48 protein-coding genes (2 of these 48 cut by a window edge) are annotated in these 57671 nt (G+C 43.1%); 22 read left to right on the forward strand and 26 right to left on the reverse strand.

The annotated features are described in order from the left end of the window. Both CLV31_RS01215 and CLV31_RS01220 read left to right on the forward strand, forming a co-directional pair. Nucleotides 1-425, forward strand: the 3' portion of a protein-coding gene (locus CLV31_RS01215) for an ABC transporter ATP-binding protein (RefSeq protein WP_111391045.1). The gene continues 253 nt to the left of window position 1, outside the view; 425 of the gene's 678 nt are visible here — the last part of the coding sequence; the start codon falls outside the window, past its left edge; it ends in the stop codon at nt 423-425. Further along, nucleotides 409-1758, forward strand: coding sequence for a TolC family protein (locus CLV31_RS01220; RefSeq protein ID WP_111391046.1), 1350 nt, complete (start codon nt 409-411; stop codon nt 1756-1758). Before CLV31_RS01215 ends, CLV31_RS01220 begins: the two co-directional genes overlap by 17 nt. Before the next feature lie 67 nt (nt 1759-1825). On the opposite strand, the gene CLV31_RS01225 is transcribed toward CLV31_RS01220, so the two are convergent. From CLV31_RS01225 to CLV31_RS01235, 3 genes are all read right to left on the reverse strand, one after another. Next, a complete protein-coding gene (locus tag CLV31_RS01225) occupies nt 1826-2668 on the reverse strand; it encodes an OmpA family protein (protein WP_111391047.1) in 843 nt (280 codons plus the stop codon). A 219-nt stretch (nt 2669-2887) separates the two neighbouring features. Then, the gene (locus CLV31_RS01230) at nt 2888-3472 is read right to left on the reverse strand and encodes a DUF4136 domain-containing protein (RefSeq protein WP_111391048.1); all 585 of its coding nucleotides are present in this window, start codon (nt 3470-3472) and stop codon (nt 2888-2890) included. Between the two features lie 188 nt (nt 3473-3660). Further along, nucleotides 3661-4350 (reverse strand): DUF2490 domain-containing protein, encoded by a 690-nt coding sequence (locus tag CLV31_RS01235; RefSeq protein ID WP_111391049.1) that lies wholly within the window; start codon nt 4348-4350, stop codon nt 3661-3663. 42 nt (nt 4351-4392) lie between these two features. Between CLV31_RS01235 and CLV31_RS01240 the strand changes: the two genes are divergently transcribed. From CLV31_RS01240 to CLV31_RS01250, 3 genes are all read left to right on the forward strand, one after another. Continuing rightward, nucleotides 4393-4971, forward strand: coding sequence for a uracil-DNA glycosylase family protein (locus CLV31_RS01240; RefSeq protein WP_111391050.1), 579 nt, complete (start codon nt 4393-4395; stop codon nt 4969-4971). A 136-nt stretch (nt 4972-5107) separates the two neighbouring features. Then, nucleotides 5108-6253, forward strand: coding sequence for a hypothetical protein (locus CLV31_RS01245; RefSeq protein WP_146250845.1), 1146 nt, complete (start codon nt 5108-5110; stop codon nt 6251-6253). Nucleotides 6254-6331: 78 nt separating this feature from the next. After that, nucleotides 6332-6697, forward strand: coding sequence for a DUF2116 family Zn-ribbon domain-containing protein (locus CLV31_RS01250; protein WP_111391052.1), 366 nt, complete (start codon nt 6332-6334; stop codon nt 6695-6697). Nucleotides 6698-6705: 8 nt separating this feature from the next. Here CLV31_RS01250 and CLV31_RS01255 read toward each other — a convergent pair whose 3' ends face one another. Genes CLV31_RS01255 through CLV31_RS01270 form a run of 4 tightly spaced genes read right to left on the reverse strand, consistent with a single transcriptional unit; the run spans nt 6706 to nt 13980 of the window. Continuing rightward, entirely contained in the window at nt 6706-8115 is a 1410-nt protein-coding gene (locus CLV31_RS01255; RefSeq protein WP_111391053.1) for a sulfatase family protein, read from the reverse strand. Between the two features lie 4 nt (nt 8116-8119). Then, nucleotides 8120-9448: a vanadium-dependent haloperoxidase gene (locus tag CLV31_RS01260; protein WP_111391054.1), complete on the reverse strand. Its 1329-nt coding sequence runs from the start codon at nt 9446-9448 to the stop codon at nt 8120-8122. Beyond that, the gene (locus tag CLV31_RS01265) at nt 9445-12714 is read right to left on the reverse strand and encodes a VCBS repeat-containing protein (RefSeq protein WP_111391055.1); all 3270 of its coding nucleotides are present in this window, start codon (nt 12712-12714) and stop codon (nt 9445-9447) included. Before CLV31_RS01265 ends, CLV31_RS01260 begins: the two co-directional genes overlap by 4 nt. A gap of 18 nt (nt 12715-12732) precedes the next feature. After that, the gene (locus CLV31_RS01270) at nt 12733-13980 is read right to left on the reverse strand and encodes an ROK family transcriptional regulator (protein WP_111391056.1); all 1248 of its coding nucleotides are present in this window, start codon (nt 13978-13980) and stop codon (nt 12733-12735) included. A gap of 202 nt (nt 13981-14182) precedes the next feature. On the opposite strand from CLV31_RS01270, the gene CLV31_RS01275 reads away from it, so the two are divergent. Beyond that, nucleotides 14183-14704 carry a cupin domain-containing protein gene (locus tag CLV31_RS01275; RefSeq protein WP_111391057.1) on the forward strand — a complete coding sequence of 174 codons (522 nt, stop codon included), beginning with the start codon at nt 14183-14185 and terminating at the stop codon, nt 14702-14704. Between the two features lie 296 nt (nt 14705-15000). Here the strand turns inward: CLV31_RS01275 and CLV31_RS01280 are convergent, their stop codons facing one another. The 6 genes from CLV31_RS01280 to CLV31_RS01305 all read right to left on the reverse strand — a co-directional run bounded on the left by CLV31_RS01280 (nt 15001) and on the right by CLV31_RS01305 (nt 20261). After that, nucleotides 15001-15162: a Lacal_2735 family protein gene (locus tag CLV31_RS01280; RefSeq protein WP_111391058.1), complete on the reverse strand. Its 162-nt coding sequence runs from the start codon at nt 15160-15162 to the stop codon at nt 15001-15003. A gap of 45 nt (nt 15163-15207) precedes the next feature. Then, nucleotides 15208-16779 carry a toxin-antitoxin system YwqK family antitoxin gene (locus CLV31_RS01285; RefSeq protein ID WP_111391059.1) on the reverse strand — a complete coding sequence of 524 codons (1572 nt, stop codon included), beginning with the start codon at nt 16777-16779 and terminating at the stop codon, nt 15208-15210. A gap of 114 nt (nt 16780-16893) precedes the next feature. Beyond that, nucleotides 16894-17454 (reverse strand): hypothetical protein, encoded by a 561-nt coding sequence (locus CLV31_RS01290; protein ID WP_111391060.1) that lies wholly within the window; start codon nt 17452-17454, stop codon nt 16894-16896. A 1-nt stretch (nt 17455) separates the two neighbouring features. Continuing rightward, nucleotides 17456-18454: a 3-oxoacyl-ACP synthase III family protein gene (locus tag CLV31_RS01295; RefSeq protein WP_111391061.1), complete on the reverse strand. Its 999-nt coding sequence runs from the start codon at nt 18452-18454 to the stop codon at nt 17456-17458. Between the two features lie 118 nt (nt 18455-18572). Next, on the reverse strand, nt 18573-19271 hold the full coding sequence (locus CLV31_RS01300; protein ID WP_111391062.1) for an SOS response-associated peptidase: 699 nt from the start codon (nt 19269-19271) through the stop codon (nt 18573-18575). 30 nt (nt 19272-19301) lie between these two features. Beyond that, entirely contained in the window at nt 19302-20261 is a 960-nt protein-coding gene (locus CLV31_RS01305) for a YheT family hydrolase (protein ID WP_111391063.1), read from the reverse strand. A gap of 110 nt (nt 20262-20371) precedes the next feature. Here CLV31_RS01305 and CLV31_RS01310 point away from each other — a divergent pair, with 110 nt between their 5' ends. The 6 genes from CLV31_RS01310 to CLV31_RS01335 all read left to right on the forward strand — a co-directional run bounded on the left by CLV31_RS01310 (nt 20372) and on the right by CLV31_RS01335 (nt 25680). Further along, nucleotides 20372-22027 (forward strand): pyruvate dehydrogenase complex dihydrolipoamide acetyltransferase, encoded by a 1656-nt coding sequence (locus CLV31_RS01310; protein ID WP_111391064.1) that lies wholly within the window; start codon nt 20372-20374, stop codon nt 22025-22027. A gap of 203 nt (nt 22028-22230) precedes the next feature. Beyond that, nucleotides 22231-22773, forward strand: coding sequence for an ATP-dependent protease subunit HslV (hslV, locus tag CLV31_RS01315; protein WP_111391065.1), 543 nt, complete (start codon nt 22231-22233; stop codon nt 22771-22773). Nucleotides 22774-22883: 110 nt separating this feature from the next. After that, nucleotides 22884-23549: a TetR/AcrR family transcriptional regulator gene (locus tag CLV31_RS01320; RefSeq protein ID WP_111391066.1), complete on the forward strand. Its 666-nt coding sequence runs from the start codon at nt 22884-22886 to the stop codon at nt 23547-23549. A 3-nt stretch (nt 23550-23552) separates the two neighbouring features. After that, complete coding sequence (locus CLV31_RS01325) at nt 23553-24872, forward strand: ABC1 kinase family protein (protein WP_111391067.1); 1320 nt, start codon at nt 23553-23555, stop codon at nt 24870-24872. 109 nt (nt 24873-24981) lie between these two features. Next, nucleotides 24982-25287, forward strand: coding sequence for a type II toxin-antitoxin system HigB family toxin (locus tag CLV31_RS01330; RefSeq protein ID WP_111391068.1), 306 nt, complete (start codon nt 24982-24984; stop codon nt 25285-25287). A 6-nt stretch (nt 25288-25293) separates the two neighbouring features. Further along, a complete protein-coding gene (locus CLV31_RS01335) occupies nt 25294-25680 on the forward strand; it encodes a helix-turn-helix domain-containing protein (protein WP_111391069.1) in 387 nt (128 codons plus the stop codon). A 193-nt stretch (nt 25681-25873) separates the two neighbouring features. On the opposite strand, the gene CLV31_RS01340 is transcribed toward CLV31_RS01335, so the two are convergent. Next, entirely contained in the window at nt 25874-27061 is a 1188-nt protein-coding gene (locus CLV31_RS01340) for a PQQ-dependent sugar dehydrogenase (RefSeq protein WP_111391070.1), read from the reverse strand. Nucleotides 27062-27152: 91 nt separating this feature from the next. Between CLV31_RS01340 and CLV31_RS01345 the strand changes: the two genes are divergently transcribed. Beyond that, nucleotides 27153-29081 carry an ABC-F family ATP-binding cassette domain-containing protein gene (locus CLV31_RS01345; protein WP_111391071.1) on the forward strand — a complete coding sequence of 643 codons (1929 nt, stop codon included), beginning with the start codon at nt 27153-27155 and terminating at the stop codon, nt 29079-29081. Nucleotides 29082-29113: 32 nt separating this feature from the next. Further along, complete coding sequence (locus CLV31_RS01350; protein ID WP_111391072.1) at nt 29114-30385, forward strand: type IX secretion system plug protein; 1272 nt, start codon at nt 29114-29116, stop codon at nt 30383-30385. Nucleotides 30386-30591: 206 nt separating this feature from the next. On the opposite strand, the gene cas6 is transcribed toward CLV31_RS01350, so the two are convergent. The 5 genes from cas6 to CLV31_RS01375 all read right to left on the reverse strand — a co-directional run bounded on the left by cas6 (nt 30592) and on the right by CLV31_RS01375 (nt 34798). Then, a complete protein-coding gene (gene cas6, locus CLV31_RS01355; protein WP_111391073.1) occupies nt 30592-31497 on the reverse strand; it encodes a CRISPR-associated endoribonuclease Cas6 in 906 nt (301 codons plus the stop codon). Nucleotides 31498-31596: 99 nt separating this feature from the next. Then, nucleotides 31597-32694: a redox-regulated ATPase YchF gene (gene ychF / locus CLV31_RS01360; RefSeq protein WP_111391074.1), complete on the reverse strand. Its 1098-nt coding sequence runs from the start codon at nt 32692-32694 to the stop codon at nt 31597-31599. Then, nucleotides 32694-33788, reverse strand: a complete 1095-nt coding sequence (locus CLV31_RS01365; protein WP_111391075.1) for an AI-2E family transporter — start codon at nt 33786-33788, stop codon at nt 32694-32696. The genes ychF and CLV31_RS01365 overlap by 1 nt, the downstream gene beginning before the upstream one ends. Before the next feature lie 87 nt (nt 33789-33875). Then, complete coding sequence (locus CLV31_RS01370) at nt 33876-34205, reverse strand: DUF3276 family protein (protein WP_111391076.1); 330 nt, start codon at nt 34203-34205, stop codon at nt 33876-33878. A 245-nt stretch (nt 34206-34450) separates the two neighbouring features. Further along, nucleotides 34451-34798, reverse strand: coding sequence for a 4Fe-4S binding protein (locus CLV31_RS01375; RefSeq protein WP_111391077.1), 348 nt, complete (start codon nt 34796-34798; stop codon nt 34451-34453). A 122-nt stretch (nt 34799-34920) separates the two neighbouring features. On the opposite strand from CLV31_RS01375, the gene CLV31_RS01380 reads away from it, so the two are divergent. After that, nucleotides 34921-35952, forward strand: coding sequence for an acyl-CoA reductase (locus CLV31_RS01380; protein WP_111391078.1), 1032 nt, complete (start codon nt 34921-34923; stop codon nt 35950-35952). Here CLV31_RS01380 and CLV31_RS01385 read toward each other — a convergent pair. Beyond that, entirely contained in the window at nt 35938-37713 is a 1776-nt protein-coding gene (locus CLV31_RS01385; protein WP_111391079.1) for a sensor histidine kinase, read from the reverse strand. The two genes, CLV31_RS01380 and CLV31_RS01385, sit on opposite strands and share 15 nt — an antisense overlap. An 84-nt stretch (nt 37714-37797) precedes the next feature. Here CLV31_RS01385 and CLV31_RS01390 point away from each other — a divergent pair, with 84 nt between their 5' ends. From CLV31_RS01390 to CLV31_RS01405, 4 genes are all read left to right on the forward strand, one after another. Beyond that, nucleotides 37798-39114: a TIGR00366 family protein gene (locus tag CLV31_RS01390; RefSeq protein WP_146250846.1), complete on the forward strand. Its 1317-nt coding sequence runs from the start codon at nt 37798-37800 to the stop codon at nt 39112-39114. Nucleotides 39115-39252: 138 nt separating this feature from the next. Further along, complete coding sequence (locus CLV31_RS01395; RefSeq protein WP_111391081.1) at nt 39253-41514, forward strand: aconitate hydratase; 2262 nt, start codon at nt 39253-39255, stop codon at nt 41512-41514. Nucleotides 41515-41581: 67 nt separating this feature from the next. Then, the gene (locus tag CLV31_RS01400) at nt 41582-42784 is read left to right on the forward strand and encodes a porin (protein WP_111391082.1); all 1203 of its coding nucleotides are present in this window, start codon (nt 41582-41584) and stop codon (nt 42782-42784) included. 125 nt (nt 42785-42909) lie between these two features. After that, complete coding sequence (locus CLV31_RS01405; protein ID WP_111391083.1) at nt 42910-45840, forward strand: ATP-binding protein; 2931 nt, start codon at nt 42910-42912, stop codon at nt 45838-45840. On the opposite strand, the gene CLV31_RS01410 is transcribed toward CLV31_RS01405, so the two are convergent. The 3 genes from CLV31_RS01410 to CLV31_RS01420 form a co-directional block, all read right to left on the reverse strand. After that, the gene (locus tag CLV31_RS01410) at nt 45828-46754 is read right to left on the reverse strand and encodes a tetratricopeptide repeat protein (RefSeq protein ID WP_111391084.1); all 927 of its coding nucleotides are present in this window, start codon (nt 46752-46754) and stop codon (nt 45828-45830) included. The two genes, CLV31_RS01405 and CLV31_RS01410, sit on opposite strands and share 13 nt — an antisense overlap. Continuing rightward, nucleotides 46738-47841, reverse strand: coding sequence for an AI-2E family transporter (locus CLV31_RS01415; RefSeq protein WP_111391085.1), 1104 nt, complete (start codon nt 47839-47841; stop codon nt 46738-46740). The genes CLV31_RS01410 and CLV31_RS01415 overlap by 17 nt, the downstream gene beginning before the upstream one ends. A gap of 220 nt (nt 47842-48061) precedes the next feature. Next, nucleotides 48062-50095 (reverse strand): M3 family metallopeptidase, encoded by a 2034-nt coding sequence (locus tag CLV31_RS01420; protein ID WP_111391263.1) that lies wholly within the window; start codon nt 50093-50095, stop codon nt 48062-48064. Between the two features lie 315 nt (nt 50096-50410). On the opposite strand from CLV31_RS01420, the gene CLV31_RS01425 reads away from it, so the two are divergent. The 3 genes from CLV31_RS01425 (at nt 50411) to CLV31_RS01440 (ending at nt 52523) form a co-directional block, all read left to right on the forward strand. Beyond that, entirely contained in the window at nt 50411-51064 is a 654-nt protein-coding gene (locus CLV31_RS01425; protein ID WP_111391086.1) for a hypothetical protein, read from the forward strand. Nucleotides 51065-51508: 444 nt separating this feature from the next. Continuing rightward, entirely contained in the window at nt 51509-51949 is a 441-nt protein-coding gene (locus tag CLV31_RS01435; RefSeq protein ID WP_146250847.1) for a hypothetical protein, read from the forward strand. A gap of 7 nt (nt 51950-51956) precedes the next feature. Continuing rightward, complete coding sequence (locus CLV31_RS01440) at nt 51957-52523, forward strand: hypothetical protein (protein ID WP_146250848.1); 567 nt, start codon at nt 51957-51959, stop codon at nt 52521-52523. Nucleotides 52524-52653: 130 nt separating this feature from the next. Here CLV31_RS01440 and CLV31_RS01445 read toward each other — a convergent pair whose 3' ends face one another. The 3 genes from CLV31_RS01445 to CLV31_RS01455 all read right to left on the reverse strand — a co-directional run. After that, nucleotides 52654-55071, reverse strand: a complete 2418-nt coding sequence (locus CLV31_RS01445) for a zinc-dependent metalloprotease (protein ID WP_111391090.1) — start codon at nt 55069-55071, stop codon at nt 52654-52656. A 178-nt stretch (nt 55072-55249) separates the two neighbouring features. Further along, on the reverse strand, nt 55250-57343 hold the full coding sequence (locus tag CLV31_RS01450; RefSeq protein ID WP_111391091.1) for a ComEA family DNA-binding protein: 2094 nt from the start codon (nt 57341-57343) through the stop codon (nt 55250-55252). A 3-nt stretch (nt 57344-57346) separates the two neighbouring features. Further along, a protein-coding gene (locus tag CLV31_RS01455) for a PorV/PorQ family protein (RefSeq protein ID WP_111391092.1) crosses the window boundary here: on the reverse strand, nt 57347-57671 show its final stretch. Its footprint extends 488 nt past the window's final position; only the last 325 of its 813 coding nucleotides appear in the window; its start codon lies off the right edge, out of view; its stop codon occupies nt 57347-57349.

The following is a 57671-nucleotide window of genomic DNA, read 5'->3' on the forward strand; positions in this document are numbered from 1 at the left end:
TTGGGTACATTTTCCAGGCTTACCACCTGATCGATGAGTTGACTGTCTATGAAAATATCGAAACTCCGCTTCTGTATAGGAATGTTTCTTCTTCTGACCGCAAGAGTATCATTGCGGAGCTTTTGGACCGATTCAAAATGGTAGCCAAAAAGGATCTCTTCCCGGCACAACTCAGCGGTGGACAACAGCAGCTGGTCGGAATCGCAAGAGCTGTAGCCGGTAAACCCAGAGTCTTGCTCGCTGATGAACCCACCGGAAATCTCCATTCGGCGCAGGCAAAAGAGATCATGGAGGTTTTCCAGGAGTTGCACAGGGAAGGAACCACCATCATTCAGGCTACCCACGCCCGAGAAAATGCCGACTATGGCACCCGATTAATTCAATTGATAGACGGAAGAATAGACAGTGATGAACAAATTGCTTAAAAAGATTTTAGGATTCGGATTGGTATGCGGATCCTTTTGGACAACCCATTCCTATGGGCAGGATACTTTATACCTGACCTTTCGAGAGGCTGTTTCCATCGCTCAAAGCAAAAATCTGGATTATAAAATCACGGAAAACAATCTGGAGGTTTTGAGAAAAGAAAAACAGGTGGCGACTCTTTCCCATCTTCCCACAGCAGGAATTTCCACCAATTTGGCCAGGCAAACCGGGCAGCAGTTTCAACAAGTAGAGGGAGAAATTGTAGTGACCAATGTGACCAACGAAATCGTCTCTTCCAATCTCAATCTGAATATGCCCGTCTTCAATTCGGGACGAAGAATACTGGATACCCAATCTGCCGATCTTGCCTTGAAAGCTGGTGAAAAAGGGCTGGACAGGGCTAAGCAACTGGTGATATTTGATGTTGCCAGAAGGTACTTACAGGTGTTGCTGGATGAAGAATTGTTACGAATTGCTTCCGAAAACCTGGAAAACCAAAAGCAGCAACTTGTCCAAATCGAAGGATTTGTGGAGGCTGGGCTCAGAACTGTCTCAGATCTCTACAATCAACAGTCGGAGGTGGCTAGGCTTGAATCAGTGAAGGTAGATGCTGAGATCCAGTTGGAAAATGATCGATGGAGTCTTTCTGAATATTTGCAGCTGGATGCAGGAGTGATTCCTGTTTTGGAAAAAGTAAATCCTGAAAGTGAACGCGAATCCTTTTTGGAAATGGAACTGAATCAACTTTATGAACTCGCACAATCCAACCGATCGGATTTGACCCAACAGCGCTTATTGTCGGATTCGTTTAAGAAGGATATGCAAGCGGTCAAGGCCATGTACTTTCCGAGAATCAATGCCTTCTATAGCTATAATACATTCTTTACTTCTTTGGATTCCAGGTCAATGAGGGAGCAGTTACTGAGAATATATCCTCAAAACACGTTGGGACTTTCTTTAGTGGTGCCGATATTCTCGAGTTTTCAAACCCGGCTCGATGTGACCCGCAGCCGGGTGACCTACCAGAATCAATTGCTCAGGACCGAATCGGTAGACCGAAAGGTGTTTCAAGATGTCAAGCTTGCTCATCAAAATTACCTGGCGGCTATCAGAAAGGAAAAAAATGCTCAAGTACAGGTCTTGGCAGCTGATGAAGCGTCCAAGGCGGTCAGTGAACGGTTTCGCTTAGGGCTTTCCAGTTTTGTAGATTTGGCCACTGCCAATCAAACTTTGGTGAGAGCTCAGGCCGATCAAGCTCAGACGGTTTTTACACTATACTTTCAAGAAGTCCTGATGAAATATGCACTGGGAATCCTCGAAGTAGAGGATTGAATCACAAAAAAGGAAGGCCCAGTAAGCCTTCCTTTTTTGTGATTAGAGGGTTGTGGTAGTTGTTCTTTTAAAGCATTGAGAAGAACATATCCAGATCAGGAATCAGGACAATACGCGTTCTTCTGTTCAAAGCCATATTTTCAGGCGTGTCGTTTTCCACGACTGGTAAGTAGCTTGCCCGACCTGCAGCAATCATCTTTTCAGGAGCTACTTTGTATTTCAACTGAAGTTCTCTTACGATAGAGGTGGCTCTTTTGACCGAGAGATCCCAGTTATCTTGCACCACAGCATTCGAAATCGACCTAGGATCGGTATGACCTTCGATCATCACTTGCAGGCTTGGTTCTCCATTGATCACCTCGGCCAGTTTCTCCAGGAGCGGATTGGCTTTAGGACTGATTCTGTAGCTAGCGGTATTGAAAAGTAGTTTATCAGAAACTGAGATCATCACGACTGTATTTTCTATATCAATCTTGATGTCATCTTCATTTTCGGTTTCTGAAGTGATATTTTTCTTCAGATTGTATTGGATGGCCAGATTGACAGAATCTTCCATGGTTTTGGCCTCCGCCAACAAGGTTGGGTCTACATTCTGAAGAGTTTGTTCCAATTTTGCCAGGTGGTTTTTGGAGATCGGTGCAGAACCATTAAATGCCAAAAGAGAGTTGTTGGCTTCTTCCAAGGACGAATTGGTATCGCGTAGGCTGTTGATTCGGGCATTATATTCTGCCACCCGCTTTTCGATAGCGGTCATTTTTTCTTCCAGCTCTGCTTTTTCTTTATTGACCTCAGCAAGCTCGGATTGGGTTCTGAAAAGGTTTCCTTCGAGTTCGGTGTATTTTTTCTTGGAAACACAGGAGATGGTCAAACTTAGGCCTAAGGCCGTAGCGAGAATCATTGACTTTTTCATAGGTATTTCAGTCTTGTTTCTTTCTACTCTCCAAATGCATCGCCAGATGTCATTTCAGCAAGAAGTAAGGAGTGCCAAAAGTTCTGAAATATCCTAGAATCCGCTTAATCTGGCAGATTTGGGGGTTTTTCATCAAGATGAAAAAAAGCACAGCCTCGATTCTGAAGCTGTGCTTTTTGGGAAAAAGTGGGGAATTTTTCTACAGGTTGTCTTTTGTTTTTAGTCCGCGAGTCGGTTCACGATTCGGAATTCGTTCATTACCCGATAGGCAGCCCGCGTGATATCGGATGGGAAATTGGGGGATTCCAGATCGAAATTTGCTGCTGTGTAGCCTTGCCAAATCGTATTGCCTTTTTTGCTGTCAATCACATAGATTACAAGCATTCCATGGTTTTGGGTGTATTTTACCTGATTGTAAGTTTCGTCTTTTTCTTGTTCACGTTCGATATCACCCTCTTCATTTCTGTAGGTTAGGCCTGTTCTATTGAGCCAATAATCGAATTCGGGCTGTACGTATCCCCGATATCTTACTGAGTCTGTAAAGATCTTATAGCTTACCAATAAGTCCGGCTTGCTCACCTGTTCTCTAAATCCTTGTGAACCCAAGCGAGCTCCAATCGTCGCGTTGAGAACCGGGGCAATCACGGTGGTATCCATGTCGATGGATTCTACGAAGGCAAAAGTTTTATATTTTTTAAATGAGCCGGTGTAGTTGTAGTCGTAGTCTGTGACATAATCTTTGGAGGAGAAGCAAGACACGCTCAAAATCAAAAGGAGGCCAAGGAAAAAGGGAGAGGCTTTCATAATTTTTTTATTAAGACATGAGTACTCGAGAGGAGGTTGATTGCAAACTATTCAGATTAGTCAACCTGTGCTTTAAGAATTTTGTTTTTCAAATCCTTAAAATTCAGGGTAATGACTTCTTAATTTAGAAAAAAAGCAATAAAAAAGCTCCCTGATGGGGGAGCCATTTTTGAAGGAGTTTTATAAAATCACTTTCGTGAATAGAGCTGATGGAATATTCCCACCTGTAATTGCCCTTTGGAAATGGTGTTGGTGGTTTGCTCTAAGAAACCGAGTTGCATGGCGACTCCTTTTTGAAGTCGATACCCCAATCCCAGGTAAAGCCTGTTCCGGTCAAAATACTCGATCCGCTCATTGGGTTTTTCTCCATTAATGAAAATTTCATCATAGGCTTGCAAATACCAAGAGCCCTGCTCAGAAAGTTCTTTGGAATTGAGTGGGATGTTGAGAAACAGGGTATAGCGAAATCGTGTTCTGAAATCCTGATCTTCAATCCACCGCTGTTCATACCTGTATCGGTGGGTCAACCCGATTTTGCCCAGTTTTTGGCGTAAAATCGCTTCCTGGAAAATACGGTTCTCATGAAAAGTTTCCCTGGATTTTCCAGAGGTACCACTGGTGATACTGGCATATCCAGTCAAAAAGCTAGCTTGTCCGGATTTAAGATTATACTGAAGCCCTGTCCGGAGCAGCAATTGATCCAGATCGCTACTCACCTGAAAACTTCTCAGCTGAGCTTCCCCATGGATAGCCCAAGGGCTTTCTTTGAATCGAAAATTGCCAAAATACATGTACCAGGCCCCCAGATCATTTGGGTCTTGGGCGAAGGTCGGAATTGCGCAAAGAATGGAGAATAGAAGAAGGAGGATTTTTTTCATTAGTGGAAATTCTACAATAGGTTTGGGAAAATTGGAAGGATTATGTCGGATTTCCAAACCCTTATTTCATCAGTCAAAAGCTGCAATATGTGCGAGGAACATTTGCCTTTGGGGCCCAAACCCGTATTTTCCATTCATCCTGAGAGTAAAATTCTCCTCATCGGACAAGCACCAGGCACAAAGGTTCATGCCACAGGCATCCCCTGGAATGATCCCAGTGGTGATGAACTTAGACGTTGGCTAGCTGTGGATCGGGATATCTTTTACAATCCGGAGATTTTTGGAATAATGCCCATGGGATTTTGCTATCCGGGTAAAGGTAAAGGGGGAGACTTACCTCCCAGGCCAGAATGCGCCACAACTTGGCATGATCGACTTCTTGCTTCCATGCCAAAAGTTAAGCTCATACTGCTCGTCGGATCTTTTGCCCAGCGCTACTATTTGGGAGAAAGGATAAAGCCAAACCTAACCGAAACCGTCAGGCAGGCTAAGGAATATTTACCGGAATATTTTCCGCTCGTTCACCCTTCTCCGAGAAATCGACTTTGGATGAAAAAAAATCCATGGTTTGAGGCAGATATTTTACCGGTATTGAGGGAAAAAATCTTGGGCATAATTTAGTTTTTCTAATAATTGTCTATATTTTGACTACAATCTTATTTTATTGTTATGAAATGCCCATGAGAATGGCTTCTCACACAGGGAAATGATTATCCAGGGCATTCCATGTGGCAAATGACAATCAAATTATAAACAGATGAAAAACACACCTTTAATTTTTATGGGCGCTGTATTAGGAATTTTTTCTTGCAGCCCAACCATAGACCAAACCGCAGTTAATTATTCACTTGAGATCGAAGATTCGGTTATGATTAATCATTTGGGTTCCCTTTATCTGATTGATTATGATTCCAAGAATGATAAATTTCTATTATCCGACGAGTCTTTTTATAACTATGTCGAAGCGAATAAGGAGGGAGAAAAAGTATTTGAAGGGAGGCTTCCTGTAGATGGACCAGATGCTATTGATATGGCTTTGGGAATGGGCTATTTTAGAGGGAATATTGCTGTAGCCACTGCCAATCAAGGGTTTAAGTTGTTTGATCAGGGGGTGTCTGTAGGAGCCATCAAGATCCCATACGCGTATAATTCTTTCAATTTTTTACCTAAAATCGGATTGACGGAATGGAATGGAGGGATTCTATATCCGAGGTTGTTGGCCGATTCGCTCATGGCTGCAGGATTCACTGAGGAGTTTTATGCCCGGGGTTATACTGATCCGCTTTTTGAGTTTCAAAAAGAAGGTCAGGAGGTGAAAAACTTGGGATTCTTACCTGAGACCTCGCCTTTGAGAAACGGGAATTTTCATGGCAGTTTGGTTTTGGTATACCATCTTCAGGGCCCAAATCTTTATTTACTCAATTGGGTGAGACCGGAGATACTGAAGTATTCGGCCGAAATTGGGGATATCACTGCTGTGGAGACAGTCAATCTTGGTTTGGAAAATTGGGTGTCATACGATGAAACACCCCTCAACAATGCCCAGAACTTTTATGAAACTTACCGTAAAAAAATGCCGGGAACGGTGAGAAATATCCAATCGGTCGGAGACTATTTCTTGGTTCAATACCAATTAGGAATTCCGGAAGAGGTGTTTGCCACGATATTGGACGGGGAGGGAAGACTGAAGTCGGAAGAAGTCGCCAAAATCAATCCACCTCTCATCGCGGTTTTGGATAAAAACCTCAAAGTTCTGGCAAAGGATCTTCGACTTCCTCCAGCATCCAATGGTGATTTTGTGGTGACTAAGGAGGGGCATATAGTTGTATCCAAAAATCCCAACCTTTCTGAAACTGAAGATCCGGGTACTATCCTTTATAAATTGAAACTGAAAACTGATTAGGGAAATCTGAGGTTCAACGGGTGGGAAAAAAGTGGGTTTTCAACTAACTTTCTTAAATTCAGAGAAACTTTTTTGCCTATGGATACTGTAAAAAGAGTTTGTCAGCATTGCGGAAAACCCATTCATGGGCGTCCTGATAAGAAGTTTTGTGATGATGCCTGTCGCAATACGTTCAATAATCAACAGAATGCGATCACGACCAACCTGATTCGCAATATCAATCACGCTTTGAAGCGCAACCGGCATATCCTTGCTGGATTAATCCCGGAAGGAGAAAAGTTGGCTAAAACTACCAGGGAAAAACTCATTAGAGAGGGCTTTAACTTTCGGTATTTTACCCATGTCTACCAAAATCAGAAGGGCAACCTCTATCATTATTGTTATGATTTTGGCTATCTGGGCTTGGAAGGGGATTGGTTTTTGATTGTCCGGGGAAAAGAATGAATTCAGGTTTAAGGCTTTCTTTTTCCCGGTTCCCTCGTGCCCGCACCAATTCTCTGGGTGAGATGATCCCCCATGTCTTCCCTTGCCTGCTCGGCAAATTCCCTGAGTTGGTTCACCACATCAGGAAATTCCGAAAGAATATCTTTTGATTCTCCGGGATCTGTAGACAGGTCGAAGAGCATTTCTTTCTCCATTCGGATATAGCTGTACTTCACCGGTAGTCCGTCATTCCGGAGTTCTGAGCCCGCTGGAATGGTGCGATACACATGCGGGAAGACCAATTTCCACTTTCCATAAATAACCGCTTGCAGTTCGTTTTGATTGTAGTAAGCATAGTATGGATACTCAGGAATTGCCTTTCCTTGGATGAGTGGCCAAATGCTTCGACCGTCTATCGGTAATTCAGGTAGTGGGGAGGAAGTGATCTCTGCCAAGGTGGGTAAGATATCAATGGTCATGGCAGGCTGATTTGGGATAACTCCGGAAGGAATTTTACCGGGCCAGGTAAAAATTGCAGGAACTCGAATTCCGCCGTCCCAAGATGTGCCTTTACCTTCTCTCAGACCGCCTTGAAGACCGGAATGACCTCCGTAAGATAGCCAGGGCCCATTATCCGAGGTGAAAATAATCAGTGTATTTTCGCTCAATCCCAAATCGTTCAGTTTTTTTCGGATTTGGCCTACAGACCAGTCGATTTCCATCATGACATCACCATAAAGCCCCTGCTCAGACTTTCCGCGAAATTTATCCGAAACGAAAAGCGGAACATGAGGCATACTATGAGCGAGATACAGGAAAAAAGGCCTATCCTTATTCTGCTCGATAAATTCCAGGGACTTTTGCGCATACCAAGTTGTTAATTCAGATTGATCTTCAAGGTAGGCCAATGTTTTTTCTCCTTCGATCAAAGGAAGTGGAGGGTAGTAATTTTTGCTTTCCGGGTGATTGGGCCACATGTCATTGGAGTAGGGGAGTCCGTAAAACCGATCAAAGCCCTGTTTGGTAGGTAAAAACTCCTCCAAATGACCAAGATGCCATTTTCCGACCATTCCTGTAGCATAGCCGTTGCCTTGAAGCATTTCGGCAATAGTTGTCTCTTTCGGGTTCAATCCATGCGTAGCGGTATGATCCAAAGCTCCGTGAATTCCGATGCGGTTGGCATAAGACCCGGTGAGCAAGGCAGCACGGGAAGCACTGCAAACAGCATGGGGGACGTAGAATTGATCAAATTTGGCACCATCCGCAGCCAGCTGATCCAAATGGGGAGTGGTCCAGCCGGTAGCGCCATACACCCCTAAATCACCGTAAGCCAAATCGTCTGCAAAAATCAGAATGATATTGGGTCTTTCCTGCGCTGTTGTGAAACTGAGCGTCAAAAAATAGAAGCAGGCAATCCAGGAAAGGGATTTGATGTTCATGGGGTTATGGGGCTAATTGTGCTTTTTTTGCAATGTGTTTTCCGATCCTTTTACCTTGATCTATGCCATTTTCTATGGCATCCCGAAAATGAATCCCCCCATAAAGTCTGGAAATGGAGGCCTCATCGGCTGCTTGGAAGAAGGATTTGAATGGGCGGGAAGGCAGACCAAAATAAACCTCCGAAGTGTCTACAAAATCGAAATGATCACCAAAATAGGCGGTAAGGACCTCTGCCGATGCACTGCTGATGACCGAATGCCCGGAAGAGTATTCGGGGAAGGGCGGGGTTTGTAGGAGCGGTTTCCATTCTGAATCCAGCTTTTGGTTGATGACAGTCTCAGGACGGATTCGGTTGGTATCGTATTTGGCCTTCCAGCAAGAGACAAAAGAATCATGCAGGGTCATGGCCAATAAGGCATGGATATAGGCTGTTTCTGCGAATGAAAGCCGGGCCTTTTCTGCCGCTATTCCTGTGATTCCGACCCAATGTCCTCCCGGAGATATTTTCTTTACACCGATGGCCATGTGGCCGGAAAACTCCACCTTGAAAGGATTGCAATCCCAAAAGTTTGCAATAAGCTTCTGCTCTTCGGTGAGGGTTTGACCGATTTTGTAGACTTCTTCCAGTTGGGCTCGGAATGAACTCCCAGAAGTCAGGTCGAAGGGTGCCATAGGTGCAGGCTGAAAGGCATTTAGGTTTTCCAGAAAAAAAGTCTTCATGGTTCTCCATTCGGGCTCTACGGCAGCCATGTAAGCAGGCGGGGTAGGATACCAGTTTCCGTCTCCTTCCTTGGGTGTGTACCGGGTCATGGCGGTGAGTTGGACATACCCGTCTTTTCTAGCCAAATCCAATACAAAATCTGCCGTTTTTTGGGCCAGCTGAAGGTGTGTGTTCAGATTTTTAGTTGAGACCATCTTTTCCTTCAAACCTCTCTGAATCCATTTTTCCTTTGCTTTGCCGAGCAGGTATCCTGAAGGCATCACTATTTCGCCCACCAGAAACATGGCATACACCGCGGCAAATTCATGTGACTGGATTTCCGTATTAAGTAAAGGGTAAGTAGGCTTGGGTATCTGGGTCGTTTCTAAAAATTCCGGGAACCTCAGCTTGGGATTTCCATCCAGAATGGTAAGGTAAGCACCAAGGGTAGTGTAGGCGTAGATTCTGGCGGCTACAGGGGGACTAGCTACATCGGTGACCATCACTTCAGTGATGTGAAAAAGTTCCTCAGCATAAATTCTTGCCCAGTTCGGAGGAGATTTTTGTGCCTTGACCGAAAAGCTTTGAAGCAGAAGTAAAAGGCACCAGCTATAGAAGAGTCTCTTTTTCATTTTAGACCAAAGATTTGGAAGGGTTGCTGATTGATAGCAAAAATGAAGGATTTGTTTTTCTCCTCATTGATTTCCAAAATTGACTTGATATCTCCCTTGATGACCAAACCCGACTCTGAAGGGGTAAGGGGTCTAAACGTACCATCGCCCAGTCCGATCATCACCAAACCGAAACCAGCATCAATTTTTCCAATTCGGATCCGGGTTTGGCTTTGATTGCCTCCCAGTATCACATCCGGTATTCCATCTCCATTGACATCACTCACGTGGATGGCATAAACGGGGAAATATTGTGCCTCGAATGGAAGCGGTTTTGCTTGGAATTTTCCGTTCACATTTTCAAAGTACATGGATTCCAGTGTCGTGATTTCCAAGATTTGGGCCTTTTGAAGTTCCTCGATCGAAAACATATCCGAAACTTTGGCTTTCGAATAGCTGGCATAGTCGGTGAATTTGCTTCGCATACTGACCATTTGGTCCAAGAGTTCATCCCGGCTGGCAAACGGAAAATAGCCGTCCCCAACCTGGCATTCGAAAATGGGGTCAATACTTCCATTTTGGTCAAAGTCTGCTGCATATAGCCTCAGCGGAAAGGTTTCGGAAGCTTTCAGCTGGGAATTGAGTCCGAAGTTTCCGGCGATAAGGTCCAGGTCTCCATCCCCATCCAGATCCACTTGTTTTAGGGTGTTCCACCAGCCAGATAGATTCGGCTCGAAATATTCCGGCTGAATCTTAAATCCATCCTCAGTTTGGATCAAAGCCAGGGGATTCATGAACTCCCCAACCAAAATCAGATCGTCTTTGCCGTCTCCATTAAGATCCTGACTTACCGAAGCGGTCAGCATACCTATTTTTGCATCTTTTAGATAGGTTGAGGTTTGATCTGAGAAGTTTCCCTTTCCATCATTGATCAGGATCTTGGATTCGGGAATTTCCGGATAGCGCCCGGGGGTGATTTTTCCTCCTACAAATAAATCCGGTGCTCCATCCTGATTGACATCCAATACAGTCGCAGTACCTGTGCTGATCAAATACTTGGGGAAACTAGCCTGCGGTACCAAAACACCGGTGCCATCATTGAGGTAAAGGCGATCCCGAAGTCCTTCGTCATAGGCCAAATAATCATGATAGCCACCACTTCCCACGAAAAGGTCGATTGCCCCATCCTGATTAAAATCCTCCATCAGAACCACGGCATCGGTGAAATCTCCCGAAGACCTAAAACCCCTGTATATTTCCCATGCCCCTTCTTTCCACGTGTAGATTCTTGCAGGTGTCCCTTTGGAGCCACCCAAAAATACCTCGGGCGAGCCGTCAGAATTCAAATCAGCGGCAGCCATCACCGGCCCTATATGGCTGGGCATAGTCAGGAGAAGGGGTTGACGCTTGAAGTCGTTGATAGCGGATAGGCTGGGATTGAATTCCAATAGGGCAGGAAGTTTTTCGAAAAGGGGACTTGAGGCGCTTGCTGAAAGTTCTTTTGAACCCTTGGGTTTGTAATCCGCACTTAATCGCTGATTGACAGTAAGGTTTTGTAGTGAGTAGATTTCCTGATTGGGCCAAATGATCCGGATGCTGTCGATTTGAGTCTGATTACCCAAACCAAAATGTAGACGAAAGGTGCTGGAAGACTGGAACCCTCTGACGGGTTGCATCTCTTGATACTGTATTTGATCCTTGCTGTACACTTCCACCTTAGTGCCAATACCAAAGCGATTACCTTCCGAGTAGTTTAGATCGATCTGTAGCCATGGGCCTTTTTCGCTTTTGTTTTCAAAAATCTCAGATACTTCATTGAGATGGTTAATAATCAAATCCAGATCTCCATCATTGTCCAAATCGGCAAAGGCCGCTCCGCTGGAAAAATTCTTGGAAGAAAATCCGCTGGTAAAGGATATGTTTTTGAAGCGTGTATTTCCTTGATTTTCAAAGAAATAATTGTGAATTGGGGTGGAAGTCATCGACGTGACCAAGTGAAGCGTGTCGGCTTTTTCTTTGGCAACTGCCTGCTTGAAGTAATAATCTCCCTTGTATTTCAAAAAGTCCCGGTTGGTATAATCTCGGTAGTAGCCATTGGTGACAAATAGGTCTTTGTTTCCGTCATTATTGGCATCAAAAAATAGAGCGGACCAACTCCAATCGGTATTGGAAATGCCAGCTGCCTGACCTATTTCAGAGAAACTTTCATTTCCCCGATTGAGATGAAGCATGTTTCGCATGAGCTGATGCTGAAATCCCCTGCGAATCATCAGGTTGTATTGCTCGTAGTTTTCGGGACCATAAAGAAGTTTTTGTCGCTCATTGTCTTCCGGTAGCATATCCAAGGTGAAAATATCCGGAAGACCGTCATTATTCACGTCAGCAATATCTGCTCCCATGGAGAAGTGGGAGAGGTGCTGGAGATTTTGTGGCAATTGATCTTTAAAAGTTCCGTTTCCCTGATTGATGTAGAGGTAATCCGGCTCGATGTAGTCATTGGTGACCAGCAAATCCATCCAACCGTCTTGATTGATATCTGACGCTATGACTGCCAGTCCAAACCCCAATGCCGAACCTTTGATGCCGGCCTGCTCACTGATGTCAGTGAATTGACCCCCGTCATTTCGAAAAAGCTTGTCTCCAGCGTAAGGATGGCGGGCATTTCGTTCCCGGTCAAATTCCAGTTCATTGATGACTTCTATGTGGTGGTTGAGCAGATACAGGTCCAAATCCCCGTCATTGTCAAAATCAAAAAACAGCCCTTGGGTCGAATTGGACGGATCATCGATCCCATAGGCTTTGGCCTTTTCACTGAACTTGAAGTTCCCTTCATTGATCCAAAGCTCATTTCGTCTGGAATCAGGAGATTTTTTTCCGGAGTAACATACATAGATGTCCAACAATCCATCCCCATTCACATCAGCCATACTCACTCCGGTAGTCCAGGTATCTTTTCCTCCGATCCCCGATGATTTGGTGATATCCTCAAACTTGAGCCCCCCCAGATTTTTGTAGAGTTTATTCCCGGTCATATTTCCGGTGAAAAAAATATCATCCAAGCCGTCATTATTCAGATCTCCAACAGCGACCCCTCCGCCATTGTAGAAATATTCATAGCGGAGAATGTTGTTGAATTGATCTTCTTTGAGCTGATTTTTGAAGTTTATTCCTGATTTTTTGGCAGGTACTCTTTCGAAAATTGACTTGTATTCCTGTCCTGTTCCTTCGAAAACAACCGATGAAAAGGAATAGGCGGCAATAAGAAATTTTCGAAGAAAAGAGTACATAGGTAAAGATGAATTGGGTTATCCCAGCCTGTTGATTACATCTTCAAACAGCTTTTCGTTGACTACGCCTACTCCCCCCATCAGCCCTACATCATGGCCCAACTGGTACAGTGCCAACTGGGTTTTTTCTCTTGATTTGGCCATGCTGTAGATGTTTAAGGCCTGCTGAATCGGCGTGATCAGATATTGGTTGGCCTCAGCTACCGAACCTCCAATGATAATCAGTTCCGGATTGAGCAATTGAATCAGAATGGAGATACCCCGGCCCAAGTCCAAACCTGCTTCAGAGAGGATGGTAATAGCCCGTTGATCTCCTGCCAGCGCCGCTTCCACGACCAATCCGGGTTCCAGTTCACCCTGGTGATCTCTGACCATTCGGGCAAGTATGCTGTCTTTATCCAGTTTGATAGCCTCCTCAGCCATTCTAACGATTGCTGTTCCTGAGGCTACAGCTTCAAGACAACCTTTTTTTCCACAGGTACAAGTCACATCTCTGGATTCAAAAATCGGGGAATGAGAGAACTCTCCGGCAAATCCGGATGCACCTTGGTAGATCTTTCCGTCAATAATAATTCCCAAGCCTATTCCCCAACCGATAAATATGCCCAGGACGTTTTTATACGAGTGATCGGAACCAAATTTGAATTCCGCCAAGGTCATGGCACGAGCGTCATTTTCCAGAAAGATTTTTTTCTGAAATCTGGATTCCAGATTTTCGAGAAGGGTCTTTTTGCCAAATCGCAGGTAGGTATAATTGACTCCTCCGACTGAATCGACCAATCCAGGCATTGAAAATCCAATTGCGATGACCTTTTCAGATGCAATTCCCGTTTGCTGTAGGTAATGGTCTATCTGATCGCAGAGTTGGTCAAAAGTTTCTTTTTCGTTGTTTAATGTGATCTTGTGTGTCTCTTTTTCATGGGCCAGCTCATGGTTGCAATTATATAAAGCCAGACTCATGGTATACTTGGAGAGATCAACTGACAAGACGTAAAAGGCATCAGCAGCCAGCCGGTACAGGTCAGGTTTTCTGCCTCCCTGGGATTCTGCTCTTCCCTGCTTGATCACTTCTCCCGAACTCATCAGATCACCCAATAGGGAGTTTACGGTAGGAAGTGATATCCCTACTTCTGTACAGATTTCACTCGCGGTGTTGGCTCCTTTGAGGTAAAGGTTTTTGATGATCTTGATTTTATTGAGGTAGCTTTTTATCTCTACTACGCCCTCCATTTTGGAAATGACTTCCTGGGGATTGATTAGGTTCATGCGCTTTTAGTAATACCTGAAATAAGGTAAATTTTAGATATCAAAAAATACTTCTTGAAAAAAATCAAGTAATGTTCCTGGGTTTTTGAATTGAAAGTCGATTAATTTTTCTTTTCCAGAGATTTTTTTCAAAAGATTTAATAAAACACGAAGCTTTTGTCCTTGGCATAAATGAATTAAGTTTGTCGCCTAAATTATTTGTATGGCTGTTTTATCTGTTGATTCGACTCGTAGTAAGGCAAACGTTTTTGAAGAGGTTGGAAAGTATCTCCAAGCGGAAGGCTTTCGGATAGCTGCTCAGGATTTTGAGCGACCCTGGGGAGGTTTTTTTGTCATCGATGAGAGTCAAATTCGGGAATTTCAACGAAAGTTTTTTCCTGAAATAACCTTGTCCGAAGAGCAATTTGTCCAAAAACTAAGTCCAAAATTTTTGGTAGTGGCGCCTGAAGCTAGGCTTTCTTGGCAATACCATCATCGCCGGGCTGAGTTGTGGAATCTATTGGCGGGAAAGAGTTCTATTTCCAGAAGTGAAAATGACCAGGAGGGTCCCGTAGTTGAAATGGAACAGGGAAAGGTGGTTTCCCTTAGACAGGGGGAGCGACATCGGCTCATCGGTACAGATTCTTGGGGAGTTGTAGCAGAGATTTGGATGCACACCGACTCAGCGTATCCCTCCGATGAATCCGACATTGTCAGGCTTCAGGATGATTATTCAAGAACCTAAGCCTTCTCTCAATCTTTGATAATCGGTAGTCCAGGTTTGTCCTTCCATCAGATGGATTGGTGGAGTACATGGAATAAATCATGGGATCTAAAAAAAAAGCCTGGTTCATCACGCCAGGCTCTAAAAAGTTTATTTTTTTTGTCCGTAGCTCAATCACCCTTAAAATAAACTAGTTAAAGATTAAAAAACTCTGCGGACTAGTTGAAAATGGAATTGAATATAACTATAAACAGTTAAAATCCAAATAATTACATGTGAAATGTTTGGGGTTAAATGCAAAATGCATTTTTGATTGTTTAGAGCTTTTCTATTTTTTTTGCTATTTCTTCTGCCTCAGCCATGAGTTTGTCCGCGGCAGTTCTATTAGAATGGGAAAGCTTGTGGGCGTCTGCCAGCATTTTGGCGTAGGTTTCCTGAAGCTTTTCTTTTTCAGTTTTCTTTTTGAATAATCCAAACATATGTTTTCCTGTTTTTTAAGGATAACTCTGTCAGGATTTCTTTGTTCAGGGCAAAAATGGACTGGTTCGTTGTTGCACTTCCACCACCTCATCGTCCTTGAAGTTTACCAGATCCTCCAATCTTCCAGCAGAATTGTAAAACCGCCAAGGTCCTTGCTTTTTTCCTTCCTTCATGGCTCCCTCGGAGGCTTTTCTGCCATTTTCATGGTAGTAAATCCAAAGTCCTTCCGCTTTTCCTGATTTATAATTTCCCTCAGATTCTTTTTGCCCATTGACATAGTAGGTGATTCGGGTTCCGTCCCCATTTTTCAGGGTTCCTTTATCCATGGTTTTTTTACCGTCATAGGAAGCGTATTCGCCGACATTCATCAATCTACCATTGTCCCAAAACTCTTCTTGAGTCAGTTGCTTATTGTCGTAAAACAGACCCCAAATCCCATTTTCGAATCCAAGATTATAAGAACCCACTGACTTCAACTGGCCTGCGTCATAATAATAAAACCATTGACCATTTTCCATTCCTAGGAGGTATTCACCTTCAGCAATCAGAATTCCGATTTTGTTAAAGTATTTCCAAAGTCCTGTTTTGAGGTCATTCCGGTATTCTCCGACCGAATAAAGCTGCCCATCAGGGTAAAAGCTTCTCCAAATGCCACTCTTTGCGCCTCCTTCATATTGTCCCTTTACAGATAATTCACCGGAACTGTGATACTCAATGTATTCTCCCACAGGTACCCCCAACTCGTACTGTTTTCGTTTTGAAATTGCCTTATTTGGAAAATATTCTTCCCACATGCCTACCGCGATGTCATTTTCATATTTTTCAATCCGGGCTATTCTACCGGTTTGGTAATAATATTTCCACTCTCCAGTTCGGTTTCCAAATTCATCAAATTGCTCTTCGGCTTCCAAAATTTTGGTGCCTGGGAAATAGCGTTTCCACTCGCCTACCTTTTTTCCGTTTCTGTAGGTTCCAGATTCCATAATCACATTGGGCATGGAGAATCTTTTGAAAGATCCCTCAAATTGGCCTTTGGTAGCCATGGCTTCAGTGATGACATTTCCTTCAGGATCGTATTCGATATAGGGGCCTTCACGCAATCCATTGACAAAAAATTCGCGTACGGCAATGGCGCCAAAATCATAAAAAGTCACCCACTGGCCGGTTTTGAGGCCATTTTCATATTGACCTTCCACAATGATAGCTTTTGGATCTACATAAGAAGGGCTTCCGGTTTTTCCATTGTATTCAATGTATTTACCTACCAAAACACTGTCCTGAAAAATCATTTCCCGCTTCAAGGCACCGTCTTCATCATAGTATTTTGCAGGTCCTGACAATTTTCCATTCCTGAAATCTGCCACCTCTTTACGCTTACCGTTCGAATGATAGAGGGTCCAAGTCCCATCTTTTTGACTCATTTTGAAGGTCCCTTCCATGAGTAATGCATTCGTCTTAGGGTTGTAAAACTTCCAAAGGCCGGTTCTGTAATTATTATCGACCACTCCGGTTGCCATGATGGTGGAGTCGGGTGAGTACTGAACGGTCAGCTTAGTTTCCTGAGCTAAAAGCGAAAAGTGTAGGAGAGAAAATACTGCGAGCAGCCAATATTTCATAGAGTGATTGTTTCGGGGATCGACTAAGTAAGACTAATATATACGTACAAGAGAATGGATTTCGCTTTTACTACGTATGAAATCTAGTTCCTGTTTAAATTTAATCGAAATCGTCTATTCTATCTTAGAACGTAGCAAAAGGATTTTCTTAATTTCAGAGATAAGTTCAGATTCCAACTGCTCTTTATAAGGGGGGCTGGGAAGTTTTTTAATCCAAGTCTGAAAAAGCCCGTTTCTATTTTCGATTTCCTGAGGACTCGTGGTCGTTTTTTTCTCCAAAATCATTTCCGGGTAATCCCAAGGTTTTTGGGTCAATCCTAATTCATAGCCGAGTTGCAATAGGTCATTATTGAATGTAGGAATTGAGTTACCCAGAAATATCGTCATATAGATGCCATATCCGAACCAATTTAATAATCGGATGTTCATTCCGGTTTCTGGATTAAAGTTCCTCACCAAATCCAGAACAAAGTAAGGTGAACCCAAGAGGTCATTACCTTTTGAAATTTTTTTTCCCTTGGATTCAGGGAAAAAATTTTTCAGTTCCAGGTCCGAAATCGAATTGCCTACCTCTTCAAAAACCTCAATGAATTGGCGTTTTAGCTGGTTTTGACGGTCAATCAGCGAAAGATCAAGCCAAAGTTTGAGGTCAAGTTGGGTGCTTGAATCAGACATTTTACCAACGAAGCAATGCCGAGGCCCAAGCAAAGCCCGAACCGAAAGCAGCCAAACACACCAAATCTCCTTCCTTGAGTCGCCCTTGTTCCCAAGCTTGGGACAGAGCAATCGGAATGGTTCCAGCAGTGGTATTGCCTAGGTACATGATGTTGTTAAATACTTTTTCATCGGGCAGTTGGAGTTTTTGCTGGATGTATTGGCTGATTCTTAAATTGGCCTGATGAGGAACCAACAAATCGATTTCTTCTTTGGTGACTCCATTGTGATCCAATGCCTCTTTGATGACTTCCATAAATCTCACCACGGCGTGTTTGAATACCGCATTTCCATTCATTTTCAGGAAAAAATCACCCCGATCGATCATTTCTTGAGAAATTCTCACCTTTCCGCTGGAGCTGGGGGCAATACAATATAATTCTTCAGCGTGTGACCCATCGGCATGTAAATGGGTGCTCATGATTCCATGTTGGTCTGAGTGAGACTGGCCCAAGATGACTGCACCAGCCCCATCGGCAAAAATGACAGCGCTTGATCTTCCTTCATCACTTTTGTCTAAGGCTGAAGATTGGATTTCGGCTCCTACGACGAGGATTTTTTTATACATCCCGGTTTTGATAAACTGATCGGCTACCGACAGGGCATAAATAAAGCCTGAACAGGCATTGCGGATATCCAAGGCACCAATAGAAGTCAACCCGAGTTCCCGTTGGAGCAAGACTCCTGCACCAGGCAAGAAGTAATCTGAGGTAATCGTGGCGAAGACAATGAAATCGATCTCTTCTGGAGAAATTTTGGCCCGTTCCATCGCCATACGGCTTGCTTTGGCGGACATGTTCGTGACGGTGTCCACACCGGGAGTATACCACCTCCTTTCCTGAATTCCGGTTCGCTCCACTATCCATTCATTATTTGTGTCCATCATTTGAGAAAGCTCCTCATTGGTCACAATTCGCTCAGGCACATAATGCCCTGCTCCGAGAATTCGAGATTTGAACATCTTAATTTGGGTTTATTGAATAAAATCAAATTGGCCCACCAATATCGGTACTAGGGGCCATACCTACAAAAAGGGTGATTTGCTTCTTGGGTTTATACTTAATTTCTGCAATTCTCAATCAACCAAAAAGGGTATAATTTCCGAATTGGTCCATCGGTGAAGTCCTTCTCAAGATTCCGGGACTGTCATTTTGAACGGAATTGACTAAGGGTGAAACGGTGTAGCTGACCATCAATTCGACAGGAAACGGTTGGAGCATGGATTGTAATTCCGTCTCTGAAGTGTAGCTGTCCAACCACTTTTTCTCTTGCTCTCTTGATAAAATTACCGGCATGCGGTCATGCACTTCTTCGACCAGTTCGTTGGGTTTGGTGGTTAAGATCAAAAAGGTGTGTTGAGATTCTCCTGAAACAGTTTCGTATTCTTCCCAAATACCTGCAAATGAAAAAGTCTCCTCGTTTCTAAGGGTAAAACGGTAGGGGATTTTTGTTTTTTTTCCCAGTTTTTTCCATTCAAAAAAACCATCAGCCGGAATGAGACAGCGTCTTTTCTGAAATGAACTTTTAAAGGATATTTTCTCATGAATGGTTTCCGCTTTGGCATTGATCAGCTTTTGGGAAACAGGTTTATTTTGTCCAAAATCTGGGGTAATGCCCCAATAGAAAAATGAAAATCCTTTGGGACTTTCTGAGGTAATCACCGGCACGAGTTGAGTAGGTGCAATATTGTATCGAGGTTTGAAGTCAGCCAGCATTTCTGCCTGATATCTTTCTTCGAGTTCAATTTTACTTTTGCTCAGAGAATATCTTCCACACATGATAGGAGGGATAAAGGATTTGGGCGGAAGTTAGAGATCATGGGTTATAAATTCAACTGCCCGAGCTTCAGAGTAATAGCTTTTTTCTTTTGAAGGAGAGGTAAATCCTACATGTCCGCCGTGCTTGGGGAATTCAAAATGGACGAGATCCAGTTTTTGGGCAAGTTTTTCCGGAAAGCAAGTTTCACTGAGAAAGGGGTCATTTTGGGCATTTAGAATGAAGGAGGGTACTTCTATCTTATCCAAAAATTGCAGAGAAGAGTTGACCTGATAATATTCTTCTGCATCGGAAAACCCATGCAAGGGGCCGGTAAAAACATCATCGAAATCCCGAAGAGTCTTTACTTTTTTAAGCTTTTCCAAAGAAAATTCATCGGGAAATAAATCTGCTTTTCTTTCCACCTTTTTGACAAGTGTCTGAAGAAACCGTTTGGAATAGATCAGGTTTTGTCCTGAAGAAATTTTCTCACAGGATTTGCCCAGATCCAAAGGGACTGAAATGGCCACTGCCTTTTTGATTTTGGGAAGGGTATTTTTGATTTCTCCCAAGTATTTCAAAGTCAAATTGCCGCCTAGGCTGAAACCCACCAAAAAAATCTCTTCATAGGCAGGTGCAGCATGCTTAACTACCTGATCCAGGTCATAGGTGGCCCCGCTATGATAAAAAATCGGTTTCCGGTTCAGCTCTTCACCACACCCTCTGTAATTCCAAGCCAATACATCAAAGCCGTATTTCAAAAATTCTTTGACCATTCCCAAGATATAAGGTCGGCTGCTATTGCCCTCTAATCCATGACTTATGATCACCAAACGGGAGCTTCCTGACCGATACCAATCGATATCCAAGAAATCTTCATCAGTTGTTTCGACCCGTTCTCGAGTAGGAATCGGCACGTAAACCTGTCTAAAAAGTGCCGGATAAATCGTTTCTAAGTGCCCGTTAAAGAGCCATTTAGGCCTTTGATAAGAGCTTTGAGAGAGGAGTGGCATGAGATGAAATGGCCGAAAACAGCATGGAAAATACAAGATATAAATTTGAATAAAGCGTTTTTAAAAACTATTTTTGGACACTTTAAAAACGAACAAGCTCTAAAATACCTATGGCCGAAATTATTAGAATGCCAAAAATGAGTGACACCATGGAAGAAGGTGTGATCGCGTCATGGTTGAAAAAAGTAGGTGACACGGTCAAGCCTGGAGATATCCTTGCTGAGGTCGAAACCGACAAAGCAACCATGGAGCTCGAATCCTATGAAGAGGGTGTCCTATTATATATTGGAGTGAAAGAGAAAGATTCGGTACCTGTCAATGGTATCATCGCCATAATCGGTGAGAAGGGAGAAGAGTTTCAACATTTGTTAAACGGTTCTGCTGAAGCACCAGCCAAAAAACAAGAAGAGCCTGCTGCACCTAAGTCAGAGGAGCCTACCAAACCCAAGGAGGTGGTTGCAGAAAAGATTGACACTTCCAATATCAACGCGACATTGATCACTATGCCCAAAATGAGTGATACCATGCAGGAGGGTACGATCGCTGCTTGGTTGAAAAAAGTTGGGGATACGGTCAAATCTGGAGAAATCATCGCCGAAGTGGAAACCGACAAGGCTACCATGGAATTGGAATCTTACGAAGACGGCGTTCTGCTCTATATTGGTGTCGAGGCTGGAAACAGTGTAGCTGTTGACGGTGTGATTGCTGTGATTGGAGAGAAGGGGGCAGATTATGAGACCCTGCTTAAAGCACATCAAAGTGGGAGTAAGTCTTCCGCTCCTGCCGAGACTCCAACAACCCCTCCGGCTGCTGAGAAGACCGAAGCACCTGCTGCTCCAGCCCCTCAGACCGCTGCTCCAGCCACTACGGCTGTTCCAGCCACTTCTGGAGAACGAGTGAAAGCTTCCCCTCTCGCAAAGAAAATTGCTGCTGAAAAAGGATTGGATATCCGACAAGTTCCAGGCTCAGGAGAGGGTGGAAGGATTGTTAAGAAAGATGTAGAAACATTTGTTCCTGCCGTATCCCCTATGGCTGCTGCAGCGCCGGTTAGTTCTGCCGCTGCCCCTGCACCGATGATCGGTCAGGAAAGCTTCCGAGAGGAAAAGGTATCTCAAATGAGAAAAACCATTGCGAAGCGATTGGCAGAAAGTAAGTACTCTGCTCCTCACTTCTATCTGACCATGGAAATCAACATGGACAAGGCCATCGAAGCAAGAAAGAGCATGAATGAGTTTTCTCCTGTGAAAATTTCATTCAACGATATGGTGATCAAAGCCGCTGCGGCTGCTTTGCGACAGCATCCAAAAGTAAATTCCAGCTGGTTGGGTGACAAAATCCGTTACAATGACCACATCCACATCGGAATGGCTGTGGCTGTAGAGGAAGGATTGCTGGTACCTGTGATCCGATTTGCAGATAGCTTGTCTCTTTCTCAGATTTCCAATCAGGCAAAGACTCTAGGAGGAAAAGCGAAAAACAAAGAACTTCAACCTAAAGATTGGGAAGGAAATACCTTTACCATTTCCAACTTGGGCATGTTTGGCATTGAAGAGTTTACCGCTATCATCAATCCGCCGGATGCCTGTATCTTGGCCGTAGGTGGCATTAAAGAAACGGTGATCGTAAAAGACGGTCAGATGAGAATCGGAAATATCATGAAAGTTACCCTCAGCTGTGACCACAGAGTAGTGGATGGAGCAGTGGGTTCGGCCTTCCTTCAGACGCTGAAAGGCTTGCTGGAAGATCCGGTTAGAATTCTGATCTAAAAAATACCTGTCAAAAAGTCCTGTCCCGATAGCTTCGGGACAGGACTTTTTGCTTTTGTATGGTTCTTGTGTACTTTTTCAACAGAGCAGTTCAAATTTAAAAATCAAAAAATGTTCGGAGTTCGAAGTTCCAGGTTGTTTTGGTTTAACCTTGAACTCTGAACCAGGAACTTTTTGAACAAAAAACTAATAGCTATCCAAAAATGGAAAAAATCAAATCAACTACCGTCGTCGCAATCCGGCACAATGGAGAAGTAGTCATCGGAGCAGATGGGCAGGCGACTTTGGGAAATACAGTCGCCAAAAGTACCGTCAAAAAAATACGTGTTTTGCAAGGTGGAAAGATTGTAACCGGATTTGCAGGGTCTACAGCGGATGCATTTACCCTGCTGGAAAAGTTTGAAGAAAAACTCAATTCCTTCGGAAATAACATGAAGCGGGCAGCGGTCGAATTGGCCAAAGAATGGCGAATGGACCGCATGCTGAGCCGTTTGGAAGCGATGATGATCGTGGCGGACAAGGATGATATCCTGATTATTTCCGGTACCGGAGATGTGATCGAACCGGATATGGAGATCGCTACCATAGGTTCTGGAAGCATGTTTGCTCAGTCTGCTGCCAGAGCGATGAAGAAGTTTGCGCCTAATCTGACTGCTGAAGAAATGGTGCGTGAAAGCCTCCACATCGCTGCCGATGTCTGCATCTACACCAATCATAATCTGGTGATCGAAAAAGTAAAAGCTTAAGCTGATAATCAAAATCCTAATCAAAGCCGGAAAAGAATTCCGGCTTTTTTTGCTTTTAGCAAAACCTGAACCTGTGATTGGGTGTTATTTAGGTGATTTATCAGATTCCAATGGAAACACCTACTGTCAAAAAGACAAGCAAAAAAGATTACCGCAAGCTGATTTTGGAAGGGTTTGCCAACCATGTTTTGGAACATGGCGCTCAGCCGTCCTCTGTATTCAAGTTTGCCAAAGAGTTGAAAATGAAAGAGGAGGAGTTTTATACTTACTTCACCTCTTTTGAAGCGATCAAATCGGCCATTTGGGTATCCATTTATGATACTACCCTTGAGGCAATTGAATCTCAGGAAGTATTCAAAGAATACAGTGCTCGGGAGAAGTTTCTCAGCTTCCTTTTTACCTGGATTGAGGAATTGAAGAAAAACCGATCTTACCTCCTGAGTTTGTATTCCGATAAAACCCAGTCGTTCAAGACTCTTCCTGCAGACACCAAAGAATTCAAGGAGAAGTTTAAAGACTTTGCCGGTGAGATCATTTTGGAAGGAAAAGAGACGCAGGAAATTGCAACAAGACCTTTTATCACCGAAAAATACGATGAAGCCCTTTGGCTTCAAGTTGCATTTGTTTTCAGATACTGGCTTGATGATCGTAGCCCAAGATTTGAAAAGACAGATGCTGCCATCGAAAAATCCGTCAATTTGGCTTTTGACCTGATGGGAAAAAGCGCATTGGATACCTTCTTGGATTTCGCCAAGTTCCTCTACCAAAACAAATAATCCATGTCTGGCAAAGTAAAAGAACAGGAAGCCATCCCGGTTTCCAAAGTGCAGCGGGCTGCCAAATTCATTTCCACTGGAGCAAAAGTAGGAGGGAACTACGTCAAGCATTACGCAAAAAAGATTGTCAATCCTTCTTTGGACAAGGAGGAACTGCACCAAAACAACGCTTCGGATATCTACAATTCTTTGAGTGAACTCAAAGGTTCTGCCTTGAAAGTGGCTCAAATGATGTCCATGGATAAAAATCTGCTTCCAAGAGCTTATCAGGATAAGTTTACGATGGCGCAGTATTCTGCTCCGCCCTTGTCCTATCCGCTCGTAGTGAAGACTTTTCAAAAGTATTTCAGCAAGACTCCCGAGCAGCTTTTTGACACCTTTACCCGATCCGCAGTCAATGCGGCTTCGATCGGTCAGGTGCACCAAGCAACCAAAAACGGCCAAACCCTCGCGGTGAAAATCCAATACCCCGGTGTGGCTGATTCGGTAAGCTCAGACCTCAAATTGGTTCGTCCTTTTGCGCTCAGACTTCTGAATATGAATGAAAAGGAACTTGATCACTACATGGAAGAAGTGGAGGAGAGGCTCGTCGAGGAGACGGATTATCATTTGGAAGTGGAACGGTCTCGGGAGATTTCTGAAGCCTGTTCACATATTCCAAATCTTCGATTTCCAAAGTATTACGACGTGTGGAGCTCAGAACGAATCATCACGATGGACTGGATTTCCGGTAAGCACATCAAAGAGTGGATGGAAACCAATCCCAATCAAACCATTAAAAATCAGGTAGGTCAGGCACTTTGGGATTTTTACCATCACCAAGTGCATAACCTGAAGCAGGTTCATGCTGATCCGCATCCGGGGAATTTCATTATCGAGCCGGATGGCACGTTGGGAATCATTGACTTTGGATGTGTGAAGGTCATTCCTGAGGACTTTTATCAAGGTTACTTTGCCCTGATCAAAAAGGAGCTAGTGATGAAAGAAGAGGAACTCAATCAGGTGTTCTATTCTTTGGACTTCATTTCGGATAAAGATACCGAAGAGGAGAAAACTTACTTCAAAGGAGTATTCAAGGAAATGATCTCCCTGTTGGGCAAGCCTTTCCATGTAGATCGGTTCGACTTTGCGGATGACAGTTATTTTGAGCAGATTTTCTTGTTGGGTGACCGAATCTCCAACGATAAGATGTTTAAAAAATCCCGACAGGCACGCGGTTCAAGACATGGCTTGTATATCAATAGAACCTACTTTGGGCTCTATAATCTGCTCAATCAGCTTCAGGCTGAAGTGGATACGACCAAGCCCGATTGGTTGAAATGATCAGTTTAGAGAATAAGGAAAGTCCTCGATTTTATCGGGGATTTTTTTTGGTTTAGTCAGTTGGTTAAAGAAAATTGATATTTGTTTCCAAAAAGTGTAACTTTCTTTAGTGAGAATCATATCCGAAAAAGTCCTCGTTGATTTTATTAAAAAACATCCGGATTCTAGGGCTTCCCTTGAAAAGTGGGTAGAGACGATAAAGATTTTAAAGTTGGAAAATCTTAATCAATTGAAGGGGATTTTTAGATCGGCTGATATACTTCCAAAGAATCGAGTTGTATTCAACATTGGAGGAAATAATTATAGGCTGATTACTGGTATTCATATAGCAAAACCTGGCAAACAGGATGTGGTGTTTACTATTTGGATAGGTACTCATGCAGAATATGACAAAATCGACGCAATTAACATTTGAATAGACATGGAAACTTTAGATAAACCAAAATTGAAAATTCTGGAAAACGATGCTGAATATTATCAAGCATTAGAATACCTCAAGAGTTTGATTGATGAGGGACCAGTTCAGCCAGGAACTGAAGAGGAAAATTATCTTGAGGTCATGTCAGTTTTGGTTGAAAAATATGAGGAGGAAAAAGGATTTAAACTGGACTTTGATAAGTCAGATCCCATAGATTGGTTGAAATATTTTCTTGAAGAAAATGGTCTTCAGCAAAAAGACTTAATTCCGGCCTTAGGTCCATCCAGTAGAGTGTCTGAAATCATGAACAAAAAGCGGCCTTTAAGCCTGAAACAGATTAAAAATTTGAATCGGCAGTTTGGAATTCCAGTTCAGCTCCTCATTAAGTGAAAGATGGGTTTTTAAAATGGATTGCCACCGTTGCCCCAAGTAGATTTTAACCATTAAGCAAGTGAAGAAAATTAAGAATTTCTTTTCTCAAAGGGAGAAAATTAGATTAACTTAAAATTCAAGATTTCCCTCCTCTTAATTTTATCAATTTCTTAAAGGTTAAAAAAAAAAGAGGCCGTTAGGCCCCTTTAGTTTATTTGGAATAGGTCACCCGATAGATGCAGTTAGCCATATCGTCGGAGATCAGCAAGCTGCCGTCAGGCAATTCCTGAACGTCCACAGGTCGGCCCCAAACATCTTGAGTAGCCGGGTTGAGCCAGCCTGAGGCAAATACTTCCTGTCCGGTCACTTTTCCACTGGCATCGATTTTTGCCAAAACGACTTCATAGCCCGACTTTTTGCTGCGGTTCCAACTGCCGTGTTTGGCGATGATTGCGTTGTTTTTAAAGGTTGTTGGGAACATTCCGCCTTGGTAAAAGCGCATGCCAAGCGGGGCGGTGTGGGCTCCCATTTTTGCCGCAGGAGCCACATAAGCAGAAGCCTCTTTTCCTTTGCTGCCAAATTCCGGATCTTTTACCGTACCGGCATGCCAGTACGGATAGCCGAAGTGTTGGCCTTTGGCAGTAGCTCGATTGAGTTCGCAGTCAGGCACATCATCACCCATCATGTCGCGACCATTGTCTGTAAACCACAGCTCTTTGCTTTGCGGATGCCACGCAAACCCAACTGTATTTCTTACACCACTTGCATATACTTCGGGTTTTGATCCGGGCTTGCTTACATCCAATCGGGTGATGCTCGCGTAAATCGGATTTTCCTTTTCGCAGATATTGCAAGGGGCACCTACAGGCACATAAAGCATTCCATCAGGCCCAAAGGCGATGAATTTCCAGCCGTGATGCCCGTCAGTCGGGTAGCCATCGTAAACGACCTCAAATTTCGGAGCAGTCAGGTTGTTTTTGATGTCTTTGAACCGAAGGATTCGGTTGACTTCGGCCACATAGAGATCTCCATTTTTGTAAGCCACACCATTGGGCATTCGAAGTCCTTCAGCCAAAATGAACTTATAATCCGCTTTTCCATCGGCATTTTCATCGACTAGGGCATAGACATTTTTCTCCTGCCGGTTGCCGACAAAGACAATCCCATTGTCCGAGATGGCCATCGAGCGGGCATTGGGTACATCTGCCGCCCAAACATCGATTTTGAAGCCTGCAGGAAGTTTGATCTGATTGAGTTTGACATCGGCTTTGGCACTTCGGATGTCCTTTTTGTTATTCCCGTTGGAAGTTGACACGGGTGAGAGCTTTCCCTGGCAGCTGGCATTTAAAGAGAGAAATCCCAGTGCAAGGGAGAAAGCAAGAGGTTTGAGGTAATTCATGGGTTTGGGTTTTTTGTAAAAATAAGCTAATACTTCAGAGATTGTTTTGCCAGAGCAAGTGGATAAGCGGGGCAATGGTTATTTTTGCGCCATGTTATCCATTAGCAACCTTTCCTATTTCATCGGCGGACGAGCTCTGTACGAAAATGCCAACCTTCATATCAAGCCCAAAGACAAAATCGGTCTGGTTGGTCAAAATGGTACCGGCAAATCCACCTTGCTTAAAATCATCAACGGAGATTACCAAGCCACCACAGGAGAGGTACAAAAAGCGAAAGATTGCACGATCGGTTTTTTGAATCAGGATTTGCTTTCCTATCAGTCGGATGAAAGCATCTTGAATGTGGCCTTGGCAGCTTTTAAAGAGACCTTGGCCCTTCAGGATGAAATCGATAAGGTACTCAAGCAAATGGAAACCGACTATTCGGAGGAAGTAATCAATAGGCTAGCGTATTTACAGGATCGATTTGAATCCAATGAAGGCTATACGATCAAAGCCAAAGCGGAAGAGGTGCTGGAAGGGATCGGTTTTCAAACGGCTGATCTCCAAAAGCCACTTCGTCAATTTTCAGGAGGTTGGAGAATGCGGGTCATGCTTGCCAAACTACTCTTGGAAAAACCATCACTTTTGATGCTTGACGAACCGACCAACCACTTGGACTTACCTTCGATCCAGTGGGTGGAGAATTACCTGAAAAACTACGAAGGCGCGGTAGTAGTCGTATCTCACGATCAGACTTTTCTCGATAACTGTATCAGCACTACAGTCGAAGTAGCCAATCAGACACTGACTTCCTATCCGGGGAATTATTCTTTCTACAAAGAGGAGAAAAAGCTGCGCATGGAGCTTCAGCAAAATGCCTATGAGAATCAACAGCAGATGATCAAGCAGACCGAGCGGTTCATTGAGCGATTCCGTGCCAAAGCCACCAAGTCCAATCAGGTCCAGTCCCGAATCAAAGCTTTGGACCGAATGGAACGGGTCCATGAGGTCGTCAATGATGAAGCGTTTGTCAATTTCAAGTTTAAATTTTCCCAGAAATCAGGGCGGGATGTGGTCGTGTTGGATCATGTGTCCAAGGCCTATGGAGATTTGGTAATTCTGAAAAATACCACTGCCCGAATCGAACGTGGAGACAAAATCGCACTAATAGGAGCTAACGGGAAAGGGAAATCTACTTTACTGCGAATTATTGCCGGAACCGAGCAAATTCAAGGCAGCAGAACTGAAGGTCACAACGTGATCAAATCCTTTTTTGCGCAGCATCAGTTGGAAGCCTTGACTTTGGACAATGAGATCATTCAGGAAATGTCGCAAGCGGGGAGCGGAAAAACCGAAATGGAGCTTCGTGGCGTTTTGGGCTGCTTTCTTTTTTCCAATGAGGAAGTCTACAAAAAGATCAAAGTCCTCTCAGGAGGAGAAAAATCTCGCGTGGCATTGGCAAAAACCCTGATTTCAGAAGCCAATTTTCTTCTGCTTGATGAACCGACCAACCACTTGGATTTTCAGTCTGTGAATATCCTGATTCAGGCTTTGCAGCAGTATGAAGGTACTTTTATTACCGTGTCTCACGATCGTCATTTTATCAAAGGTGTGGCTAACAAAATCTGGTACATCGAGAATCACGAGATCAAAGAGTATCCGGGTACTTACGAAGAATATGAATTCTGGAGAAGTCAACAGACAGAGGTAAAGGCAGTTGCTCAGGTGGTTCAAAAAGTGGAGAAAAAGCCAATAGAAACTCCCAGAAATACGCCCGAAATCCAACAAGCCAAGCGTGATCTCAGAAAACTGGAAGAGCAACTTTCAAAGATTGAGAAAGAGATTGAGTCTCTTGAGCTGCTGAAAAGGGAAACGGAAGAGAAAATGGCCGATCCGGAAATCTATGCTGATGAATCCAAGGCTCAAAAAATCCAGGAAAGCTATCAGGATATCCAAAACAGCCTGTACGAGGCGAATGCCAAATGGGAAAACCTCGTTGAGGAGATTTCCAGACTTCAGGAAATCACTGCGGCTTAGTTTTTGACCTATGCAGGACTTATCTTGAGGTTATGAAAAAGTTGATTTTAGGAATTGGGATTTGGTTTTTGGCTTGTTCTATTTCTGCCCAAGCTCAGGTTTTGGAAGATAGGGTTTTTGCGGATCATGTGTTTTCTGCCCGGGTTTTTCCGGAAGATGGCCAAATTTCTTCCACTATTGATGCGCCCGTTGTCAGTCTTCAGGATTCCAAGCGATTGGTGTTGCTATTTGATGATTTAGCATACGATCCTGAGTTGTACACCGCCAAGTTGATCCATTGCAATGCTGACTGGCAAAAATCCGGTCTTCGGGACAATGATTTTTTAGGGACTTTTAATCAGTTCAATGTAGAAGACTACAACTATTCGGTCAATACGCGGGTTCCTTACATCCACTATCGCTTTGTCGTTCCTCAAGTCACCAAGTCTGGAAATTACATTCTGAAAGTATATAAGAATAGAGATGAGAGTCAGGTATTGATGACCAAACGGTTTATGGTGTATGAAAGCCTGCTAAATGTTGGTGCGGGATTGGTGCCTCCCACACAATCAGAAGAGCGATCTACTCTTCAACAACTTAATGTGGCCGTAAACTATTCTCAAACAGAAGTAATCGACCCCTCAACTCAGATCCAGGTAGTAATCCGTCAAAATCAGCGTTGGGATACAGCCAAGCGATTGGTTAAGCCGACTTTTCTGAATCAAAATTCTAAATTGATTCGCTATGAATCCTTCGATGGAGAGAATACTTTTCGGGCCGGGAATGAATTTAGATTCATTGATCTTCGATTCATTAGAGCCACTGGAGTAAATATTGCCTCGATCAAAGTGGAGGAAGCGGCTATTTATGCCGAATCAAATATTAGTACTCCACGTCCCACAGAGCCATATAGCCAATACTTGGATCTAAATGGTCAATATGTGATTCTAACCAATGACCGGCCTGGAGGAAATCCCGAAGTGGAAAGTGAATACATTCTGACCAACATTTATTACAGGGATTCTCCGGGTAAAGATATTTACCTCGTTGGGGCCCTCACTTCATGGGGAAGTTCGCCTGAGGGAAAGATGAAATGGGATGCTCGAAAGAATGTTTATTTCACCGAGTTATTGCTCAAACAAGGATGGTATGATTTTCAGTTTGCTGAAAAATCACAGAATGGGCTGGACTCTTATGCTATTGAGGGAAGCCATTTTCAGACCGAAAACGAATATGAGGTATTTGTCTATTTCCGAAATCTGGGTTCAAGATACGATCAGCTTGCAGGGTATGCGTATGTCCAACCCAATAGACGCCGGTTTTGAAGCGAAAAAAGGATGGTCACAATAGTCAGATACTCCTTTGGTTCTTGATCAAGATTTTTAGGAGTTTCGGAAAGGTTGAAATTATGAGGTTTTTCTCGTCTGGATCTTGATAATGGCAAATAATCAATTGCAGGCTTTCAAGTGTCTTCAGGTAAACCTTATTATTCCAAAAAAAAGCCCTCAGATTTCTCCGAGGGCTTCTGATTTTAAATTTCAGTTGAATTTTCGTCGAATGAAGTATCTTCTCCTTCCTCCTCTGAGGTCGGAGCGACATTTTGTCTTACCCGATCGGTTGGTTTGTAGGGTACAAAACCTTCTCTCTTGAATTTGTAGGTGGTTGTTCTGTTGCCCGAAGGGTGATTGGCCAGGTCCAACATTCCAAATCCTTTGTGGGTAAATGCTCCCAAGCCACATTTGAATACAAAATCCTGAACCTCAGGGGCTGCATACAAAGTAAATGGAAGGGTATATCCTCTCACTTCATATTTGACATCCATGTCATACACTGCATAGATCCTGGCGAATTTCTTCTGCTGCTCTTTCAGCTTGTTGACATAAACCATGTCGGGTACCACCTGAAACTTGTAGAAAGATTCCATTTGCTCGGGAGTATACCAGCCCGACTTTTCCATTCGGGTCAAGGTAGATTCATAAAGCAAATCGGAAAATTCATCGCTGTCAGGATTGATGAATCTTTTTCCTGCTTCCTCATTGAATGCCGGAGTGATGAGCACCAATGGAGAAATACACACGAACTTGTTTGAAGTTTCCAAAGTAGGTTCTACTTCCAACTCGGTGTATTCAGGTGAAAGGATGAGATTACCCAGTTCGATTTTTGGGGTGGCAAAAACCTGCTCTAGAAGATAATCCATGAATTCTTCACTTTGTGAAGAAAGCACCAATGTGACCAGGCTGGAATAGTAATGCAAGCCACTTCTACTCACCTTGGTCTGACCTTTCAGGCCAGAAAAGTTGAAGTAATTGTAGTTGAAGAATTCTTCACGGCCACCTTTTACAATTAACCCTTTAAGGAATTGTGCAAGGATGTACTGATGGTGAAAAGGCAGATAAGAGCCTTTGTTTTTTAGTGAAAATATTAGTCTAACTCTCACGGTGATTAAAAATAAAATGAGACAATTGTTGAATTAAAATACTTTAATACTTTTTGGGTGGATAAGCACCGTAAAACTACAAATATTTTTTAGCAATTGTCAAACATTAAATCTAAAATGCATGATATCCCCGTCCTGAACGACATATTCTTTTCCCTCAATGGAGATTTTACCGTTTTCGCGGCATCCAGCTTCGGTTCTAAATTGCTGATAGTCGCTCAACTTGATTACTTCTGCCTTGATGAAACCTCTTTCAAAGTCGGTGTGAATCACACCTGCTGCCTGAGGGGCTTTCCAGCCTTTGCGTATTGTCCATGCTCTAACCTCCTGAACACCTGCTGTGAAATAAGTGATGAGATTCAAGAGGGAATAAGCTCCGGATATCAATTTATTCAATCCGCTTTCTTCCAATCCATATTCAGAAAGGAACATCGCCTTTTCCTCGGCATCTTCAAACTCGGCAATTTGAGATTCGATTGCGGCACACAGGACAATGACTTCTGCATTTTCTTCTTTCACTTTTTCGCGTAGCTGGTCCACGAATTTATTACCGGTCAAAATGCTTCCTTCATCCACATTGGCCACATAAAGTACAGGCTTGATTGTCAACAGGTGAAGATCTCTTACTGCCTCTAATTCTTCTTTGTCCACCTCGATGGCTCTTGCATTCAATCCTGAAGTCAACCCTTCTTTGAATTGATTTAGCACTTCAAGTTCTCTTTTTGCCTTGGCATCACCGGATTTGGCGATTTTTTCTATCCGCTGAATTTTCTTTTCGACAGATTCCAAATCTTTCAATTGGAGTTCAGTGTCGATCACTTCCTTGTCAAAGATCGGATCAACTCCCCCTGCCACATGGACGATGTTGTTGTCCTCAAAGCACCGGATCACATGGATGATCGCATCTACTTCTCTGATGTTGGCTAGAAACTTATTGCCAAGACCTTCTCCCTTTGATGCCCCTTTCACAAGTCCTGCAATGTCCACAAATTCGATAATCGTCGGAACTACCCGCTGTGGATTGACCAGTTCTTCAAGGATTTGAAGTCTTTTATCCGGGACAGAGACTACACCCACGTTGGGTTCGATGGTACAGAAAGGAAAGTTTGCTGCTTCTGCTTTTGCGCTTGAAAGCGCATTAAACAATGTGGATTTTCCAACGTTTGGAAGACCCACAATGCCACATTGTAATGCCATTAATTCGTTGCTTTAATTTTAAAGATTCGGTAGGATTTATATCCCTTGTAAAATTCCATCACAGAGACTCTGAAAATGGTATAGACAGGGATTGCAAAAATCATCCCCACTATGCCGGCTATTTTTGCTCCGGCAAAGATAATAACAAATATCTCAAGGGGATGAGCTTTTACGGATTTGGAAAAAATCATAGGCTGCAAGAGTACATTATCCGTGATTTGTACAGCCGCAAACACTGAAATAATTTTGATTAAAAAATAAGTGTATTCGGTATCAGTAGAGAAAGTTCCGGTGGAGATCCCCACGACGATGCCAAAAACTGTTCCCAAAATCGGTCCGGCATAGGGAATCAAATTGGCAATCGCCGCAAATAGGGCTATGGTAAGGGCGTATTCTACTCCCACTAATGTAAGTCCAAATCCTGATAACGAGAAAATGGCCAAGATTTGAAGCAACAGTCCGAAAAGGTAATTGGACAACAGTTTTTCAACTTTTGTAAAGGTGGCTACGGACAGTTCAAAATAGGCGTTTGGAATAAGATTTAGAAAGTTTCTTCTAAGCAGTCCATTTTCCAATAGGAGAAAGAACGTGATGAAGGCTACGGCCAAGGTGCCTATCAGTAAGCTACTGGTGATGGAAATCAGTCCACTGATAAATCCCCCAAAATCAAATTTTTTGACGGTTTCAAGGATAGATTGCTTGATTTCCTCGATCAATAGCCCGGGATTGTTTTCCAGTAATTGATATCGGATCAAAAAACGCTCGAGTTTTCCGATTGGCTCCTGAATTTGAAAGTAAATGCCTTCCAAATCCAATTCACTAAGAATAATTACCTGCTGATTGATCAGAGGGAAGAATACCAGACTCAGTAAAAAAACCAGAAAAACAATGGCCGTGTAGGAAATCAGAATGGAAAGCCAACGAGGGATATGCTGTCCTATCAAATGAAAATCATTGATCCTGTTGGTCAGTGGCCTCAAAAGTGCTGCAAGAATGAGAGAAATGATTAGGTAAAGGGTAATGTTAGAAAAGTACCATCCGAAAATCAGGAAGGCGATCAGAAATAAGAACAAATAGACAAAAAACCGCTGCATCGATTTAGGAAAATGAAAAGGAGGCCTAAGCCTCCTCAAATATACTTGCTAATTGTTGTCTAGCTAATTTTTCAAATAGGACTTTAATTACTCCCACCGAAGCTCATCATTTATTTCGTTTTCCGAATCTTCATTTTCGAATTGTTCGAAATCAAACTCAGGCATTAAGTCAGTTTTGATATGGTCTACAGCTTCGTTGAGCGCGTTCACAAACTTGAAGAAATCCTCCTTGTATAAAAAGATTTTGTGCTTTTCGTAGCTGAAGTTGTCTCCATTTACCCGTCGCTTACTTTCTGTAATGGTCAAGTAATAATCGTTTCCTCTGGTAGACTTTATGTCAAAAAAGTAAGTTCTTTTTCCTGCCTTCACTTTCTTAGAGAATATTTCATCTCTATCATAGCCTCGATGATCTTCCACAGCGCTTTCTGTTTTGGGGTTGATGGATTAAATAACGGTCTAAGATAAAACAAAAGCTAACTAGAATTCAAAGGCTGTTTCTACTTTTTTTTGAAGACTTGTTGAAAAACAGGGATAAAAAGTTAAAAATCAGAAATAAATACAGTGATGTTAAACAATTTTTCTAACCCAAATAACCCTTGCTGTCAATACAAATTCGAAAGGGAAGGGGCAAAAAAAAGGCGACTCGTAAGCCGCCTGTCGTATTATTCGCCATGCAAGAACGCTTTTTTGGCGAGCAGTTCCTCTTCGGATTCGCGGTGATCCGGATCATCCACGCAACAGTCTACTGGGCAGACTGCCGCACATTGAGGTTCCTCATGAAAGCCATTGCATTCGGTGCATTTTGCAGTCACGATGTAGTAAAACTCGTCAGATACAGGCGCTTGTTTTTCTGTGGCACTTACCACGGTACCATCTTCGAGCGTAACCTCCTTCAGATTTGTACCTCCACCCCAAGTCCACTCTACACCACCTTCATAAATTGCTGTATTTGGGCATTCAGGTTCGCATGCACCGCAATTGATGCATTCGTCTGTAATCATTATTGCCATAGGTCTTCAGTTTTGATGCTTCAAAAGTACAATCTCCTCAACTTTGAGGCAATAAAAAAGTTGTCATACTAATTAATTTAAATTTATTCCAAGCTAAGGGGCTTTTTGGATACCTTTGCAACATGAATTTAATTCCAACTTTTCAGGAGAGAGTTTCTGCATTTATTCAGCTTGGGAAGAGGATTTCCGAGTTGGATTCAGAAGAGAAATTCTCACTTTTCAGAAAAGCCGAAAACCAAAATACTTGGTTTACCTTCTTATCTCTTCAGTCTGCATTGGATGGGATTTCATTTCTAATCAAGGAAGAAAATTTGGAAAGGTGGCTTTCTGCGTATTCTTTTTCGAAAAACACCAACCCCAAGAAGGTCGGAATCCTGATGGCTGGAAATATTCCTGGAGTGGGATTTCATGATTTAATGTCCGTGTTGATCTCCGGTCATGTGGCATGCATCAAGTTGAGTTCATCCGATTCGGTCCTGATGAAATGGATAATCGATCAGCTTATATCGATCAACCCAAAATTGGAACAGTTGATCAGCGTTGAAGAGATGCTGAAAAACAAAGACGCTTACATCGCCACAGGGAGTGACAATTCTGCCAGATATTTTGAATACTACTTTGGCAAATACCCGCACATTATCCGTGCAAACCGGACCTCTGTTGCCGTTTTGACAGGGAAGGAAACCGAAGAAGAGTTGTCTAATCTTGGAGATGATATTTTTCAATATTTTGGGTTGGGGTGCAGAAATGTTTCCAAGCTTTTTGTGCAAAATGAAGAGATATTGATCCGGCTGTTGCAGGCGCTTGAATCAAGGGCTGAAGTTGCTTCCCACCACAAGTACCACAATAATTATGAGTACAATAAATCAATCTACCTGGTCAACGGGGACAAGCATTTGGACAATGGTTTTTTGATTCTCAAAGAAAGCCAAGAGTTAGTTTCACCGGTCGGAGTACTTTATTTTGAAAAATTCACCACACTTGAAGATTTGAAATTAAAACTGACGGCTTCCAGCCCAAGGATTCAGTGTGTGATCGGAAGGGATGAATTAAAGATTCCAGGTGTAATATCCTTTGGACAGGCTCAGATGCCCGCGCCATGGGACTATGCAGACGGTGTGGATACGCTTCAATTTTTGTTAGGACTTGATTAAGCTTTCATTCCAAGCAGGCAATTCCATGCAGAAGATGGTGCCTTCTCCTTCTTTGGAATTCACCTGAAGTGTGCCGTTGTTTTTGTCCAAATATTCTTTGACCAAGATCATGCCCAACCCTGTACCGCTTTCATTACTTTGGCCCCGGGTGGTAAATGAGATGCCCTCTTTCAACTTCTTGAGGTTTTCTTCTGTGATTCCCAGACCATAATCTTTGATACAAATTTTCAGACGGTCGCCTTTTTCCTGGCAGGTGACTTCTATGGTACTGGAAGGATTGGAAAATTTAATTGCATTGGAGATCAAATTCCGGAAAATCAATTCCAACATATTTTTATCGGCCATTACCCAGGTATTTTCAAATCCCTGTATTGCGATCTCTATGGATTTGTCTTTTGCAATGCGGTCCAAAAGATTTTTTTGGCTGCTGACCAGTTTGTGCAGGTCGATTTTTTGGGGCTGAACATATTCTCCCCGCAGCTGCGAACTCGTCCATGCCAAAAGATTTTCCAATAATATGGCTACGTGTTCCATGTTTTTGGAGACCTCAGGCAGCATAGACAAAAACTCTGCCTCTGATACTAACCCACTTTGAGTCAAATGAATCAATTCTTTGACTCCAAAAATGGGGCCTTTCAAGTCATGGGAAATGATACTGAAAAATTTGTCTTTTAAATCATTAAGCTGCTGTAATTCAGCGGTCTGCTTCTTCAGTTTCTCATTAATTTGAATTTCACTGGTGATGTCCTCAAACAAAAGCAGTGTACCTGAAATCAGTGGACCTCGGTCCCTCAGGGGAAGGGATTCGATTTTGATAAAGGTATCTTCTGAGGTTCCGGTAAGGTGACTTTCTATCGTTTTGGGCTCCGATTGATCCAATAATTTCAAAATCTCCGGACGCTCTTCAAAAATCACCGATGCATGTTGACCGAGAAAAATTTTCTCCGGATTGGAGCTGAATTTTTTTGCGGCACCATTAAAATCAGCGATTTTTTTTCGATGGTCAAAGACCAAAACACCCCTTGTCATTGCCTCAAGAATTTTATCTCTTGCTACGGGCTTGAGGTCCAGTAGATTGAACCGTAAAATGGCAATGGCCAAGAATATATAGGTGAAAAGGAAAGCATAGGGCGTCATGTCCAAGCCCTCATAAGGCTTGAGCCAGGACAATTGATAAAGGATATTGATGAAAAGCGGGAAAAATCCGGCCAGGATTAACAGTCTGGTTTGTAGCTTAAAATGGTTGTTTGCAAACTCAAATCTTCTCCAGATTATCAAAGTCCCCAGGAGATAAAATACATAAGAGTAAACCACCTGCAGAAAATATAAGGGGCCTTTTTCTATTCCAAGTAAAGGAAAAGGTCCAGAGGTAATCAGCCAGTTGTCCCGATAGTGAAGGTGGTGCAATGGATTGGTAATCACGATGAGGAAAATGATAGCGGGCAAAATAAAAAGTGAAGGAAAAACCCATTTTTTGGCCTTTTCTTCAAAACCGGTGTACTTCAGCGCAAACATTACCCAACACGCTGGAGCCATGACCAATCCCGTATACTGAAGTTTTGTGAAAATCAGCATATTTTCGACCTCAGACTGAGTGAGTTCAATCCCGTAGAAAAAGCCCCAAACGGATAGGGATATCATGGTAAATGCAATCCACCTTACTGATTCCTCCAGTTTGAGTCCTATAAATAAAGATAGAACAAGAACTAGGGTGCTGGAAATTACCAGGGTAAGAGCGTAGGCATTAATGACAAAATCCATCTTCTGAAAATTACTCTGGCTGATTAGTCAGTCAGAATATATAATTTACTCTATACTAAACGAAAATTCTCAACTGTGAAAGCTTTGAGTAAGAGTCTATCAAGAAACTTTCTGAATTCATTTGCCAACCCATTTGGTTTGGTGGTTTTGTTGACATTGGTGGTATTTGTCGGTGTTTTTTTTCAAATGGATGACCCAGGTCAGGGAATAGGTCAAAAGGCCGTGGCCATCTTGGGTTTTTGGCATCAGGGATTTTTTAGTCTGGTCGGATTTACCCTGCAAATGATTATGATTTTGGTTTTTGGCTTTTCGCTGGCAGTTTATAAACCGATCAACAGCATGCTGAAAGGGCTTGCAAAAATACCGAATGATCTCAGTTCAGGTGTGGCCTTGGTCGCTACCCTGACCATGGTGGCAGGTCTTTTGAATTGGGGGTTTGGACTGATCATAGGGGCCCTTTTGGCCAGGTTTGTCCAAGAGTCGTTAAGTGAGAAAGGGAAGTTTTCCAATCCTGCATTGTTGGCGGCCACAGGATACCTCGGAATGGGAATCTGGCATGGTGGTTTTTCAGGGTCTGCTCCCTTGACTGTCTCCGGTTCCGATCATTTTTTATTGGAAAAAACCGGTATAATTCCCGTTTCAGACACCCTGTTTTCTTCTTTCAATATTCAGATCACCGGTGGATTGTTTCTGGTGTATCTGGTTTCTGCTTGGTTGATGTCAAATAGGGCCAAATCCGCCACCGAGCGTCCCTTAGCCATTCCAATGAATCCTATTGCTGCAGGTGATGGTCCTCATTTGGCGAGGGTTGTTGGGGCTTTTATGTTGCTTGTGATCTTAGTGGGAATAGTTTGGGGGGTTGAAGAGGGGCTGAGTATGATTTCGCTCAATTGGGTCAATTTTCTTTTGTTTTCCCTTACCCTGGTCGCATTTGGCAGTTGGGATAGATTTATTTTTTCCGTTGGAGAAGGGCTGAAAGCTTCGACAGATATCCTGGTTCAGTTTCCATTTTATGCCGGTATTTTAGGCTTATTGAGTGCCTCCGGAGTGATCTTAAAGCTCTCTTTGTATATTCAATCCCAGACTGGTCCGGAATTATTTCCTTTTCTTTCCTTTTTTTCCTCTGCCTTTGTCAATCTGCTAATTCCTTCAGGCGGAGGTCAATGGGCTATTCAGGGGCCGATATTAATGGAGACAGCCAGCAAGTGGAATTTGGATTATGGCAAGTTGGTTATGGTTTTTTCTTATGGTGACCAAGTGAGCAATTTGCTTCAGCCATTTTGGGCCTTGCCGCTGTTGTCTATTACGGGTGTTTCGGTGAGGAAACTGTTCCCCTATTGTTTTGTATTATTTCTTGTTGGATTTCTTTTCTTGACTCTTGGTATTTGGCTCTTATTTTGATTTTTTCAAGAAGATCCTTCGGTTTAAAATTTGGTTTAGGAACCTTAAGAATGGATTGCGAGTTACCTTTTTAGTCGCTTTTTCCTATATTCGCAAGCGAAAAATTGAACCTTTTATCCACCTAAATATTCAAAAACGATGGCTTTTGATATCGAGATGATCAAAGAGGTGTACGCCCGGTTTCCGGAGCGTATTTCCGCTGCCCGCAAGGCAGTTGGAAAACCACTTACTTTGACAGAGAAAATTCTTTATGCTCACCTGACAGAAGGGCCTGCTAGCCAAGCTTATGGACGAGGAAAATCCTATGTGGACTTTCAGCCCGACCGAGTGGCGATGCAAGATGCCACTGCGCAAATGGCATTGTTGCAGTTTATGCAAGCTGGCCGTGAAAAAGTAGCGGTTCCTTCCACAGTACATTGTGATCACTTGATCCAAGCAGAAGTTGGGGCGGAAAAGGATTTGAACAAGGCAAAAGACAAAAACAGAGAAGTGTATGATTTTCTTGCCTCTGTCTCCAATAAATATGGTATCGGATTTTGGAAGCCCGGTGCAGGTATTATCCACCAGGTGGTTTTAGAGAATTATGCTTTCCCAGGCGGCATGATGATCGGGACAGATTCCCATACCCCAAATGCCGGTGGTCTTGGAATGATCGCGATCGGTGTGGGTGGTGCAGATGCCTGTGATGTGATGGCAGGACTTCCTTGGGAGTTGAAATTTCCAAAACTGATTGGCGTGAAATTGACCGGTAAGATGTCCGGATGGACTTCTGCTAAGGATGTGATCTTGAAAGTTGCGGGTATATTGACTGTGAAAGGTGGTACCGGAGCTATTGTCGAATATTTCGGAGAAGGCGCCCGCTCACTTTCCGCGACCGGAAAAGGCACAATCTGTAATATGGGAGCTGAAATAGGAGCTACGACTTCAATTTTCGGCTACGATGAAAAATCTGCCGCTTACCTTCAGGGAACCGGTCGTGCTGATATTGCTGCTATGGCAGATGCAATTGCAGAACACCTCACTGGTGACGAAGAAGTGTATGCCAATCCAGAGCAGTATTTTGATCAATTGATCGAAATCAACCTTTCTGAATTGGAGCCGCATGTCAATGGACCTTTCACTCCGGATTTGGCTTGGCCAATCTCCAAGTTTGCAGCAGCTGTCAAAGAAAATGGCTGGCCGGCTAAGTTGGACGTGGGATTGATCGGTTCTTGTACCAACTCTTCCTACGAGGACATTTCAAGAGCAGCTTCTCTTGCTCAACAAGCAGTGGATAAAAAACTGAATGCAAAATCTGAGTATACCATTACTCCGGGTTCTGAGCAAGTTCGATTCACGGTGGAGCGTGACGGTTTCTTGGACACCTTCGGGAAAATGGGGGGTGTTGTTTTGGCAAATGCCTGCGGACCATGTATTGGACAGTGGGCTCGTCATGGCGCTGAAAAGCAAGAAAAGAACTCCATCATTACCTCCTTCAACAGAAACTTTGCTAAGCGTGCAGATGGCAACCCAAATACCCATGCCTTTGTAGCTTCTCCTGAGATTGTGACTGCTTTGGCGATTGCGGGTGATTTGACCTTCAATCCATTGACAGATACGCTGACCAACGCAGAAGGACAGCAGGTGAAATTGGATGAGCCAAGAGGTCTTGAGTTGCCCACCAAAGGATTTGCAGTGGAAGATGCAGGATATCAGGCGCCGGCAGAAGATGGTTCTTCTGTTCAGGTATTGGTAAGCCCTACTTCTGACCGACTTCAGCTGTTGGATTCATTCCCTGCTTGGGAAGGAACAGATCTCACTGGCCTGAAGCTGCTGATCAAAGCCAAAGGGAAATGTACCACAGACCATATCTCTATGGCCGGTCCATGGTTGAAATACAGAGGGCACTTGGATAATATTTCCAACAACATGCTCATCGGCGCAGTCAATGCATTCAATGACGCAACCAATAGTGTCAAAAATCAATTGACAGGCGAATATGGAGAAGTGCCTGCCACTCAGCGGCAATACAAGGCCGCAGGAATTGGATCCATCGTAGTTGGTGATGAAAACTATGGTGAAGGGTCTTCAAGAGAGCATGCAGCCATGGAACCTAGATTCCTTGGTGTCAGGGCGATTTTGGTAAAATCTTTTGCCCGAATTCACGAGACAAATCTTAAAAAGCAAGGGATGTTGGCTTTGACTTTTGCCAACCCTTCTGATTATGATTTGATTCAGGAGAATGATTCAATTGACATCGTGGGATTGACTTCCTTTGCACCGGGTAAGCCTCTGCAGATTGTGTTGAACCATCAAGATGGCAGCTCTCATTCCATTCAGGCTAATCATACCTATAACGAAGGTCAAATCGAGTGGTTTAAAGCAGGCAGTGCATTGAACTTGATCAAAGCAAATGCCTAACTTTTATTGAGTATATTAGAAAGCCGTGGTGAGAAATTCACTACGGCTTTTTTTACATCCTATTCCTATGCAAAAATCGGCTCTCTTTGTAATCATCTGCTTGTTCTCAGTTTTTTTTGCCTTACCCACAATTGCACAAAATGAATCGGACGAGCGCTCACTGCTTAATGTGGAAAACGGAATAAGCATTTCCAAAGACTCTCTATTCAAATTGAATTTGAGGTTTCGGATGCAGAATCGTTTCGGAGTAAGGACAGAAAGCGGAGAAGATTTTTCTATTGAGCAGACAGATTTTCGGGTCAGAAGAATGCGATTGAGATTTGACGGATATGTACTCAATCCCAAAATTCAATATTACATCCAGCTGGGATTTTCCAAATCCGATATGGATCTGGATGGAGGGACCTTTGCTCAACCTATTCGGGATGCCATCATATATTATCATTTCAATCGTAATTTTTATGTGGGTTTTGGGCAATCCAAGCTTCCAGGAAATAGGGAGCGTGTGGTCAGTTCGGGAAACTTACAGTTTGTAGATCGATCGATTGCGAACGGGATTTTCACATTGGATCGTGATTTTGGTTTTTTTGCTTATTACACTTTGCCTACAAAAGGAATTGCTCAATATCAATTGAAAGGTGCAATCAATACCGGGGAAGGGAGAAACCCATCTCCCGGAGACAATGGGTTGAGCTACACCGGACGATTTGAGTATCTGCCTTTTGGCGGGTTTCAAAATGCCGGGGATTATTCTGAAGGTGATCTTGAGTTTGAGCCAAATCCCAAGCTTTCTATTGGTTTTTCTTTGAATGTCAATAAAAAAGCAGTGAGATCAAGAGGGCAATTAGGATCTGATCTGTTCCAGCAAAGAGACCAAAAGGTATTCATCCTGGATGCGATGTTTAAATACAGAGGGTGGGGGATGCTGGGCGAATATTTCAATCGTACCTCTTCCGATCCGATCACACAGAATGCTCTTGGTGCTACGCGGGTGGTTTGGGTAGGCAGGGGGCATAATGTTCAACTTAGTAAAATGATTTCTAAGAGATCGGAAGTGGCCATAAGATATGCAGAAGTAATTCCCAGTGAAGAAATCAGAGGTTTTGAAAATCAGGGAGAAGAAGCCACTTTGGGCTATTCAAGATACTTAAACGGGCATAGGATTAAGATCCAGGGAAATTTCGGTTACGGATGGGCAAACAATGAATGGATACTCCGAAATACTTCGAATTTTTGGTTTGGAGTATTTCAAGTAGAGTTTGGAATCTAATTTTATGCAAAAAAATGTATTTATAAATTAAAAAACTTGCTATGAAATACAAATTGCTGTATGTTTACTGCCGTTACGAATGACGTAGAGTCTTTTTGTAACTAAGCACTAGACACAGCACATCAATGCAGGACAAGGGTATAAACAGTACGTTTAAGAAAATCATTTACGAGTCATCGGAAATGGTTTTTTTGGCTGATGACACCTATCCTTATTCCATTTTTTATGCGAATGAATCTTTCGAAGAGCAATTGGGTGAAAATCTTCAGGAAAGAAACCTGGTAGGATTAGGCCTGGATATCAACGCCTACATCTTCAAAGAAGAACTGGTACTTACACACAATCAAAAAGATTATTCTTTCAGATTGGAATTGCCTCAGGATAGTGGCTCCAATTATTTCCTTTTTTATAAAGGGAAAGAAGTGAAAACGCATGGGCTCCCGAGTAAAAAAGAGGCCTATCAGTTTTTTACCTCCAAATTAGATTTAATTGCCATCGGCAAGCATGACCATTTGACGTATTTGAATTCAATGGTTTTGCCGGTGTTAGGCTTCGAGCCTTCCGAACTTCTCCATACAAGCCTATGTCCATTTGTCCATGAAGAGGACCTTGATGCACTTCAGAACTTGTGGAAAACCCATCTCAAATCCCAGGACCCCGCATTTCATACCTTTCGGTTCAAAGGAAAGGATGAAAAATACCGGTATTTGGAATGCTCGATTCAGTTTACTCAAGAATCATTCTTTGTAATCGGAAGAGATGTATCCGGTAAAATAAAAGCTCAGGAGGATGAGCAGGAGTTTTTCTCCTTACTTGATCAACTTCCTGCCTTGGCAAATTCGCTTTCGTGGAAGTTTTCAAAAACATCACAAGAGTTTGACTCAATCCAGGCCGAAGAGCTTTTTTACCAAAAGTTCCTGGTGAGTGAACCTCAACGGGGTCAAGTGAAAAATCAACTGGTAGGTTACCTGAATAGTTTGGATTCTAATTCGGTTACCAAGGGTATTTACCGGGGCGATTTCCAGTTGATTTCAGGTAAAAGAATAGAGGTAATAGTCTTTTTCCCAAAGTCCAATCCATCTGCTCTATGGGGTGTATTTTGGGATAATTCAGCCAAGGAACTTCTAGAAAGGGAAGTTTTGATCCAGAAAGGTATTTGGAACGAAAGTCCTGAAGCATTAATGGTCGTGGATGAGCAAGGGGCTATTAGTTCGATGAACAAAGAAGCCTATCACTTATTTGGTATCGAATCTGACTCCAGAATCAATCACCTCAGTGACCTGAATATCTTTTTTGAGGAAGAAAATCTTTGGTCAGACTGGATATCCAGTTCCAAAGGAACTACCCATACTTCAAGATTTTCTACTTCGTTGATCGGGGAAGAAAAGCCTTCGCTCACCTTAGAGGTGGCCGCTAAAAGGATGAAAATTGATGGAGTAGAATATGTGTTGCTTTCTTTTAGAAATATTACTGATCAGATCAGCCTCGAAAAAACAATAGAGGAAAGCAGTGATTTTTTGATGAATCTCACCGAGCAGGTTCCCGGGGGGCTTTATCAATTGGTATTGAACTCCGAGGGCCAGATGAATTTCTCTTTCCTTTCCAAAGGAATCAATGGAGTACTAGGAATCAGCCAGGAAGAAATCCATCAATTCACCGATATTTCTGCGGCCATAGCTAAAGTCCATCCGCAGGATTTGCCGACTGTGATCATGTCTTCAGTCGCTTCAGCTAAAAAAATGGAACCTTGGCAATGCCAATTCCGGGTGAAGTCGGGCGAGAAAGACGCACCTTATCGTTGGGTATTGGGAGCAGCCCGACCACAGTCTCTCGAAAACGGCGACATGGTTTGGTATGGTTATCTGACCGATATCACCAAGCAGAAGGAGTTTGAATCCAAACTCGACGAAGCGCGACTAGCCGCTGAAAAAGCCAATCAAATCAAGTCTGAATTCCTTTCCATGATCAGTCATGAATTGAGGACGCCTTTAAATGCGATTTCAGGATCAGTGTATTCCCTATTCCATGAAAACCCGACAGATTCTCAGAAGTCTGCTTTGAATACCATCAACTTTGCGGTGGATAATCTGATCATTATGATCAATGATCTGTTGGATTTCCAGAAAATCGAAGCGGGAAAACTGACCATCGAAAACAATCCGTTTCAGCTTAAAGGACTACTTGATCAGATCATCAAAGGACTTTCTTTTCATGCAGCAGACAGCAAAAACAAGCTTAACCTTCATTTATCCGAAGGATTGGATATTGCGGTCAAGGGAGATAAAACCCGCCTTTCTCAGGTATTGAATAATCTGATTACCAATGCTTTGAAGTTTACCCATGAAGGAAATGTGGATGTGAAAGTGGAGCTGCAGGGACAAATAAGAAACAAGGTTAGGGTCTACTTTGAAGTGAAAGATACCGGCATCGGAATCGCTCCGGAAAATCAGGAGAAAATCTTCAATGATTTCGATCAAGTGAGACCTACGTTTAGTACCAAATATGGTGGTACTGGCTTGGGGCTTTCCATTACCCGCAAGTTGTTGAATTTGATGGGAGGAAAAATCGCCCTTGAATCTGCTGTGGGCACTGGAAGTCGATTCTATTTTGATTTGGAGTTTGAGCGAGCCGAAGAAGAACTTGTTCCAACTCAGGACAACAAGAGAAAACCGCTTGCATTTGACAAGCTCCACTTATTGATGGCTGAAGACAATGAAGTGAATGCCTTGGTTTTGGGTAAAATCATCAAGAAATGGGGCTATACCTATGAAAGAGTCGAAAATGGACTCGAGGCAGTCGAAGCCATGAAGACAGGGACTTATGATTGTGTTTTAATGGATATTCAAATGCCCGAGATGGATGGATTTGAAGCTACTTTAGCGATCAAACAATTCTCAGACACTCCGATAATCGCCTTGACAGCTGCGGCCAAACTGGAAATCATGGAGAAAATTGATGAATGTGGTTTTGAGGGATTTGTCGCCAAACCTATCGATGCAGCAGAACTTTTGAAGAAAATCAAGGAAGTGATTTCCGAAAAGAATTACAAAGCCTGAGCTTTTTGATAATACTCCTGAACCAACTCCATATCCGGATAATTTTTCGCTAAATCCGAAAGGTAAGATAAGGCGGACACTTTGTCCCCGGTCATGACATAGTAAATTCCCTTGTTTCGTAAGGCAAAAGGATTCTTGGAATCCATTTGGATACTTTGATTGATCCAATTCAGAGCCTCTTCGGTCTGGTCTAGAAATAAAAGATAAAGCCCTTTATTGTTATAGAAATAAGGTTGCCGATTATCAAGACTAAGCGCTTTTTCTACCGAATTCAATGCTTCTTGGTATTCTTTTTCTTCAAAAAGAATCATGGACCGAAGGTTGTGAAGATTGGGTTCGGAGGGATTTATTTTTTCTGCTTCTTCCAGTTTGATTTTTGCCTGGTCAAATTGCTTTTGATAGAATAGAATTGTTGCGGTATTGACTAGTAGGTCAGAGTTTTGAGGCGCTAGGTTTGACGCCTTCTCAAATGCAGCCAAGGCTTCGGGGAAATTCCTTAGCTTTTCAAAAACAAGTCCGCTTAAGAAGTGTGATTTCCAGTCCTCTGCATTCAAACCCACTAATCGGTTGGCATCTTCTCTGGCTTTGTAAAACTCCCCATTGTCCAGATAGGTAATTCCCCGCTGAAAAATCGCCTCAAAATAATCAGGTCGGATTTGGATGGATTTGCTCAGATCGAGAATGGCTTCCTCCAGCTGATTGAGGCGCAGATGAGCCATGGCCTTGTTGAAATAAGCATCCGCATACAGGGAGTCAATCCGGATTGCTTCTTGGTAAAAACCGATGGCAGACTTGGGATCATTTTCCTCCAGCTTTTCATTTCCTTTTAATAAAAATCTGCCCTTTTTATCTTCCAGACTGTCACAGCCAACTATCCAAAGGGCTATCAGGAGAATACTAATTCGTAGGTTCATCTTCAGTTTTAATCTCGGGTTCTTTTTCCTCTTCCTTCTCTTCACCCAAAAGTAAGGCAAAAGGTTTGGTGGTTTCGGACAAATCAAATATTTCCCTCAAAATTGCCAAGGTTGGGATGACCAAAATCATTCCGGCCACACCCCAGATCGATCCTCCGATCAATAAACCCAAAAAGGTGATGAAGGCATTTAGATTTACATTGCCGCCCACGATTTTTGGAGTCAGAAAATTACTTTCCAGGAGTTGAATGACCTGATAGGCACCCAAGATCAAAACCGGATAAATCAGGCTATCCATCGTCAGAAAAGAATAAATCACAGGCAAGGTAACCCCAATCAATGGACCGATATAAGGGATGATGTTGAGCACCGCACCCAATACTCCGAAAAATACAGCATGTTTCACCCCGATGATCAAATAGGCAATGATATTCAGAATGGCTAAAATGACCATCACTTTGCCCACTCCGGTGATGTAGTTTTGAATTAACTTCCTCAAACTGCCAATTCTTATTTTGACAAGTGCGGGATCTTTGTCCCGATAGATCTCAACCATCATCTGGGTTAGGTGATCCCTGTAAAGCAGGAAAAAAAACATAAAAATCGGAATCAACACCAACCCCGACATGGATCCAATAGCATTGAGAGCAAAGGTGGAAATACTGCTGCTGTTTTGATTGACCAGGTTTAGAAAAACATCAGAGTCGATCTTTTCAGCGAGATTTTCATTGATGCCCAGATTTTCTGACATCCACAGGTCCAACTCGTTGGCAACTGCGATCAGGCGGTCGGACACATTGGTGAAATCCTTGGTAAAGCTGACCATGTTGCCGACAATGAAACTGATCAGACCTGCTACCATCGTGATCATCAGGAGTAAAGATAGGACACAGGTCACAGTTCTGGGAATTCGATACTTTTCCAAAAAATTGCTCAATGGAGTGAACAGAATGGCAAAGAATCCTCCCATAAACAGGGGTACCAACAAGCCTTTTCCCACTATCAGAAAAAAGACCAAGACGATGATAAAGACCATCACGGTCAGTGCTTTTAGGTAGGAAGGGATTTTGAACAATCTATTTTCCATAAGAGCTAATTAAAAGTTGAGGATGATTTCCAATTCTATCCAAGCCAAATTCTCCTTGACAGGGGAATTGAAGACCTGTTTTCAGAGGTATTTTTGATGACCGAAACCATCTGGTTTCGGTCATTTATCACTAACTCTAGTGCGATTTTTTCCTGCCGATATCTTTTGGGATCTCCATCAAAAGATTTTAAAAGTTAAACTTTCAAAATCCAAAATCAAATTACTTCAGCAGGCCACTTCGCTTCAATAAGGCCTCCGGCTTGGGATCTCTCCCTCTAAATCTTCGGTACAAAATGGACGGATGTTCACTTCCTCCAGCAGAAAGGATGTTCTTTTCAAAGGACTTGGCGGTCTCTGGGTCGAACACCCCCTTTTCTAGAAACAGCTCAAAAGCATCGGCATCCAGTACCTCTGCCCATTTGTAACTATAATAACCCGAAGAATATCCCCCCTGGAAAATATGGGAGAAACTTGTACTGACCATCGTACCTTTTACTCTTGGAAGGAGATCAGTCTTTTTTAATATTTCCGATTCAAATTCTTTGATCCCAGTGATCTGATCCGGATTGCTGCTGTGATAAGCCATATCCAACAGTCCAAAGCTGATTTGCCTGACGGTCATATAGCCTTGCTGAAAGTTTGCCGCATTTTTTATTTTTTCGATCAATTCAGCAGGAATGGGTTCTCCTGTTTGATAATGTTTGGCAAACAGGTCCAGGCATTCTTTTTCATAGCACCAGTTCTCAAATATCTGGGATGGGAGCTCCACAAAATCCCAGAAGACGCTTGTTCCTGATAGGCTTTCATAATTTCCTTTAGCCAGCATACCATGCAAAGCGTGTCCAAATTCATGAAAAAGTGTCGTGACCTCATTGAAGGTCAATAGGCTTGGTTTGGTCTTCGTGGGTTTGGTGAAGTTGCAGACGATGGAGATATGAGGCCTATGATCGATTTTTCCTTCCCTAAATTGACCCTTGTAGGAAGTCATCCAGGCGCCATTTCTTTTCCCGGATCTCGGGAAAAAGTCAGCATAAAATACTGCGACAAATTCACCGGACTGATGGTACACTTCATAGGCAGTGACATCCGGATGGTAGACCGGAATGTCGGAACTGGGTTGAAAATTTAGGCCAAAAAGTTTGGATGCCGTGGTGAATACCCCCTCAATCACATGCTCCAGTTGGAAATAAGGACGGAGTAGCTCGTCATCCAAGGCATACTTTTCTTTTTTCAAAAGCTCTGAATAATAGGCGAAATCCCATTTTTCCAGATCTACCAAACCATCTGTTTTTTTGGCAAACTCAGCTACCTCACGAACATCCTCCAAGGCTTTGGGTTTGGCTTTTTCTAAAAGCGATTCCAAAAACTCCATCACTGTTTTGGGATCTTTGGCCATCCGCTCTTCCAAGACAAAAGCAGAGTGACTTTCGAATCCCAAAAGTTTGGCCCGTTGATCTCGAAGTTTTAGGATTTGTAGAATGATTTCCTGGTTATCCAATTCATCTCCCTTGGCCGCTTTAGTGTTGAATGCCAAAAAAAGAGTCTTTCTCAGTTCCCTGTTCTGAGCATAGGTCATTGCAGGGATATAGGAGGGGTAATCCAGCGTGAAAGCCCACTGACCGGGCTGGCCTTTTTCTTCTGCTGTTTGTGCTGCTGCTTCTTTGATTCCCTCCGGAAGGCCTACGATGTCCTCTTCTTTGGATACAAAATGAACAAACCGATTGGTTTCAGCCAACACATGTTCACCAAACTTCAGACTCAATTGAGCCAATTCCTGATCGATTTTCCTCAGGGTTTCGGCTTCCTTGGGATCCAATTTGGCTCCATTTCTGACAAACGACTTATAGGTTTTTTCCAGTAAGGTGCTTTGTTCGGGAGTGAGATGGAGGCTGTTTTTTGCAGCGAATACCTGTGCCACCCGCTTGAAAAGCTCTTGGTCGAGCAGAATATCATTGGAATGCTCCGTTAGGAGAGGAGAAATCTCTCTCGCTAGCTTTTGAATTTCATCATTCGTTTCTGCCGAATTTAGATTAAAAAAAATCGCCGAGATGATGCCCAAACGTTTTCCCCCTCTGTCCAAAGCTTCGATGGTATTTTCAAAAGAGGGTAAGGGTTGAGATTTGATATTTTCAATTTCCTGTTTGGCTTCGGTGATAGCACCTTTGACTGCGGGTAGGAAATGTTCTGGTTTGATCAGGTGAAAAGGAGCGGTATCAAATGGGGTAGTGAAATCAGAAAGAAGTGGGTTGGTCATTTTCAGTGAAAAGGTCAAATTTGAATCAAAGGCGAATTTACCATTTTTGTTTCGACAGATTCCGAGGCGGTGGCCAACTGTGCATTTTTTTCTTGAGAAAGATGCTGGAATAGTATTTCCTGCAAATTTCAATTTTCTCTAAAGGAATTCTTGGCAAGTGATTGACTCCAATCCTGTGTAGCTTTCTCAAAGAAGTAGTCTTGATGGAAGATTGAATACACTTAGTCCACCAGTCTTTCTTCTTCATTGTTCATCCATTCCAAAAAGTACCTAAATGACTTAATTGATGATTGTCTTCTTTATTCTCAATTTCCTATGAAAAAGAACCTGGTGTTTCTGCTATTCTTTCTCGGCATATCCTTTTTCGGCTTGGCTCAAGAGTCCGAGAAACGCTATCGTTATGAAAAAAACGGATCCTTGGTTTGGATTTCATTGATGAATGGAGCGGTTTTGGGAAAAGGCCTGTTATGGAAGGTTTCGGAGGATTCTTTGGAGTTTGTCAATCTGGAATACAAAAACAGAAGCCATTATCTCCCCACTATACCGACACTTAAGCTGCATTATTCAGAAATTTTAGAATTGAAAACGACTCCAAGAGGAGCAATTAAAAAGGGACTGATTTCCGGGGCAGCTATCGGATTGGTTTCGGGATTGGCTGTTGGATTTGCGACTACGGAAAATCCAGATCCTTATACAGTTCAGAGGACATCCAATGGGCTTTGCTTTATTCTTTGTATACCTGGTTCGACTTATGACATGGTAATAGATGAGCCCAGAGATGCTGGAGTGGTCATGGTAAAAACACTGGTAATGACTGGATTGGGAGCTTTGATAGGAGGTATTATGGGAGACAAAAATTCCATTGAGGAAAAAATCGAAGGCTCCAGGGAAAAATACCTTGCCCTGGTTCCGGAATTGGAGAAACAAGCTTATTGGAGCTTGATATCAGCCGAACCCAAACCAAAATGACCAAGTGGTCGAAAAGATTCTAAAAAACATCATTCTGGACTTGGCGAATCAGAAAGAGAATTTCCACCTGATTTGAGCAGGCAAAAAAAAGAGAATGGTTTTTTCATTAAGAAGGTCTTGAAGAGAAAAAATCACTTTAACTGTAATCTGTATATCCGCTTTCATACCAGTAAACTTAGCTAGCTTAAGAAATTTCTCAAAAAGGTGGAAATCAAGAATCCTTCGGTCTTTGGCCATCGGTCTTCCGACCCATTAAACAAAGAGAATTTGGCTGGTGGTGCAATTGCGGACAATCACAAAACATAAAACTATAATCCAATGAAAAAAACGCGACTTGTCTTTCTGATTCTGTGGGTATGGATGACAGTTACCCTTGTGAGAGCCCAGGGTAATTACCCGGAAGAGTATCTTAACCCTCTCACATTCAAATCCTCCGTTTATCTAATGAATGGATCTTTTGTAAAAGGAGTTCTGCACCGAGTTACCCAAGACTCGGTTTGGATAGAGGACACCTCTTCTTCAAAAAAGTCGAGCCTAAGGAGGATTGAAGCAGAATCCATCCAATTGATAAAAGTCCAAAAGGAAGGAAGAGCTAGTCATGGCGCAAAGTCGGGCTTGATTGTAGGGTCAGTTTGGGGAAGTTCTCTAGCCTCCATGATTTTGGTGGGAGGTGGAGCAACCATAGGCGGCGTATTGTCAGTAGTGGCTATCCCGGTTGTATTTGGAGTGATGATCGGAGCAGGGGTTGGATCAGCCGAATGGGACAAAATTCCAATCAACGGAAAAAAGGAAAATCTGATCCTGCATCATCGAAAGCTCCAAGAAGTGACTCGGTATTCCAGTGTCAAGCCCAGGTTTTACGAAGTGATTTCACCAAACCCATAACGGAAAAATGAAACGAATGAACCTTACTTATCTCCACTCTATCCGCAGGAGTATTTGCATGGTGCTATTGATCATTGGGTTTTCTATATCTGTAAATGCTCAGGAAAATCCCCAATTCATCTATAATCCAAAACCATCCGAAGCGAAGGTTTACTTTATCAATGGCATAACGATTAATGGACTTCTGTTTAAAGTCACCGCAGACTCGGTTTATATCAAATTGGCAGGCCATAAGTTTTGGAGAGACCCGCAATTTCCTTCGGAAGTAAGAGGATTTTCAGCCGAACAGATTGACAAGATCCATTTGAAAAGAAACTATAACTTGGCAAAGTCTTATCTCACTGGATTTTCCACAGGTATTATTGGAGGGTCTATAGTCGGTACTCTTCAAAAATATTCCTCTGGATTTACCCCCATGCTTGGAGGTTTTATTGGTTCTGCCGCAGGTCTTTTGGCTTCTACCGCAGTGGGAAATACGTTTGAAATCCTAGCTAATCCGGAAAATCTCCGAGGACATTATCCTTACATAAATCAAAGAGCGATCCTAATGAGAAATTCAGTCACTCCAGATTAAACAAGAAAGAGGCTGCCTCTAACTATCCCTCCGGTCCTTCTCAGCACTTGAACTCTAAGTGTCAGGAAACCAAAAGGAGAATCAGGAGACAGCCTCTTTTATTTAGCTGCAATCTATTTGGTGTTCTTTATCAATGATCAAAATCACAACTCATCTCTTCCATTCCGATCGGCGCCCCATCCGGAATGCTCAAGGTTTGCTGTGGAGTGAGTTCTTCAGGAAGCTGTAGGTATGCAGTGATTTTTTGATTGAGGTATTCCCGATGGGCTTGAACCACAGCATTGGTTCCGACAGGGCTTTTTGAAAGTTGATTGAGGTGCTTTCGGACGATGGCCCTTACTGTTTGAGAGGCATTGGCGTTTTTGGAAAGTCCGATCAGGTAATCCACGTATTTTGCCTCAGTCATCAGCTTGATTTCACTTTGCAAACCGCTTGGAATAGTGTTGGAATATACCTGTGCGCTGATTTTGGAAAGCACATTTTCCAAGCTGGGAAGTGAATTGTCCTGGAGGTTTTGAAGGTATATCCGGTTTACTCTTCCCGATTCAAAAAGAAAGGAAAAGCATGCATCCACTACATTTTCTGCGGGTGCTATGGGATCAAATACCGGACCTGTTCGAGAAGGGAAGGTTTCACGGTTTCTTCCATATCCGTAAGGGCGTGGTGGAATCAAGGCTAAAATAGAATTAGGAACCTCCAATTGTGAAGGAGAAATAGTCATTAATAAGGCATTCAGTGCGTCATTTTGGTCTTTTGCAGGAACCCACTTTTGTTGAGGCTGGTTGTCCCCCTTTACTTTATAGGTATAATCGACCCCACCGATGAGCTTGCTGGTGGCCTCAAGTTGATAGCGGTGCATGAGGTAAAGCGGTACGAATACTTCCTCCAAAATAGCCTGAGGTTCTCCGGTTTTGATGGCATTGAGGCCAAAAGACTTCATGCGGTTTTCCCGAAGTTTGAGTAATCGTAGCAGTTCTTCTGAAGCTGAGGGGCCATTGTCCCAAAGATGTGATCGGGGATGAGCACCACTCGGATTTCTTGAATCTGAATCGGTAATAAATTCGAATCCGGCTTGGTAGGTATCCTGAAGTGTTTTTTCCAAAAATGCTTCTTCACTTTGACCCGGAGCCGGAGTCCCGTATCCATAGGTGATCGCCCATTTATCCCATTCACCGATTTTCAGATCATAGGCATTGCTAAAATCCAAATTTCCCTTTTCATCTTGTGTTATCACCGGATGAGGATAATCCATCACAGAAGAGCGTTCATTAGCCGAAGTAGCATAACTATGAGCCAAACCTATGGTATGACCAATCTCATGCGCAGACAGTTGCTTCAGGCGATTAAGTGCCATCTCCATCATTCTGGAGTCAGCAGGCTTTCCCTCTTCGAAGGGCTGGAGCAGTCCTTGGGCGATCAGGTAGTCTTGGCGTACCCGTAAGGAACCTAGGGAAACATGTCCTTTGAGGATTTCTCCCGTCCGGGGGTCTCTGACGCTGGAGCCGTAGGACCAGCCTCTTGTGGAGCGATGGACCCATTGAATCACATTGTATCGGACGTCCATAAGGTCCAATCCTTCCGGTGCTAGCTCCACTCGAAATGCATTTTTAAAACCTGCGGCTTCAAAGGCCTGTGCCCACCAGTTTCCGCCTTCTATCAAAGCAGAAGCTACCGGCTCGGGAGTTCCTCGATCCAAATAGTATACGATCGGCTCTACTACTTCCGAAACAGCTGCATTAGGATCTTTTTTCTCCAAACGGTGTCTGGAAATAAACCTTTTGACCAGCGGCTCATCAATCGGTGTGGTGTAGTCTTGGTAACTGATGAAGAAATATCCCGCTCTTGGATCAAATACCCGTTTGGCATAGAGTTCGGGGAGCTCTATGAAAGAATGTCTCATCCTGACCGTGACTGCTTCCGGTGTGGGAGTGACTGAGCGAAGATAACCTCCTGCGCCAGTTCCGGTCAGGGTGATGGTGGCTTCCACTTCTGTGTTTTTAGGGAAGTTTTTAGTAGTAGGCAGGTAGAGTCCGGACCTGCTCGCATCTACCCTAAAGCTGCCTTGCCGAGACCTGCTGAGCGTTTCGCCCACACCATGTGCGTCTTGAAGAACAAAATTGGTTGCTTCAACGAAGTGTTTGCCCTCTTCTGATTTGATGATCTCAAACCCCCACAAAGCAGATTCTGCAAAAGCATCCCGAATGGATCGGGCTTCGTATTCATTGTCTGTGTAGGCTCTATATCCGTAGTTTTTGTGAACCATCAGGATTTTATTTCCTGTTCTTCGGAATTCTACAACACGGGTATCCCCGAGCTGTCCGCGATCTAGACCAATATCATTGGAGCCAACCCCGGCTGTCAGAGAATTGACATAGAGGAATTCCTGATCCAATTGAGATATTTCCAAGTAGATTTTTCCCTTTTCCTCATCGAGGTAAAACGGAATAAAACCTTCTTTTTTGGTCATTTTCGAAAAATCCTGGGCTTGAATGAGACCGCATGGCAGCCAAAAACTCAAGAAAACAAGGATGAGTAGTGTGTTTTTCATCTGTTAATAATTTGATTTTTAATGGTCAGATGGAATTTCGCAAGTCTTCTAATCATTCCAGTGTCTGACTTTTTAGTCATGCCTGTCTGCCTCATGCAGGCTCGATTTCATGGGGTGGTTTTCTTTTTCCTCCAAATTATCAAAAAGCCAAACGGGATAGGCACCATTAATGGAAAAATCAACGAAGAGAATATCGGATCATCAGTGCGGTGTCGGTCTGTCGCGGTCCATTGATCGTCTGAAGTCCAGAACTGATCACTGACCTATCGGTGTAGGTTGTGCGTGAAATTCTGAAGTAGGAGGTCAGTTTGGAGGTAAATTGGTATTGTGCTAAAAGGTAGTTTCGAATCCCTCTGCCCGAAAAAGCAGGAATTGAAAAAGTCCAAAGAACATTGTTTTCAAAAGCATAGAGTCTGTTGTCATACGTTTCAGTATCAAAAAGGGCCATCCTTCCGGTGAGTCTCCAGTTCTTTTTTCCAAACTGAGCATCCTGAAAGATCATAATTCCAAAGGTAGAATGCTTTTGGATTTCCACCTGGCTCCAGAGAATTCGTGACCTTAGAAACAACTCACGGTTGACCTGATACTCGAGGCTGATCATGGCATTTAGTTTTTTGATGGGTTCTATCAAGTAGGGAAGCCTTGGTTCACCGGTGTTGGCGAGGTTGCGGTCTTTGTTTTCTTGTCTCAATTGAAAAAAAGCGATGAGGTTTTTTTGAGGCTGGTAATTAAGTCTCAGGAGCCATTCAAAGCCTTCTGAAGGTGCATATACCCGATATTTGATCCATGGAAATCTGAAAAAATCATAATAGGCATTGAGTTTCCAGATTTTGTTTGGTCTGACTTGAATGCCCATATAGAGCCCTCTTTCATTGATGGGACGAGTGTTTTCTGCAAAACCTGAGGAATAAAAACTGTGAAAATTCCGGTCATAATTCCGCCAAAGCAATGAGAAATCAACGGTTTTTGAGAGACTGCTGATCAGTCCGGCTACGGTGCCTGTGCCCCCGCTTTTGGAAATGGCAGACTCTCCAAAGAGAAAGAAATTTCTCCAATGGTAGTTGATATACAGGCTTCCTACCTGATTGGTTTGTCCGGTAAATTCAAATTGATTGTACACCCTGGGATCTCTCATCCAGGGTATACTGAATTTGGTATGTAAAAAGTTGGCCCCGCCAAGCCATCTACTGGAAGGATGAACATAGTGAATATTTCCGCCCAGATTAGTTTCTCTGACTTGATTTCTTGTAGAGAGTTCACTTGGCGTCCGATGAAAGCCCGTTTGGGGTAGACTGGAAACAGTTTCTGGGGTTAACTCCAAGGAATCAAGACCTTCGGAAATCCTTCCGTCTCTCGATTTGGAAGAAACGATCCATGTGCTTTGCCAATTTCGCCATTGTCGGGTAAGGCCTGTTCCTCTAAAAAAGCCAAATTCCAATGCCGCAGTGTAAGGTAGAATACCAAGACTACTTCTCCTTACGGTAGGGACGGTTTCAGCACCTTTGCCCAAGGTGTATCCTGCCCCAAATACCAATCCTTGGCCGAAGCTCGCCTGAAAATCTCCCAAAGCAATGGTCCTCCACTTGCCTACCTGGTATCTGATGAAATGATAGGAAATAAAGTTGAACCCATATCGCGCAGTTTTTCTATCCCAAACAAATTGTTCTCCGGGATCTTTTTCTAGTGTCATCCCAATGCTGAAGTCTTTGGGATGTTGGACTCTAAACCGTATATAGAGGTCATTGGGATCTCCAAGATATCGGGTGCTCAAAGCACCGGTTCTACTCGTATCAGGAGGGGTGAACCCCCTTCTCGTTTCCCAGGTTCTGCGGTGTCTGACTAATAGATAGGCGTTTTCTTCTTCCCGCAATCTTTGAAGAAAAGGTTTCGCACGAAGGGATGTTTCCCCGATGGTTACAAAGGGCAGGAGGGACTCGATCGTGTACAGATCAAATTCGGGAATTGCCTGAAGCTCATACAGGGAAAGAAGTTCTCCATTATTAGTGCGGTATTCCATAAAATTCGAGATCTGCTGAGCTGAGAGCAGGTAGGAAGAAAGGAGTGCTTCAGCTGTGGCTTTATTGAGTTCAATCGGATTTTGGTAAAGTTGGAACAGCACCTCATAGAGTGATTCATAGTCCAGGTCTTCTTCCTGTACGGGAAAAAGCCGTTCGATAAACTCATCCAATGGAATGGGTGTTTTGGGAGAAGATTGGGGCCAAGCGGTGGTAAAGCTACAGCAGCATACGAGCCAAAAGATTACTTTTCTCATCCCTTACCATTTTAAAAATGCTGAGAAATGGTGAGTTCTGCCCAAGGCCGATTGTTGCCCGTAACCATAGTCCAATCCGAATCGGTCTTTTCGGATTCCCAAACCAAAACTTAACCGTGAAGGGTGACTGTTGATTCCTGTCCGTAAAAGAATCCATTCACCAAGCTGGTATTCAATTCCTGCCTTTACTGATGGGGTTAAATCGACATCTTTTTCCAATTCCACCAAAATCTTCAGTAATTCTGTGGGGAAATATCCCAAGCCCATTTGGATTAATGCAGGCAGCTTTTGATCGGAGTACTTGCTGATTTTTGATTGCGTGAGATTG

The sequence above is a fragment of the Algoriphagus aquaeductus genome (assembly GCF_003253485.1).
Classification (GTDB): domain Bacteria; phylum Bacteroidota; class Bacteroidia; order Cytophagales; family Cyclobacteriaceae; genus Algoriphagus; species Algoriphagus aquaeductus.

Bases quoted from the DNA above. Each gene is read 5' to 3' on its own strand.
- CLV31_RS01220 (WP_111391046.1), top strand. From the start codon at position 409: ATGAACAAATTGCTTAAAAAGATTTTAGGATTCGGATTGGTATGCGGA.
- CLV31_RS01225 (WP_111391047.1), bottom strand. From the start codon at position 2,668: ATGAAAAAGTCAATGATTCTCGCTACGGCCTTAGGCCTAAGTTTGACC.
- CLV31_RS01230 (WP_111391048.1), bottom strand. From the start codon at position 3,472: ATGAAAGCCTCTCCCTTTTTCCTTGGCCTCCTTTTGATTTTGAGCGTG.
- CLV31_RS01235 (WP_111391049.1), bottom strand. From the start codon at position 4,350: ATGAAAAAAATCCTCCTTCTTCTATTCTCCATTCTTTGCGCAATTCCG.
- CLV31_RS01240 (WP_111391050.1), top strand. From the start codon at position 4,393: ATGTCGGATTTCCAAACCCTTATTTCATCAGTCAAAAGCTGCAATATG.
- CLV31_RS01245 (WP_146250845.1), top strand. From the start codon at position 5,108: ATGAAAAACACACCTTTAATTTTTATGGGCGCTGTATTAGGAATTTTT.
- CLV31_RS01250 (WP_111391052.1), top strand. From the start codon at position 6,332: ATGGATACTGTAAAAAGAGTTTGTCAGCATTGCGGAAAACCCATTCAT.
- CLV31_RS01255 (WP_111391053.1), bottom strand. From the start codon at position 8,115: ATGAACATCAAATCCCTTTCCTGGATTGCCTGCTTCTATTTTTTGACG.
- CLV31_RS01260 (WP_111391054.1), bottom strand. From the start codon at position 9,448: ATGAAAAAGAGACTCTTCTATAGCTGGTGCCTTTTACTTCTGCTTCAA.
- CLV31_RS01265 (WP_111391055.1), bottom strand. From the start codon at position 12,714: ATGTACTCTTTTCTTCGAAAATTTCTTATTGCCGCCTATTCCTTTTCA.
- CLV31_RS01270 (WP_111391056.1), bottom strand. From the start codon at position 13,980: ATGAACCTAATCAATCCCCAGGAAGTCATTTCCAAAATGGAGGGCGTA.
- CLV31_RS01275 (WP_111391057.1), top strand. From the start codon at position 14,183: ATGGCTGTTTTATCTGTTGATTCGACTCGTAGTAAGGCAAACGTTTTT.
- CLV31_RS01280 (WP_111391058.1), bottom strand. From the start codon at position 15,162: ATGTTTGGATTATTCAAAAAGAAAACTGAAAAAGAAAAGCTTCAGGAA.
- CLV31_RS01285 (WP_111391059.1), bottom strand. From the start codon at position 16,779: ATGAAATATTGGCTGCTCGCAGTATTTTCTCTCCTACACTTTTCGCTT.
- CLV31_RS01290 (WP_111391060.1), bottom strand. From the start codon at position 17,454: ATGTCTGATTCAAGCACCCAACTTGACCTCAAACTTTGGCTTGATCTT.
- CLV31_RS01295 (WP_111391061.1), bottom strand. From the start codon at position 18,454: ATGTTCAAATCTCGAATTCTCGGAGCAGGGCATTATGTGCCTGAGCGA.
- CLV31_RS01300 (WP_111391062.1), bottom strand. From the start codon at position 19,271: ATGTGTGGAAGATATTCTCTGAGCAAAAGTAAAATTGAACTCGAAGAA.
- CLV31_RS01305 (WP_111391063.1), bottom strand. From the start codon at position 20,261: ATGCCACTCCTCTCTCAAAGCTCTTATCAAAGGCCTAAATGGCTCTTT.
- CLV31_RS01310 (WP_111391064.1), top strand. From the start codon at position 20,372: ATGGCCGAAATTATTAGAATGCCAAAAATGAGTGACACCATGGAAGAA.
- hslV (WP_111391065.1), top strand. From the start codon at position 22,231: ATGGAAAAAATCAAATCAACTACCGTCGTCGCAATCCGGCACAATGGA.
- CLV31_RS01320 (WP_111391066.1), top strand. From the start codon at position 22,884: ATGGAAACACCTACTGTCAAAAAGACAAGCAAAAAAGATTACCGCAAG.
- CLV31_RS01325 (WP_111391067.1), top strand. From the start codon at position 23,553: ATGTCTGGCAAAGTAAAAGAACAGGAAGCCATCCCGGTTTCCAAAGTG.
- CLV31_RS01335 (WP_111391069.1), top strand. From the start codon at position 25,294: ATGGAAACTTTAGATAAACCAAAATTGAAAATTCTGGAAAACGATGCT.
- CLV31_RS01340 (WP_111391070.1), bottom strand. From the start codon at position 27,061: ATGAATTACCTCAAACCTCTTGCTTTCTCCCTTGCACTGGGATTTCTC.
- CLV31_RS01345 (WP_111391071.1), top strand. From the start codon at position 27,153: ATGTTATCCATTAGCAACCTTTCCTATTTCATCGGCGGACGAGCTCTG.
- CLV31_RS01350 (WP_111391072.1), top strand. From the start codon at position 29,114: ATGAAAAAGTTGATTTTAGGAATTGGGATTTGGTTTTTGGCTTGTTCT.
- ychF (WP_111391074.1), bottom strand. From the start codon at position 32,694: ATGGCATTACAATGTGGCATTGTGGGTCTTCCAAACGTTGGAAAATCC.
- CLV31_RS01365 (WP_111391075.1), bottom strand. From the start codon at position 33,788: ATGCAGCGGTTTTTTGTCTATTTGTTCTTATTTCTGATCGCCTTCCTG.
- CLV31_RS01375 (WP_111391077.1), bottom strand. From the start codon at position 34,798: ATGGCAATAATGATTACAGACGAATGCATCAATTGCGGTGCATGCGAA.
- CLV31_RS01380 (WP_111391078.1), top strand. From the start codon at position 34,921: ATGAATTTAATTCCAACTTTTCAGGAGAGAGTTTCTGCATTTATTCAG.
- CLV31_RS01385 (WP_111391079.1), bottom strand. From the start codon at position 37,713: ATGGATTTTGTCATTAATGCCTACGCTCTTACCCTGGTAATTTCCAGC.
- CLV31_RS01395 (WP_111391081.1), top strand. From the start codon at position 39,253: ATGGCTTTTGATATCGAGATGATCAAAGAGGTGTACGCCCGGTTTCCG.
- CLV31_RS01400 (WP_111391082.1), top strand. From the start codon at position 41,582: ATGCAAAAATCGGCTCTCTTTGTAATCATCTGCTTGTTCTCAGTTTTT.
- CLV31_RS01405 (WP_111391083.1), top strand. From the start codon at position 42,910: ATGCAGGACAAGGGTATAAACAGTACGTTTAAGAAAATCATTTACGAG.
- CLV31_RS01410 (WP_111391084.1), bottom strand. From the start codon at position 46,754: ATGAACCTACGAATTAGTATTCTCCTGATAGCCCTTTGGATAGTTGGC.
- CLV31_RS01415 (WP_111391085.1), bottom strand. From the start codon at position 47,841: ATGGAAAATAGATTGTTCAAAATCCCTTCCTACCTAAAAGCACTGACC.
- CLV31_RS01420 (WP_111391263.1), bottom strand. From the start codon at position 50,095: ATGACCAACCCACTTCTTTCTGATTTCACTACCCCATTTGATACCGCT.
- CLV31_RS01425 (WP_111391086.1), top strand. From the start codon at position 50,411: ATGAAAAAGAACCTGGTGTTTCTGCTATTCTTTCTCGGCATATCCTTT.
- CLV31_RS01435 (WP_146250847.1), top strand. From the start codon at position 51,509: ATGAATGGATCTTTTGTAAAAGGAGTTCTGCACCGAGTTACCCAAGAC.
- CLV31_RS01440 (WP_146250848.1), top strand. From the start codon at position 51,957: ATGAAACGAATGAACCTTACTTATCTCCACTCTATCCGCAGGAGTATT.
- CLV31_RS01445 (WP_111391090.1), bottom strand. From the start codon at position 55,071: ATGAAAAACACACTACTCATCCTTGTTTTCTTGAGTTTTTGGCTGCCA.
- CLV31_RS01450 (WP_111391091.1), bottom strand. From the start codon at position 57,343: ATGAGAAAAGTAATCTTTTGGCTCGTATGCTGCTGTAGCTTTACCACC.